The 57,671-nt window shown below is 60.0% G+C and carries 51 protein-coding genes (1 of these 51 cut by a window edge); 29 read left to right on the forward strand and 22 right to left on the reverse strand.

Going from position 1 to position 57,671, the window contains the following annotated elements:
• The first annotated feature begins 68 nt into the window (after window positions 1-68).
• Complete coding sequence (gene recO, locus DJ564_RS06265) at window positions 69-752, forward strand: DNA repair protein RecO (protein WP_109628122.1); 684 nt, start codon at window positions 69-71, stop codon at window positions 750-752.
• Window positions 753-799: 47 nt separating this feature from the next.
• On the forward strand, window positions 800-1,543 hold the full coding sequence (gene pdxJ, locus DJ564_RS06270) for a pyridoxine 5'-phosphate synthase (protein WP_109628123.1): 744 nt from the start codon (window positions 800-802) through the stop codon (window positions 1,541-1,543).
• Window positions 1,544-1,673: 130 nt separating this feature from the next.
• Here pdxJ and mltF read toward each other — a convergent pair whose 3' ends face one another.
• Entirely contained in the window at window positions 1,674-3,134 is a 1,461-nt protein-coding gene (mltF, locus tag DJ564_RS06280; RefSeq protein WP_109628124.1) for a membrane-bound lytic murein transglycosylase MltF, read from the reverse strand.
• A gap of 274 nt (window positions 3,135-3,408) precedes the next feature.
• Here mltF and purL point away from each other — a divergent pair, with 274 nt between their 5' ends.
• Both purL and DJ564_RS06290 read left to right on the forward strand, forming a co-directional pair.
• Window positions 3,409-7,305 (forward strand): phosphoribosylformylglycinamidine synthase, encoded by a 3,897-nt coding sequence (gene purL / locus DJ564_RS06285; protein ID WP_109628125.1) that lies wholly within the window; start codon window positions 3,409-3,411, stop codon window positions 7,303-7,305.
• Window positions 7,306-7,310: 5 nt separating this feature from the next.
• The gene (locus tag DJ564_RS06290; protein WP_109628126.1) at window positions 7,311-7,622 is read left to right on the forward strand and encodes a YqfO family protein; all 312 of its coding nucleotides are present in this window, start codon (window positions 7,311-7,313) and stop codon (window positions 7,620-7,622) included.
• A 196-nt stretch (window positions 7,623-7,818) separates the two neighbouring features.
• Here DJ564_RS06290 and nagE read toward each other — a convergent pair whose 3' ends face one another.
• The 7 genes from nagE to DJ564_RS06325 all read right to left on the reverse strand — a co-directional run bounded on the left by nagE (window position 7,819) and on the right by DJ564_RS06325 (window position 16,560).
• Complete coding sequence (gene nagE / locus DJ564_RS06295; protein ID WP_109628127.1) at window positions 7,819-9,534, reverse strand: N-acetylglucosamine-specific PTS transporter subunit IIBC; 1,716 nt, start codon at window positions 9,532-9,534, stop codon at window positions 7,819-7,821.
• Window positions 9,535-9,566: 32 nt separating this feature from the next.
• Complete coding sequence (gene ptsP / locus DJ564_RS06300; RefSeq protein WP_109628128.1) at window positions 9,567-12,083, reverse strand: phosphoenolpyruvate--protein phosphotransferase; 2,517 nt, start codon at window positions 12,081-12,083, stop codon at window positions 9,567-9,569.
• Between the two features lie 35 nt (window positions 12,084-12,118).
• Entirely contained in the window at window positions 12,119-13,141 is a 1,023-nt protein-coding gene (locus DJ564_RS06305) for an SIS domain-containing protein (RefSeq protein WP_109628129.1), read from the reverse strand.
• Window positions 13,122-14,228 (reverse strand): N-acetylglucosamine-6-phosphate deacetylase, encoded by a 1,107-nt coding sequence (nagA, locus tag DJ564_RS06310; protein WP_109628130.1) that lies wholly within the window; start codon window positions 14,226-14,228, stop codon window positions 13,122-13,124. Before nagA ends, DJ564_RS06305 begins: the two co-directional genes overlap by 20 nt.
• A gap of 20 nt (window positions 14,229-14,248) precedes the next feature.
• Entirely contained in the window at window positions 14,249-14,980 is a 732-nt protein-coding gene (locus tag DJ564_RS06315) for a GntR family transcriptional regulator (protein WP_010463034.1), read from the reverse strand.
• 456 nt (window positions 14,981-15,436) lie between these two features.
• A complete protein-coding gene (locus DJ564_RS06320) occupies window positions 15,437-15,940 on the reverse strand; it encodes a murein L,D-transpeptidase family protein (protein ID WP_109628131.1) in 504 nt (167 codons plus the stop codon).
• Window positions 15,941-16,008: 68 nt separating this feature from the next.
• Complete coding sequence (locus DJ564_RS06325; protein ID WP_109628132.1) at window positions 16,009-16,560, reverse strand: NUDIX hydrolase; 552 nt, start codon at window positions 16,558-16,560, stop codon at window positions 16,009-16,011.
• A gap of 146 nt (window positions 16,561-16,706) precedes the next feature.
• On the opposite strand from DJ564_RS06325, the gene DJ564_RS06330 reads away from it, so the two are divergent.
• From DJ564_RS06330 to purT, 5 genes are all read left to right on the forward strand, one after another.
• Complete coding sequence (locus DJ564_RS06330) at window positions 16,707-17,306, forward strand: CoA pyrophosphatase (protein ID WP_109628133.1); 600 nt, start codon at window positions 16,707-16,709, stop codon at window positions 17,304-17,306.
• 55 nt (window positions 17,307-17,361) lie between these two features.
• Complete coding sequence (locus DJ564_RS06335; protein WP_007954617.1) at window positions 17,362-17,886, forward strand: gamma carbonic anhydrase family protein; 525 nt, start codon at window positions 17,362-17,364, stop codon at window positions 17,884-17,886.
• Window positions 17,883-18,098, forward strand: coding sequence for a DUF1289 domain-containing protein (locus DJ564_RS06340; RefSeq protein WP_109628134.1), 216 nt, complete (start codon window positions 17,883-17,885; stop codon window positions 18,096-18,098). The genes DJ564_RS06335 and DJ564_RS06340 overlap by 4 nt, the downstream gene beginning before the upstream one ends.
• Before the next feature lie 227 nt (window positions 18,099-18,325).
• Window positions 18,326-18,793 (forward strand): VUT family protein, encoded by a 468-nt coding sequence (locus DJ564_RS06345; protein ID WP_109628135.1) that lies wholly within the window; start codon window positions 18,326-18,328, stop codon window positions 18,791-18,793.
• 99 nt (window positions 18,794-18,892) lie between these two features.
• Window positions 18,893-20,074, forward strand: coding sequence for a formate-dependent phosphoribosylglycinamide formyltransferase (purT, locus tag DJ564_RS06350; protein WP_074879900.1), 1,182 nt, complete (start codon window positions 18,893-18,895; stop codon window positions 20,072-20,074).
• A gap of 114 nt (window positions 20,075-20,188) precedes the next feature.
• Here the strand turns inward: purT and DJ564_RS06355 are convergent, their stop codons facing one another.
• The 3 genes from DJ564_RS06355 to DJ564_RS06365 form a co-directional block, all read right to left on the reverse strand.
• Window positions 20,189-21,505, reverse strand: coding sequence for an MFS transporter (locus tag DJ564_RS06355; RefSeq protein WP_109628136.1), 1,317 nt, complete (start codon window positions 21,503-21,505; stop codon window positions 20,189-20,191).
• 401 nt (window positions 21,506-21,906) lie between these two features.
• A complete protein-coding gene (locus DJ564_RS06360; RefSeq protein ID WP_109628137.1) occupies window positions 21,907-23,142 on the reverse strand; it encodes a transporter associated domain-containing protein in 1,236 nt (411 codons plus the stop codon).
• A 12-nt stretch (window positions 23,143-23,154) separates the two neighbouring features.
• Window positions 23,155-23,967 carry an inner membrane protein YpjD gene (locus DJ564_RS06365; RefSeq protein WP_109628138.1) on the reverse strand — a complete coding sequence of 271 codons (813 nt, stop codon included), beginning with the start codon at window positions 23,965-23,967 and terminating at the stop codon, window positions 23,155-23,157.
• 210 nt (window positions 23,968-24,177) lie between these two features.
• Between DJ564_RS06365 and ffh the strand changes: the two genes are divergently transcribed.
• From ffh to DJ564_RS06420, 11 genes are all read left to right on the forward strand, one after another.
• Complete coding sequence (gene ffh, locus DJ564_RS06370) at window positions 24,178-25,554, forward strand: signal recognition particle protein (RefSeq protein ID WP_109628139.1); 1,377 nt, start codon at window positions 24,178-24,180, stop codon at window positions 25,552-25,554.
• A gap of 250 nt (window positions 25,555-25,804) precedes the next feature.
• Window positions 25,805-26,056, forward strand: coding sequence for a 30S ribosomal protein S16 (rpsP, locus tag DJ564_RS06375; RefSeq protein WP_007944872.1), 252 nt, complete (start codon window positions 25,805-25,807; stop codon window positions 26,054-26,056).
• A 5-nt stretch (window positions 26,057-26,061) separates the two neighbouring features.
• The gene (gene rimM / locus DJ564_RS06380; RefSeq protein ID WP_008014731.1) at window positions 26,062-26,598 is read left to right on the forward strand and encodes a ribosome maturation factor RimM; all 537 of its coding nucleotides are present in this window, start codon (window positions 26,062-26,064) and stop codon (window positions 26,596-26,598) included.
• Window positions 26,580-27,353: a tRNA (guanosine(37)-N1)-methyltransferase TrmD gene (gene trmD, locus DJ564_RS06385; RefSeq protein ID WP_154503229.1), complete on the forward strand. Its 774-nt coding sequence runs from the start codon at window positions 26,580-26,582 to the stop codon at window positions 27,351-27,353. Before rimM ends, trmD begins: the two co-directional genes overlap by 19 nt.
• A gap of 45 nt (window positions 27,354-27,398) precedes the next feature.
• The gene (gene rplS, locus DJ564_RS06390; RefSeq protein WP_003175895.1) at window positions 27,399-27,749 is read left to right on the forward strand and encodes a 50S ribosomal protein L19; all 351 of its coding nucleotides are present in this window, start codon (window positions 27,399-27,401) and stop codon (window positions 27,747-27,749) included.
• Between the two features lie 134 nt (window positions 27,750-27,883).
• Window positions 27,884-28,780 (forward strand): site-specific tyrosine recombinase XerD, encoded by an 897-nt coding sequence (gene xerD / locus DJ564_RS06395; RefSeq protein WP_109628140.1) that lies wholly within the window; start codon window positions 27,884-27,886, stop codon window positions 28,778-28,780.
• Window positions 28,781-28,967: 187 nt separating this feature from the next.
• Window positions 28,968-29,699: a bifunctional protein-disulfide isomerase/oxidoreductase DsbC gene (dsbC, locus tag DJ564_RS06400; protein WP_109628141.1), complete on the forward strand. Its 732-nt coding sequence runs from the start codon at window positions 28,968-28,970 to the stop codon at window positions 29,697-29,699.
• 133 nt (window positions 29,700-29,832) lie between these two features.
• Entirely contained in the window at window positions 29,833-31,137 is a 1,305-nt protein-coding gene (locus tag DJ564_RS06405; protein WP_109635956.1) for a homoserine dehydrogenase, read from the forward strand.
• A 66-nt stretch (window positions 31,138-31,203) separates the two neighbouring features.
• Window positions 31,204-32,613 (forward strand): threonine synthase, encoded by a 1,410-nt coding sequence (gene thrC / locus DJ564_RS06410; RefSeq protein ID WP_109628142.1) that lies wholly within the window; start codon window positions 31,204-31,206, stop codon window positions 32,611-32,613.
• A 121-nt stretch (window positions 32,614-32,734) separates the two neighbouring features.
• Entirely contained in the window at window positions 32,735-34,087 is a 1,353-nt protein-coding gene (locus DJ564_RS06415; RefSeq protein WP_109628143.1) for a transporter substrate-binding domain-containing protein, read from the forward strand.
• 162 nt (window positions 34,088-34,249) lie between these two features.
• Complete coding sequence (locus DJ564_RS06420) at window positions 34,250-34,537, forward strand: DUF3509 domain-containing protein (RefSeq protein ID WP_109628144.1); 288 nt, start codon at window positions 34,250-34,252, stop codon at window positions 34,535-34,537.
• 170 nt (window positions 34,538-34,707) lie between these two features.
• On the opposite strand, the gene DJ564_RS06425 is transcribed toward DJ564_RS06420, so the two are convergent.
• Together DJ564_RS06425 and DJ564_RS06430 are read right to left on the reverse strand one after the other, a co-directional pair.
• Window positions 34,708-35,676, reverse strand: a complete 969-nt coding sequence (locus DJ564_RS06425; RefSeq protein ID WP_109628145.1) for a TIGR02285 family protein — start codon at window positions 35,674-35,676, stop codon at window positions 34,708-34,710.
• Window positions 35,630-36,829, reverse strand: coding sequence for a CaiB/BaiF CoA-transferase family protein (locus tag DJ564_RS06430; protein ID WP_109628146.1), 1,200 nt, complete (start codon window positions 36,827-36,829; stop codon window positions 35,630-35,632). The genes DJ564_RS06425 and DJ564_RS06430 overlap by 47 nt, the downstream gene beginning before the upstream one ends.
• Window positions 36,830-36,976: 147 nt before the next feature.
• On the opposite strand from DJ564_RS06430, the gene DJ564_RS06435 reads away from it, so the two are divergent.
• The 3 genes from DJ564_RS06435 to DJ564_RS06445 all read left to right on the forward strand — a co-directional run bounded on the left by DJ564_RS06435 (window position 36,977) and on the right by DJ564_RS06445 (window position 40,670).
• Window positions 36,977-37,519: a YaeQ family protein gene (locus tag DJ564_RS06435; protein WP_109628147.1), complete on the forward strand. Its 543-nt coding sequence runs from the start codon at window positions 36,977-36,979 to the stop codon at window positions 37,517-37,519.
• A gap of 66 nt (window positions 37,520-37,585) precedes the next feature.
• Window positions 37,586-39,295, forward strand: coding sequence for a single-stranded-DNA-specific exonuclease RecJ (recJ, locus tag DJ564_RS06440; protein ID WP_109628148.1), 1,710 nt, complete (start codon window positions 37,586-37,588; stop codon window positions 39,293-39,295).
• Between the two features lie 268 nt (window positions 39,296-39,563).
• Complete coding sequence (locus DJ564_RS06445; RefSeq protein ID WP_109628149.1) at window positions 39,564-40,670, forward strand: NADH:flavin oxidoreductase/NADH oxidase; 1,107 nt, start codon at window positions 39,564-39,566, stop codon at window positions 40,668-40,670.
• Between the two features lie 209 nt (window positions 40,671-40,879).
• On the opposite strand, the gene DJ564_RS06450 is transcribed toward DJ564_RS06445, so the two are convergent.
• A complete protein-coding gene (locus DJ564_RS06450) occupies window positions 40,880-42,505 on the reverse strand; it encodes a glucan biosynthesis protein D (protein ID WP_109628150.1) in 1,626 nt (541 codons plus the stop codon).
• A gap of 391 nt (window positions 42,506-42,896) precedes the next feature.
• Between DJ564_RS06450 and DJ564_RS06455 the strand changes: the two genes are divergently transcribed.
• The gene (locus DJ564_RS06455; RefSeq protein ID WP_010462962.1) at window positions 42,897-43,082 is read left to right on the forward strand and encodes a hypothetical protein; all 186 of its coding nucleotides are present in this window, start codon (window positions 42,897-42,899) and stop codon (window positions 43,080-43,082) included.
• Between the two features lie 58 nt (window positions 43,083-43,140).
• On the opposite strand, the gene DJ564_RS06460 is transcribed toward DJ564_RS06455, so the two are convergent.
• Window positions 43,141-43,650 carry a Bro-N domain-containing protein gene (locus DJ564_RS06460; protein WP_109628151.1) on the reverse strand — a complete coding sequence of 170 codons (510 nt, stop codon included), beginning with the start codon at window positions 43,648-43,650 and terminating at the stop codon, window positions 43,141-43,143.
• Between the two features lie 442 nt (window positions 43,651-44,092).
• Here DJ564_RS06460 and DJ564_RS06465 point away from each other — a divergent pair, with 442 nt between their 5' ends.
• Both DJ564_RS06465 and DJ564_RS06470 read left to right on the forward strand, forming a co-directional pair.
• Entirely contained in the window at window positions 44,093-45,343 is a 1,251-nt protein-coding gene (locus tag DJ564_RS06465) for an ATP/GTP-binding protein (RefSeq protein WP_109628152.1), read from the forward strand.
• Between the two features lie 2 nt (window positions 45,344-45,345).
• A complete protein-coding gene (locus tag DJ564_RS06470; RefSeq protein ID WP_109628153.1) occupies window positions 45,346-45,972 on the forward strand; it encodes an RloB family protein in 627 nt (208 codons plus the stop codon).
• A gap of 478 nt (window positions 45,973-46,450) precedes the next feature.
• Here DJ564_RS06470 and DJ564_RS06475 read toward each other — a convergent pair whose 3' ends face one another.
• The 7 genes from DJ564_RS06475 to DJ564_RS06505 form a co-directional block, all read right to left on the reverse strand.
• Window positions 46,451-47,875, reverse strand: coding sequence for a gamma-aminobutyraldehyde dehydrogenase (locus DJ564_RS06475; RefSeq protein ID WP_109628154.1), 1,425 nt, complete (start codon window positions 47,873-47,875; stop codon window positions 46,451-46,453).
• A 173-nt stretch (window positions 47,876-48,048) separates the two neighbouring features.
• Entirely contained in the window at window positions 48,049-48,858 is an 810-nt protein-coding gene (locus tag DJ564_RS06480) for an ABC transporter permease (protein WP_109628155.1), read from the reverse strand.
• Window positions 48,848-49,795 carry an ABC transporter permease gene (locus DJ564_RS06485; protein WP_109628156.1) on the reverse strand — a complete coding sequence of 316 codons (948 nt, stop codon included), beginning with the start codon at window positions 49,793-49,795 and terminating at the stop codon, window positions 48,848-48,850. Before DJ564_RS06485 ends, DJ564_RS06480 begins: the two co-directional genes overlap by 11 nt.
• 1 nt (window position 49,796) lies before the next feature.
• Window positions 49,797-50,834: an ABC transporter ATP-binding protein gene (locus DJ564_RS06490; protein ID WP_109635958.1), complete on the reverse strand. Its 1,038-nt coding sequence runs from the start codon at window positions 50,832-50,834 to the stop codon at window positions 49,797-49,799.
• Window positions 50,835-51,083: 249 nt separating this feature from the next.
• The gene (gene ydcS / locus DJ564_RS06495) at window positions 51,084-52,235 is read right to left on the reverse strand and encodes a putative ABC transporter substrate-binding protein YdcS (RefSeq protein ID WP_109628157.1); all 1,152 of its coding nucleotides are present in this window, start codon (window positions 52,233-52,235) and stop codon (window positions 51,084-51,086) included.
• Between the two features lie 82 nt (window positions 52,236-52,317).
• Window positions 52,318-53,805, reverse strand: a complete 1,488-nt coding sequence (locus DJ564_RS06500) for a gamma-aminobutyraldehyde dehydrogenase (protein ID WP_109628158.1) — start codon at window positions 53,803-53,805, stop codon at window positions 52,318-52,320.
• Window positions 53,806-53,906: 101 nt separating this feature from the next.
• Window positions 53,907-54,821 (reverse strand): LysR family transcriptional regulator, encoded by a 915-nt coding sequence (locus tag DJ564_RS06505; protein WP_109628159.1) that lies wholly within the window; start codon window positions 54,819-54,821, stop codon window positions 53,907-53,909.
• 175 nt (window positions 54,822-54,996) lie between these two features.
• Between DJ564_RS06505 and DJ564_RS06510 the strand changes: the two genes are divergently transcribed.
• The 3 genes from DJ564_RS06510 to DJ564_RS06520 form a co-directional block, all read left to right on the forward strand.
• Window positions 54,997-55,719 carry a tellurite resistance TerB family protein gene (locus DJ564_RS06510; RefSeq protein WP_109628160.1) on the forward strand — a complete coding sequence of 241 codons (723 nt, stop codon included), beginning with the start codon at window positions 54,997-54,999 and terminating at the stop codon, window positions 55,717-55,719.
• Between the two features lie 293 nt (window positions 55,720-56,012).
• Window positions 56,013-57,635: a methyl-accepting chemotaxis protein gene (locus tag DJ564_RS06515; RefSeq protein WP_109628161.1), complete on the forward strand. Its 1,623-nt coding sequence runs from the start codon at window positions 56,013-56,015 to the stop codon at window positions 57,633-57,635.
• Window positions 57,635-57,671, forward strand: partial view of a chemotaxis protein CheW gene (locus DJ564_RS06520; protein ID WP_109628162.1) — the 5' portion only. The gene runs 500 nt beyond the window's last position; 37 of the gene's 537 nt are visible here — the first part of the coding sequence; the start codon lies at window positions 57,635-57,637; its stop codon lies off the right edge, out of view. Before DJ564_RS06515 ends, DJ564_RS06520 begins: the two co-directional genes overlap by 1 nt.

The raw sequence follows: 57,671 nt of genomic DNA on the forward strand, positions 1-57,671 counted from the left end.
GCGAGCAGGCTCGCTCCCACATTGGTTTCTGGTCGTTTATAAGATCGCGTTTCTTCATTGAGAACTCCATGTCCCAGCCCATCGGCCAACCCGCCTACGTCCTCCACTCCCGCGCCTACCGCGAAAGCAGCGCGTTGGTGGACTTCCTCACGCCGCAAGGTCGGCTGCGGGCGGTATTGCGTAGCGCGCGGGGCAAGGCCGGGACATTGGCCCGGCCGTTCGTGCCGCTGGAAGTCGAGTTTCGCGGGCGGGGAGAGCTGAAGAACGTTGGGCGAATGGAAGCCGCCGGTGTTTCGACCTGGCTCAACGGTGAGGCGCTGTTCAGCGGCCTCTACCTAAACGAACTGCTGATCCGCCTGTTGCCTGCCGAAGACCCGCACCCCGGTGTGTTCGATCACTACGCCGCGACATTGCTCGCGCTGGCCGAAGGTCGCCCGTTGGAACCGTTATTGCGCTCTTTCGAGTGGCGCCTGCTCGACGACCTCGGTTACGGTTTCGCCCTGACCACCGACATCCACGGTGAGCCCATCGCCCCGGACGGCCTCTACCGTTTGCAAGTGGACGCCGGCCTGGAGCAGGTGTACCTGCTGCAACCCGGCCTGTTCAACGGCACCGAACTGTTGGCCATGGCCGAGGCCGACTGGGCCGCACCCGGCGCATTGTCCGCTGCCAAGCGTTTGATGCGTCAGGCACTGGCCGTGCACTTGGGCGGCCGACCTTTGGTCAGTCGCGAACTGTTTCGCAAGCCATAGTCTTCCCCGTATGCTGTGCGCCGAATCTTTAATTCAGGAGCGCTTCCGTGACCACCAGCAATCGCATTCTTCTTGGCGTGAACATCGACCACGTTGCCACCCTGCGTCAGGCCCGGGGAACTCGCTACCCGGATCCGGTCAAGGCAGCACTGGACGCGGAAGAGGCGGGCGCTGACGGCATCACCGTGCACCTGCGCGAAGACCGCCGCCACATCCAGGAGCGCGACGTGCTGTTGCTCAAGGACGTGCTGCAAACCCGCATGAACTTCGAAATGGGCGTCACCGAAGAAATGATGGTGTTCGCCGAGCGCATCCGCCCGGCGCACATTTGCCTGGTCCCGGAAACCCGTCAGGAACTGACCACCGAAGGTGGCCTGGACGTGGCGGGGCAGGAGGCACGGATCAAGGCCGCAGTGGATCGCCTGGCGAAGATTGGCTGTGAAGTGTCGCTGTTCATCGATGCGGACGAGCGCCAGATCGAAGCGTCCCGTCGTGTGGGGGCTCCGGCGATCGAGCTGCACACCGGTCGTTATGCCGATGCCGAGACACCGACCGACGTGGCTGAAGAGCTCAAGCGTGTGGCGGATGGCGTGGCGTTTGGCCTGGCTCAAGGCCTGATCGTCAATGCTGGTCACGGCCTGCATTATCACAACGTTGAAGCGGTGGCCGCGATCAAGGGCATCAACGAGCTGAACATCGGCCATGCGCTGGTGGCGCATGCGTTGTTTGTCGGGTTCAAGTCGGCTGTGTCCGAGATGAAAGCGCTGATCCTGGCCGCCGCAAAAGCCTGAAGCCAAACACAAAAATCAAAGGTGGGAGCGGGCTTGCTCGCGAAGGCGGTGTGTCAGTCGACATCAACGTTGACTGATGCACCGTCTTCGCGAGCAAGCCCGCTCCCACCTTTTTTGATTGGGGTGGCCGTTAAAGCTGCGGGGTTTCCTGACTCGGCTTGGTCTTGTCGACCCCCGGCACGTGCAGGTTACCTTCAGCCACCTGATCACCTTCAAGTTGCGGTTGCGTAACCCACGTCAGGATGTCGTAGTAGCGGCGGATGTTTGCCACGAAGTGTACCGGCTCGCCGCCCCGGGCGTAGCCATAACGGGTCTTGCTGTACCACTTCTTCTCCGACAACCGCGGCAGGATCTTCTTCACATCCAGCCACTTGTCGGGGTTAAGCCCTTCCTTCACCGCCAGTTTGCGCGCGTCATCCAGGTGACCGCTGCCGACGTTGTAGGCCGCCAGGGCAAACCAGGTGCGATCCGGCTCCTGGATCGACTCGTCCAGCTGATCCTTCATGTAGGCCAGGTATTTGGCGCCGCCCATGATGCTTTGCTTGGGATCAAGGCGATTGGACACGCCCATGGCCTGCGCGGTGTTCTGGGTCAGCATCATCAGCCCGCGAACGCCGGTCTTGGACGTGACCGCCGCTTGCCACAACGATTCCTGATAACCGACGGCCGCCAGTAGGCGCCAATCGACTTTCTCTTTCTTGGCGTATGCCTTGAAGTGTTGTTCGTACTTGGGCAAGCGTTGCTGCAAGTGTTGGGCGAAGGTGTAGGCGCCCACGTAGCCGAGGACATCGACATGTCCGTAGTAACGGTCTTTCAGACGTTGCAGAGTGCCGTTTTTCTTCACCTTGTCGAGATACGCATTGATCTCGTTGAGCAGGCTATTGTCGTCACCCATCGCCACGGCCCAGCTTTGATCGCTGGCTTCACCGAGGTCGAAGGCGACCCGCACTTTGGGGAAATAGACCTGGTTCATCGCCACTTCGTTGGAGTCGACCAGGGTCAGGTCGATCTGGCCTTCATCGACCATGCGCAGTAGGTCCACGACTTCAACCGCGTCGGACTCTTCGTATTCAATGCCGGGATATTTCTTTTTCAGCTCCGCCAATTGTTCGGCGTGGGTGCTGCCCTTGAGCACCATGATCTTCTTGCCGACCAGATCGCCCGCGTCGGTCGGCCGTGACTGGCCGTTGCGGTAGATGATCTGCGGGGTGACTTCCAGGTAGGAGTGGGAAAACCGCACTTGTTTTTTGCGTTGCTCGCTGCTGACCAGACCAGCAGCAGCCAACACCGGACCGTTAGGCTTGCCCACCTGGTTGAACAGGTCGTCAAGGTTGTCGGCGGTCTCGATCTTGAGCTCCACCCCCAGATCGTCGGCGAAGCGCTTCACCAGCTCGTATTCGAAGCCGGTTTCACCGTTGCGATCCTGAAAGTAGGTGGCGGGGCTGTTTCGGGTAACCACCCGCAGCACACCATCCTCCTTTACGCGCTCCAGCGTGTTGGGTTTATCAACACAGCCACTGAGCATCAGGAAGAGTCCGGTTGCGATCAGCCATTTGGCGTACCGCGGACGCAAAGCCGTTGGGGAAAACATCTGCGCAGTATACGCAAAGGACCACGACCGCCATATCTCGACAGCGAAGGGCTTGTCTGCTAGGGAGCGAAAATCCCGCTTGGAGCCCGCAGGAATGGGCCCAAACGCTAATTTGTGACATAAAAAATAACCCTCGACGCACCGCTGGTTGAGCTCCAAATACCCGGCCCGACGTTCGGGTGCGGCCGCGCGCACCGTTTCGGGTGATGTCGCGGGCGGTTTAGGCTAGAATGCACGGCCTCAAAGCACACCCCTTCCCGAGGCTGTCCCGAAGATGTTGATCCTGCGCGGCGCTCCTGCCCTTTCTGCCTTTCGCCACAGCAAACTCCTTGAGCAACTGAGCCAGAAGGTCCCGGCTGTCAGCGGCTTGTATGCTGAATTCGCTCACTTCGCCGAAGTTACCGGCGTCCTGACCGGCGACGAACAGCAGGTGCTCGCGCGCCTTCTGAAGTACGGTCCCAGCGTTCCGGTACAAGAGCCGACCGGTCGTCTGTTTCTGGTGTTGCCACGTTTCGGCACGATCTCGCCATGGTCCAGCAAGGCCAGCGATATCGCTCGCAACTGCGGCCTGAGCAAGATCCAGCGCCTGGAGCGCGGCATCGCGTTCTACGTCGCCGGCCAGTTCAGCGACGCCGAAGCGCAGCTGATCTCCGATGCCCTGCACGATCGCATGACCCAGATCGTCCTCGGCAACCTCGAACAAGCCGCCGGCCTGTTCAGCCACGCCGAGCCGAAACCGCTGACCGCGATCGACGTGCTGGGTGGCGGTCGTGCCGCGCTGGAAAAAGCCAACACCGAGCTGGGCCTGGCCCTGGCCGAAGACGAGATCGACTACCTGGTCAACGCCTTCGTCGGCTTGAAGCGCAACCCGCACGACATCGAACTGATGATGTTTGCCCAGGCGAACTCCGAGCATTGCCGTCACAAGATCTTCAACGCCAGTTGGGACATCGACGGTCAGAGCCAGGAAAAAAGCCTGTTCGGCATGATCAAGAACACCTACCAGATGCACAGCGAAGGCGTTCTGTCCGCTTATAAGGACAACGCTTCGGTGATCGTCGGTAACGTCGCCGGCCGTTTCTTCCCGGACCCTGAAACCCGCCAGTACGGCGCGGTGCAGGAACCGGTGCACATCCTGATGAAGGTAGAAACCCACAACCACCCGACCGCGATTGCCCCGTTCCCGGGCGCATCCACCGGTTCCGGTGGCGAGATCCGCGACGAAGGCGCCACTGGCCGTGGTGCCAAGCCAAAGGCTGGCCTGACCGGTTTCACCGTATCCAACTTGCAGATCCCTGGCTTCGAACAGCCGTGGGAAGTGCCGTACGGCAAGCCTGAGCGCATCGTTACCGCACTGGACATCATGATTGAAGGCCCGTTGGGCGGCGCCGCGTTCAACAACGAATTCGGTCGTCCGGCCCTGACCGGTTATTTCCGTACCTTCGAGCAGTCGATCACCACCCCGCGGGGCGACGAAGTTCGCGGTTACCACAAGCCGATCATGCTGGCCGGCGGCATGGGTAACATCCGTGCCGAACACGTACAGAAAGGCGAGATCACGGTTGGCTCCAAGCTGATCGTACTCGGCGGCCCGGCGATGTTGATCGGCCTGGGCGGCGGCGCGGCTTCCTCCATGGCCACCGGCACCAGCTCGGCCGACCTGGACTTCGCTTCAGTACAGCGCGAAAACCCGGAAATGGAACGTCGCTGCCAGGAAGTCATCGACCGTTGCTGGCAACTGGGCGACAAAAACCCGATCAGCTTCATCCACGACGTGGGTGCGGGCGGTTTGTCCAACGCCTTCCCGGAACTGGTCAACGACGGCAACCGTGGTGGCCGTTTCGAACTGCGCAATATTCCAAACGACGAGCCGGGCATGGCCCCTCACGAAATCTGGAGTAATGAATCCCAGGAGCGCTACGTTCTGGCAGTCGGCCCGGCTGACTTCGAACGCTTCCAGGCGATCTGCGAGCGTGAGCGTTGCCCGTTCGCCGTCGTTGGCGAAGCCACTGCCGAGCCGCAACTGACGGTCACCGACAGCCACTTCGGCAACAGCCCGGTGGACATGCCGCTGGAAGTGCTGCTGGGTAAAGCCCCGCGCATGCACCGTTCGGCCGTTCGCGAAAACGAACTGGGCGACGATTTCGATCCAAGCACGTTGGACATCGCCGACTGCGTCGAGCGCGTCCTGCATCACCCTGCCGTGGCGAGCAAAAGCTTCCTGATCACTATCGGCGACCGCACCATCACCGGCCTTGTGGCTCGTGATCAGATGGTCGGCCCGTGGCAGGTTCCGGTAGCCGACGTTGCCGTCACCGCCACCAGCTTCGACGTCTACACCGGTGAAGCCATGGCCATGGGCGAGCGCACTCCGCTGGCACTGCTGGACGCTCCGGCGTCGGGCCGCATGGCTATCGGCGAAACCCTGACCAACATCGCCGCTTCGCGCATCAACAAGATCTCCGACATCAAGTTGTCGGCGAACTGGATGTCCGCCGCCGGTCACCCGGGCGAAGATGCGCGTCTGTACGACACCGTGAAAGCGGTCGGCATGGAACTGTGCCCGGACCTGGGCATCACCATTCCAGTGGGCAAGGACTCCATGTCCATGGCCACGCGCTGGAACGACGAAGGCGTCGACAAGACTGTGACTTCGCCGATGTCCCTGATCGTGACCGGTTTCGCGCCAGTGGCTGACATCCGTCAGACCCTGACCCCGGAACTGCGCATGGACAAGGGCACCACCGACCTGATCCTGATCGATCTGGGCCGTGGCCAGAACCGCATGGGCGCCTCGATCCTGGCCCAGGTTCACGGCAAGCTCGGCTCGCAAGCGCCGGACGTCGACGATGCCGAAGACCTCAAAGCCTTCTTCGCCGTGATCCAGGGCCTCAACGCCGACGGTCACTTGCTGGCGTACCACGACCGTTCCGACGGTGGTCTGCTGACCAGCACCGTGGAAATGGCCTTCGCCGGTCACTGCGGTCTGAGCCTGAACCTCGACGGTCTGGCAGAAACCTCCGCCGACATCACCGCAATCCTGTTCAACGAAGAACTGGGCGCTGTAATCCAGGTTCGCCAGGACGCTACTCCAGACATCCTCGCGCAGTTCAGCGCTGCCGGTCTGGGCGAGTGCGTGTCGGTGATCGGTCAGCCAATGAACAACGGCCAGATCAACATCACCTTCAACGGCGAAACCGTGTTCGAAGGTCAGCGTCGTCTGCTGCAACGCCAGTGGGCTGAAACCAGCTACCAGATCCAGCGTCTGCGTGACAACGCCGACTGCGCTGAACAAGAGTTCGACGTGCTGCTGGAAGAAGACAACCCGGGCCTGAGCGTCAAGCTGAGCTACGACGTCAACCAGGACGTCGCCGCGCCTTACATCAAGAAAGGCATCCGCCCACAAGTTGCCGTGCTGCGTGAGCAGGGCGTCAACGGTCAGGTGGAAATGGCGGCCGCGTTCGACCGCGCCGGTTTCAACGCGATCGACGTGCACATGAGCGACATTCTGGCCGGCCGTGTCGACCTGAACGAGTTCAAAGGTCTGGTGGCGTGCGGCGGTTTCTCCTACGGCGACGTACTGGGTGCCGGCGAAGGCTGGGCCAAGTCCGCGCTGTTCAACAGCCGTGCTCGCGATGCGTTCCAGGGTTTCTTCGAGCGTACCGACAGCTTCACCCTCGGCGTGTGCAACGGTTGCCAGATGATGTCCAACCTGCACGAGCTGATCCCGGGCAGCGAGTTCTGGCCGCACTTCGTGCGTAACCGCTCCGAGCAGTTCGAAGCGCGCGTGGCGATGGTTCAGGTCCAGGAGTCGAACTCGATCTTCCTGCAAGGCATGGCCGGTTCGCGCATGCCGATCGCCATCGCTCACGGTGAAGGCCATGCCGAGTTCGCCAGCGAAGAAGCATTGCTGGAAGCCGATCTGTCGGGTTGCGTGGCGATGCGTTTCGTCGATAACCATGGCAAGGTCACCGAAAACTACCCGGCCAACCCGAACGGCTCGCCGCGCGGGATCACCGGTTTGACCAGCCGTGACGGTCGCGTAACGATCATGATGCCGCACCCGGAACGTGTGTTCCGCGCTGTGCAGAACTCGTGGCGTTCGGAAGACTGGAACGAAGACGCACCTTGGATGCGTATGTTCCGTAATGCTCGAGTCTGGGTGAACTAAGGGCCGTGTACAAGCTCAGCTTTTTCGTTCCGGCCAGTCACGTGGAACAGGTCAAAAGCGCCGTATTCGCTGCCGGTGGCGGGCGGATCGGGGCTTACGATCATTGCGCGTGGCAGGTGCTTGGCCTGGGCCAGTTTCGGCCGTTGGATGGCAGTCAGCCGTTTATTGGTGAGGCGGGGCAGGTCGAGCAGGTTGAGGAATGGAAGGTTGAGTTGGTGGTGGCGGATGAGTTGATCGTAGCCGTGGTGGCTGCATTAAAGCTGAGCCATCCCTACGAGACACCGGCTTATGAAGTGTGGCGGTTGGAGGATTTCTGATCTTCTACTGCTGAAATGAGAAACCCGCTGATGAAGATCAGCGGGTTTTTTATTGCCGAAAACTTAATGAATCCACACAACCCTTGTAGGAGCTGTCGAGTGAAACGAGGCTGCGATCTTTTGATTTTGATTTTTAAAGACAAGATCAAAAGATCGCAGCCTCGTTTCACTCGACAGCTCCTACAGGGGGCGAGGGTTAGACCTTCGCACTGACCTCACTGCGATTGACCAACGCCTCCAGCGCCCCACTCAAACTCGGCGCCTTGTCACCAATCAGCAGGTGCCACACGCCCCCTTCAAGCTGACTGACTCCCTGACAACCCAGCGCCTTCAAATCACCCTCCGACAACGCTTTGCCATCCGCCAGTTGCAGCCGAATCCGGGTCATGGCCACGCAATCCATCTGCAACACATTGTCTCCACCGCCCAACGCCTTCAGCCATTGCTGCGCCTCTGAAGTCGCCACTGCTGCTGGTTTCGGCGCATCGATAACGGCGGGAGGGGAGGAAACAAGTGCGCGACCCAGCGCCGGCATCGCCAAGCGAATTTCATCCGCGATGCTGTCGGCCATCGGCCCAACCACCACCTGCAAACTTCCGCCCTTGCCCGGACGCACCACCGCCATCGCCCCCAGCGCTTTCAACTCTGCGTCGTTTGCCTTGTTGCGATCCACCATGTCCAGGCGCAACCGCGTGGTACATGCGCCGACAGTGATCAAATTCTGTGCACCGCCCAGCGCCTTGATGTAAGCCCCGGCGCGCTCGTTCTCGGTGACTACAACCTTGTCACTCGCCGGCACTTCTTCACGCCCCGGTGTCTTGAGTTTGAAACGGCGAATGCAGAAATCAAACACCACGTAGTAGATCACCGCATACGCCAGACCCACCGGTACCACCAACCAGCCGTTGGTGGATTTACCCCAGCCGAGCACCATGTCGATGAAGCCGCCGGAGAAGGTGAAACCCAGGTGGATGTTCAGCGCATTGGTGATCGCCATCGACAGGCCGGTCAGCAGCGCATGGAGCAAAAAGAGAAACGGCGCGAGGAACATGAACGCAAATTCGATGGGTTCGGTGACGCCGGTCAGGAACGAGGTCAGCGCCATCGACAGAAAGATCCCGCCCATGACCTTGCGGCGTTCCGGCAGGGCGTTGCGGTACATCGCCAGGCACGCGGCGGGCAGGCCGAAGATCATCACCGGGAACATGCCGGTCATGAACTGGCCGCCCTTCGGGTCACCGGCGAAGTAGCGCGACAGGTCGCCAGTGACCATGGCGCCTGTGGTCGGGTCGGTGAAGTTGCCGAAGACGAACCACGCCATGTTGTTGAGGATGTGGTGCAGGCCGGTGACGATCAGCAGGCGGTTGAACACGCCGAAAACGAAGGCGCCGATGCTGCCGCTCTCCATCATCAATGTGCCGAAGCCGTTGATGCCGTGCTGGATCGGCGGCCAGATCAGACCGAAGATCACGCCCAGACCGACGGCGGCGAAGCCGGTGACGATCGGCACGAAGCGCCGTCCGCCGAAGAACGCCAGGTACTCCGGCAACTTGATGTCCTTGAAACGGTTGTACAGCGCGCCCGCCATCAAGCCGCTGACAATCCCGGCGAGCATGCCCATGTTGATGCTTGCATCCAGCACCTTGAGCGTGGAGATCATCACCAGGTAACCAATCACCCCGGCGAGGCCGGCGGTGCCGTTGTTGTCCTTGGCGAAACCGACCGCGATGCCGATGGCGAAGATCATCGCCAGGTTAGCGAAGATCACTTGGCCAGCGTCATGGATGATCGCGATGTTCAGCAGGTCTGTGTCACCCAGACGCAGCAACAGGCCGGCAATCGGCAGGATCGCAATCGGCAGCATCAGCGCGCGGCCGAGGCGTTGCAGGCCTTCGATGAAATATTGGTACATGGCAGATCTCCCTGGATTCTTGTAGTTGTTATTCAGCTCAGAGGCCATTGCTGGTGACAGGCGTGACGCACCGCGCCGGCACTGCTCAGCTTGAGCAAGCCGTGGCTGATACGCCGGCATTCGGCAGCATCGAGGTGGCGCACGCGGTCCTTGATTTCACCGATCTGCACCGGGCTCACCGACAGCTCGCTGACGCCCAGGCCGATCAGAACGGGTGTGGCCAGCGGATCAGAGGCGAGAGCACCGCAGACGCCGACCCAACGGTTATGCACCGCCGCACCGGCGCAGGTCTGGGCGATCAGTCGCAGCAGCGCCGGATGCATCGCGTCGACGCGAGAGGCGAGACCCGCATGGTCGCGGTCCATCGCCAGGGTGTATTGCGACAAGTCGTTGGTGCCGATCGACAGGAAGTCCGAATGCTCTGCAAGCTGCTCGGCCAGCAATGCGGCGGCCGGGACTTCGATCATTACGCCCAGTTCGGGACGCTCACTCACACCGAGTTCAGTGCACAGCGCGTCGAGGCGCTGACGGATGTGCAACAGCTCATCGACCTCGGTGACCATCGGCAACAGGATCCGGCAGCGCGACAGCGGGCTGACGTGGAGCAGCGCGCGCAGTTGCTGATCGAGCAATTCTGGCCGCACCTGAGCCAGGCGAATACCGCGCAAGCCGAGTACCGGGTTGGCCTCGACCGGCAGCGGCAGGTAATCAAGTTGCTTGTCGCCACCGACGTCGATGGTGCGGATGATCACCGACTTGTCGCCCATGGCATCGAGCACGGCTTGATAGGCGACGTGTTGTTCCTGTTCGTCCGGTGCGGTGTTGCGGTCGACAAACAGAAACTCGGTGCGCAGCAGGCCGACGCCATCGGCGCCATTGGCCAGCGCATCGGCCGCTTCTGCGCTGGAGGCAACGTTAGCGGCGACTTCGATGTGCACACCGTCGAGTGTCAGTGCCGGGGTGTGAGCCTGAGATTGTTGAAGTGCGCGGCGTTGTTGATGATCGAGTTGTGCCTGATGCACCTCGGCAAGGCGTTCAGCAATCGGTGTCAATTCGAGACGACCTCCGTCGGCATCGAGCACAACGTCTTGGCCTTGCGGCTGATCCAGCAGCGCCGAACCCAGCGCTACCAGGCACGGCAAGCCTTTGCCTCGCGCCAGAATGGCGACATGCGAAGTCGCGCCGCCCTCGACCATGCACAACCCGGCGACCCCTTGCTCGCTCAGTTGCAGCAAGTCCGACGGCGTCAGTTCATGGGCGGCGACGATGGCGCCGGCCGGTACGTCGTAATGCCAGGCTTCGCCGAGCAGGGCACGCAGCACCCGTTGCTTGAGGTCGCGTAGATCGTTGGCGCGTTCGGCCAGCAATGCGCTGCCGAGTTGCTGGAGGACGTCGCACTGCGCGTCGATCGACTGGCTCCAGGCGTGCGTCGCGGCCATGCCTTGAGCGATGGAGACGTTGGCAGCGTCCAGCAGCGCCGGGTCTTCGAGCAAGGCGAGGTGCGCGGCGAAGATCGCTTCTTCGTCAGTGTTCTTGAGTTTCCTGGCCTGGGCCAGCGTGTGGTCGATTTCGCAGCGTACGGCGCTCAGCGCGGTATCGAGGGCGTGCAGTTGTTGCTCGGGGTCGTGGCTGCCGGCATCCACCGGCAGGCTGATGGCGTTCAAGCGAAACAACGGCCCACCGACCAGGCCGGGCGCGGCGCACACACCGTGCAGCACGCCGGCTTCAGCCGTCCGCTGACGTCGAATATTCGATGCAGGCGCGGCGGCGTGGCTGTCTTCGGCCAGCGCCGTGGACAAGGCGATCAGCAACGCTTGCATCGCCGCTTCGGCATCCGGGCCCTGGCAGCTGACCTGAACCTCGTCCTGCTCGCCGACGGCCAGGCTCATCAGGCCGATCAAGCTGTCGCAGGTTGCCGATTTGCCGGCGAAATGCAGCTGCGATTTGCTCTTGAAGCCTTGTGCGGTCTGGCGAATCAGCGCAGCCGGGCGAGCGTGCAGACCGCCACGATGGGCGACGCGAATGTGGCCGACAATCTCTTCACCTGAAAGCTCAACTTCAGCCTGCGTACCTGGCGCGTACCGGCGAATGATGTGCAGCAGCGGATCGCCGACTTTCACCGATTTCAACGTAATGGGCCGCGCCTGAAAGTCCTGGCTGTTGGTCAGGATCATCAGGCTGACCAGGCTTTTGCACTGCTGCGCGACCTTGTCCAGGTCATAGCGCAACAGCGGCTGGCCGTTGCAGACGCGCGCGCCTTCCTTGACCAGCATCGAGAAACCTTCACCCTGCAATTCGACGGTGTCGAGGCCCAGATGCAAGAGCAATTCGGCGCCGTTGTCGGCACGCAAGGTGACGGCGTGACCGCTGCGGGCGACGTGCACAACGACGCCGGCACACGGCGCGTGAAGGGTGTCGTTCAGCGGGTCGATGGCGATCCCGTCGCCCATGGCGCCGCTGGCGAACACCGAGTCCGGGACTTTGGCGAGCGTGAGCACCGGGCCGCTGAGCGGGGCGCTGAGGGTCAGCTCTTTATTGTTGTTATGCATGGCTCGGTCTCATCAGGAAATCGTTCGGGGCGGACTTAGTGCGTCCGCGTCACTTTGCTCAAATGGCGCGGTTGATCCGGGTCCATGCCACGGGCCACAGCCAAACCGGCTGCCATGACGTAGAAACTCTGGATCGCCAGAATCGGATCAAGGACCGGGTGCTCGGCGCAGCTCAGGGTGAGTTCGCGTTCGGCAATGTCATCCGGTGCCGCCAGCAGAACGCGAGCGCCGCGCTGGCGCATGTCTGCGGCGAGGCTCAGCAAACCGGCTTGCTCGGCACCGCGTGGTGCAAAAATCAGCAGCGGATAGTTTTCATCGATCAATGCCATCGGACCGTGACGCACTTCGGCGCTGCTGAAGGCTTCGGCCTGAATTGCCGAGGTTTCCTTGAATTTAAGGGCCGCTTCCTGAGCGATGGCAAAACCGGCGCCACGACCGATCACCATCAAACGCTGGCAATCGCGCAGGGCGTCAATGGCCAGGCTCCAATCCTGCTGCGCCGCTTCGCGCAGGCCCTCCGGCAAAGCGTTGCCGGCGTCCAGCAATTCCACGTCTTCCTTCCAATGGGCGATCAGCCGGGCGCTGGCACTGAGGCTGGCGATAAAACTCTTGGTCGCGGCGACGCTGCTTTCTGTACCGGCGCACAGCGGCAGGCTGAATTCGCAGGCCGCTTCCAGTGGCGAACTTTCGGCGTTGACCATGGAAATGCTCAAGGCGCCGCGTTTGCGCAACAGACGCATGCTGTTCACCAGGTCCGGGCTTTGCCCCGACTGCGAGAACGCAAACGCCACTTGCCCGCTGACCTTCAACGGTGCTTGCAGCATGGTCACCACCGACATCGGCAGCGACGCCACCGGAATGCCCAGTTGCTGCATGGTCAGGTAGGCGAAGTAACTGGCGGCATGGTCGGAGCTGCCGCGCGCGACGGTCATCGCCACTTGCGGCGGCTGACGACGCAGGCGCCCGGCGATCTCGAGCATCTGCGGGTCGAGTTGCTGCAATTGGGCTTGCACGGCCTCGAACGAGGACAGCGCCTCTTCAAGCATTTTTGAAGTCAATGTCTTCTCCTTCGACCATGACGGCGGTGAGTGTGAGTGAGCGATCCAGCCGCACGCAGTCGGCCCAGCTGCCCGGTTGCAGGCGACCGCGTTCGGTGAGGCCGAGGTAGTCGGCGGGGAATTGCGAAAGACGTTGCGACGCCTCGGCGATCGGCAGACCGATCTTCACCAGATTGCGCAGCGCCTGATCCATGGTCAGCGTGCTGCCCGCCAGGGTGCCGTCGGGCAAGCGCACGCCACCCAGGCACTTGGTGACCGTGTGGCTGCCGAGCTTGTATTCACCGTCGGGCATGCCGGCAGCGGCGGTGGAATCCGTCACGCAATACAGGCAGGGAATCGCGCGCAGGGCCACCCGCATGGCGCCGGGATGCACGTGCAGCAAATCCGGAATCAGCTCGGCGTATTTGGCGTGGGCCAGCGCCGCACCGACGATGCCTGGCTCGCGGTGATGCAGCGGGCTCATGGCGTTGTAGAGGTGAGTGAAACTGCTGGCACCGGCCGCCAGCGCGGCGACGCCTTCCTCGTAACTGCCCAGGGTGTGGCCGATCTGCATGCGGATGCCGCGTGCACTGAGGGTGCGGATCAAGGCATCGTGACCGGCGATTTCCGGGGCGATGGTGATCACCCGGATCGGTGCCAGCGCCAGGTACTCCTCGACTTCGGCCATCAACGCGGTGTGGGCGAAATTCGGCTGGGCGCCGAGTTTGCCGGGGTTGATGTACGGGCCTTCCAGGTGCACGCCAAGCACTCGGGCGCAGCCTGTTGGCCGCTGCTCGCAGAACTCGCCGACGGCTTTGAGCACGCTGGAAATCTCTTCCGGCGGCGCGGTCATGGTGGTCGCCAGCAGCGACGTAGTGCCGAAGCGCACGTGGGTTTTGCTGATGGTTTCGAAGGCGGATGCGCCTTCCATGATGTCTTTGCCGCCGCCGCCGTGAACGTGCAGGTCGATGAAACCGGGCAGCAGATAAGGCAAGTCGTTGTCGGCCGGCTCGCAGGGCACGCCGTCGATGGACACGACCTTGCCGTGTTCGTGAATCAGCCGGCCGCGAACCCAGCCGTGGGCGGTGAGGATGTTGTCTTCGGACATGATCGGTTCTCGTTGCTTGATTAGCGGCGAAGCTCTGCGACAAAGTCGTAGTAGTCGTTGCGGCAGTAGGTGTCGGTGACTTCGATCGGTGTGTTGTCTTCCAGGTAGCCGACCCGGGTCATCAGCAGCATGGCGGTGCCGGGGGCGATGCCGACGAGGGCGGCGAATTCGTCCGAGGCGTTGATCGCCTGGATGTGCTGCAACGCGCGGACGATCGGCTTGCCGATACCGTCGAGGTATTCGTAGAGGGAGTCGCCCACCGCTTGCGGCTTGGGAATGATCGAGGCGGGCAGGGTGCTCATCTCGATCGCCATCACCGTGTCGTCGGCTTTGCGCAGGCGTTTGAGGCGCGCGACCTTGTCATTGGGCGAGAGGCCCAGGCGGATCAGTTCTTCGTGGGTCGGCGGGGTGATCTCGCGTTCCAGCCATTGCGAGCCGGGCACGAAACCCTTGAGGCGCAGCATTTCGCTGAAACCCGAGAGGCGCGACAGCGGTTGTTCCAGGCGTGGCGTGATGAATGTGCCGGAACCTTGATTGCGGCGGATCAGGCCTTGCTCGAACAACACTTCCAGCGCCTTGCGGGCGGTGACGCGGGAAATGCCCAGCAACTCGCTCAGGTTGCGTTCCGAGGGCATTGCCTGCTCGGCTTTCCATTGGCCGGCATGAATCGCCGCTTCCAGATTGCGCGCCAGTTGCAGGTACAACGGCGTGGGCTGGGTGTCGTCAGGGCGTAGGGCCTGGAGGTCGTTCATGTCAGGAATGTCCGATGCGGATATTGGAGTGTTGTGTTCCGCGAATGGCCGGAAATTAATACCACTTGAATACCATGTCAATGCCAGTACTTTGCTGTTGGCGCAGTTAAGCCTGACCTGTTGGCCGGTTATGAAGGCCGTTGGTTTTAAGTGGTATTAGAGGTGGGGATTTTGAGCGCAAAGATCGCAGCCTGCGGTAACGCTTGCCGAGAGGATTGGTATCTTCCCGGCAGGCATTACCGCAGGCTGCGATCTTTTGAATTTATTTTTCGAGGAGCGACCGAAGGTAGCGCTCGGAAGACGGAATCAGAGGCTACAGGATACTTTTGTGGCGAGGGAGCTTGCTCCCGCTGGGTCGCGAAGCGGCCCCCAAAAATGATCTGACACCGCATTCGCTGATTTGAGGGCTGCTTCGCAGCCCAGCGGGAGCAAGCTCCCTCGCCACAGGTTACGGGGTTACGGACGAATCTCGATCATCGTGCCATCCGGCACCAGGCCCCACACTTCACGCATGTCCATGTTGCGCATGGCAATGCAGCCGTCGGTCCAGTCCAGGGTGTGGAACAGATCTTCCGGGTTTTCTTCGGTGTCCGGCGTGCCGTGGATCATGATCATGCCACCAGGCTCGACGCCTTCACGCCGGGCGCGGGCAGAGTCGCTGATGTTCGGGTAGGAGATGTGCATCGACAGATTGAATTTATCGCTGACCTTGCGCCAGTCCAGCCAATAGAAACCTTCAGGCGTGCGTCTATCGCCTTCCATCAGTTTTTGGCCTTTCGGGTTTCTGCCCAGGGAAATGCGATAGGTCTTGAGCGGCTTGCCGTCATTGATCAATTGCAATTGATGGGCGGACTTGAGCACCAGAACTTTTTCGATGACTTTGCCGTTCAGGGTTTCCGCAACGGAAGCCTGTGACAGGGCGACGAACGACAAGCAAAACACGGCAAGCAACCAGCGCATTGAAACGATATCCCTGAAAGGTGTCGCGACTATTTAGTTAGTTATAGGTGATTTTGGAGCCAGGAGCTTTAGGTGATGGCAGGCTGGACAAGCGGCGGGATCGACTCGGACCGCACGGGGTAGACCTCGGTCCGCCGGTCAGCGAAGAAGTATTCTAAGGTACGGCCCACCGTGCGGAAAGCCAACTCGGACCACGGGATATCGGCTTCGTCGAAAAGCTGCACTTCCAGGCTCTCGGGACCGGCGGAAAAATCCGGGTCCACCAGCTCCGCGCGAAAGAACACATGCACTTGGCTAATGTGCGGCACGTCGATCAACGTGTAGATGCTCAGGTTGCGCACCCGCGCGCAGGCTTCTTCAGCGGTTTCGCGAATGGCCGCCTGCTCGATGGTTTCGCCGTTCTCCATGAAACCGGCGGGCAGGGTCCAGTAACCGAGCCGAGGCTCGATGGCGCGCCGGCACAGCAACACTTTCGAGCCCCAGGTCGCCACGCAACCGGCGACGATATTGGGGTTCTGGTAGTGAATCGCCTGACAGCTGTCGCAGACATAACGCAGGCGCGAATCGCCTTCGGGGATACGCTGGGTGACCGGGTTGCCGCACTGACTGCAAAATTTCATACGGGGGTTCCTGAATGCTGCGCCTATCTTGGCGTGCGGCGGTGCCTGTCGGCAAGTTGTCGTTTAGCGACATGCAGTGGTTATGGGGTTGGGCGGCCGGTGTGATTGGTGCATGATGCAAGGTAGCGAATAAATCGAGAAGACTCATGCTGGACGAGCTACTTCACCGGGTTAGCAACCACACGCCGCGTACCCTGGAAACCGATCGACGTTTCCCCGAAGCCGCAGTGCTGGTGCCCATCACCCGCAGCGACGAACCGGAACTGATTCTGACCCTGCGTGCCAGCGGGCTTTCGACCCATGGCGGCGAAGTCGCCTTCCCTGGCGGGCGGCGCGATCCGGAAGACCCGGACCTGGTGTTCACCGCGCTTCGGGAGGCCGAAGAAGAAATCGGCTTGCCGCCTGGCCTGGTCGAAGTGATCGGACCGCTGAGCCCGCTAATCTCCCTGCACGGCATCAAGGTCACGCCTTATGTCGGGGTGATTCCGGATTTTGTCGAATACCTGGCCAACGATGCCGAGATCGCTGCGGTGTTCAGTGTGCCTCTGGAGTTCTTCCGCGAGGATCCTCGGGAACATACTCACCGCATCGATTACCAGGGGCGCAGTTGGTACGTGCCGAGTTATCGTTACGGCGAATACAAAATCTGGGGCCTGACGGCGATCATGATCGTCGAGTTGATCAACCTGCTCTATGACGCCGACATCAGCCTGCACCACCCACCCAAAAGCTTCATCAATACTTGAAGCCATCGTTCGTATGGCGTGAAACGCGGCTGCCTGAGCCTTTGAGGAAAACAAGATGAAATATCGCCTGGGCGACGCCCGCGTCGAAACCCATCCGCAGAGCTGGGTCGCACCCAATGCCGTGCTGGTGGGCAAGGTCAAGCTGGAAGAGGGCGCCAACGTCTGGTTCAACGCCGTGTTGCGTGGCGACAATGAATTGATCCTGATCGGCAAGAACAGCAACGTCCAGGACGGGACGGTTATGCACACCGACATGGGCTACCCGCTGACCATCGGCACCGGCGTGACCATCGGCCACAACGCCATGCTTCACGGCTGCACCGTGGGCGATTACAGCCTGATCGGTATTAATGCGGTGATTCTCAATGGCGCGAAGATCGGCAAAAACTGCATCATCGGCGCCAACTCACTGATCGGCGAGGGCAAGGAGATTCCCGACGGTTCGCTGGTCATGGGCTCGCCGGGCAAAGTGGTTCGTGAGTTGACCGAGCCGCAAAAGAAGATGCTCGAGGCCAGCGCTGCGCACTATGTGCATAACTCGCAGCGTTATGCCCGTGATCTGGTTGAGCAGGAAGAATGAACGCCACCGAACGACCGGTTCTTTCGCCGTGCGTGAACATTTGTGCGCTGGATGAGGATGATATCTGCACCGGGTGTCAGCGCACGGTCGAGGAGATCACGCGCTGGAGCCGGATGGACAACGAAGAGCGCCGCAAGGTGTTGGGGTTGTGTCATGAGCGGGCGAAGTCGAGTGGGTTGATCTGGATGTTGCCTTCCAAATCTGATTCCTGAGTTTTGTGAGCTTTTGTGGCTGATGAGGTTTTTTGTGGCGAGGGAGCTTGCTCCCGCTGGGCTGCGAAACAGCCCCATAGCTGACAAACACATTCAACCTGACACACCGCGCGCCCTGACTTCAGGGCCGCTGCGCGACCCAGCGGGAGCAAGCTCCCTCGCCACAGGTTATTTGTAAACCCGAGATGGTAATCTGTGCGCCAAATTGACAGGTATCCCGCCACCCCATGCTCTTCCTGATCGCCTACATCAGCAGCGTCGTGCTGATCAATTACGCCTTTTCCACCGCCCCGCACCTGGACGTCATCTGGTCGGCCTGGGGCGGGTTGGTGTTTGTCCTGCGCGACATGGTGCAAACCCGCTTCGGCCATGGCGCCATCGCGGCGATGCTCGCGGCGCTGGTCCTGTCCTATGTCACGTCCGATCCGTCCATCGCGTTGGCCAGCGCCACGGCGTTCGCGGTGTCCGAGTGCATCGACTGGCTGGTGTTCAGCATCACCAAACGCCCGTTGCACGATCGTCTGTGGATAAGTTCGGCCCTGAGCATTCCCCTCGATACGTTTATCTTCTTCGGCATGATCGACGCCTTCACCCCGGCCGTGATTCTTACCGCCATGGGCTCCAAGTTCGCGGGCGTGACGGTCGTGTGGCTGATCATGGCCTGGCGCTTGCGCAAACAGGCCGTCGCCAGCTGAAGCCAAACCCTTCGGTTCATGTAAAATGCCGCGCTTTCTCCCCATGGGAAGCGCGCGTGGCGCTGCATCCCTCGATGATCCGCTTCTTGAGGACCTGAGATGACCCGTATCGGAACTCCATTGTCGCCAACCGCGACCCGCGTATTGCTGTGTGGCTGTGGTGAGTTGGGCAAGGAAGTGGTGATCGAGCTGCAACGCCTGGGCGTTGAAGTGATTGCCGTCGACCGTTACGCCAACGCGCCGGCCATGCAAGTTGCGCATCGCAGCCATGTGATCAACATGCTCGACGGCGCCGCCCTGCGTGCCGTAATCGAAGCCGAGAAGCCGCACTTCATCGTGCCGGAAATCGAAGCCATCGCCACCGCAACCCTCGTGGAACTGGAAGCCGAAGGCTTCACCGTGATCCCGACCGCGCGCGCCGCGCAGTTGACCATGAACCGTGAAGGCATCCGTCGTCTGGCCGCTGAAGAGCTGGACCTGCCGACCTCGCCGTACCATTTCGCCGACACCTTCGAGGACTACAGCAAGGCTGTCGAAGATCTCGGTTTCCCGTGCGTGGTCAAGCCAGTCATGAGTTCGTCGGGCAAAGGCCAGAGCCTGCTGCGCAGCGCCGATGATGTGAAAACCGCTTGGGATTACGCACAAGAAGGCGGCCGTGCCGGTAAAGGTCGCGTGATCGTCGAAGGCTTTATCGACTTCGACTACGAAATCACCTTGCTGACCGTACGTCACGTCGGTGGTACGACCTTCTGCGCGCCAGTCGGTCACCGTCAGGAGAAGGGCGACTATCAGGAATCCTGGCAGCCACAAGCCATGAGCCCGATTGCCCTGGCTGAATCCGAGCGTGTTGCCAAAGCCGTCACCGAAGCGCTGGGTGGCCGTGGTCTGTTTGGTGTCGAGCTATTCATCAAAGGTGATCAGGTGTGGTTCAGCGAAGTCTCGCCGCGTCCGCATGACACCGGTCTGGTGACCCTGATTTCTCAGGACCTGTCGCAGTTCGCGTTGCACGCACGGGCGATCCTGGGCCTGCCGATTCCGTTGATCCGCCAGTTCGGACCATCGGCTTCGGCGGTGATTCTGGTGGAAGGGCAGTCGACCCAGACCGCTTTCGCCAACCTCGGTGCTGCGTTGAGCGAGCCGGATACGGCGTTGCGTCTGTTCGGTAAGCCAGAGGTGAATGGTCAGCGTCGGATGGGTGTTGCGTTGGCGCGGGATGAGTCGATCGAGGCTGCCCGGGCTAAAGCGACCCGTGCTTCTCAGGCTGTTGTTGTAGAGCTGTAAACCGAGGGGCGGCAATCGCTAGCAGGCTAGCTCCCACAGAGTTATTGGTTGGTCACAAATTTTGTGTACACCCAATTTCCATGTGGGAGCCAGCCTGCTGGCGATGCTTCTGATTCAGGCAACCCGATTCAGATCGTTATGCCGCGTCTCCTTCAGGCACAGCACCGCAATCAAGCTCAACACCGCCGCCCCCGACACATACCCGCCGACATAACTCAAACCGCCCATCGCCACCAATTTCTGCGCGAAGAACGGCGCCGCCGAGGCTCCGACGATGCCGCCCAGGTTGTAGGCTGCCGACGCGCCGGTATAGCGCACATGCGTGGGAAACAGCTCCGGCAGCAGCGCGCCCATCGGCGCAAACGTCACGCCCATCAGAAACAGCTCGATGCACAGGAACAGCGCCACGCTCCAGGTCGAGCCTTGGGTCAGCAGCGGTTCCATCAAGAACCCCGACAGAATCGCCAGCACGCCGCCAATGATCAGCACCGGTTTACGCCCGTAACGGTCGCTGGCCCAGGCTGACAACGGCGTCGCGGCGGCCATGAACAACACGGCGAAGCACAGCAGGCCGAGGAAGGTTTCGCGGCTGTAGCCGAGTGTCGCCACGCCATAACTCAGCGAAAACACCGTCGAGATGTAGAACAGCGCGTAGCACACCACCATCGACCCGGCCCCCAACAGCATCGGCGCCCAGTACTGGCTGAACAGCTCGACCAGCGGGATCTTTACGCGCTCCTGACGGGCCATGGCGTTGGCAAACACTGGGGTTTCGTGGAGTTTCAGTCGAACATACAAACCCACCATCACCAATGCGGCGCTGAGCAGGAACGGAATCCGCCAGCCCCACGAGCGGAACTGCTCGTCATCCAGGGTCATCGCCAAGGTAAGGAACAAGCCGTTCGCCGCCAGAAATCCGATCGACGGACCGAGCTGCGGGAACATGCCGAACCAGGCGCGTTTGCCTTTGGGCGCATTCTCCGTCGCCAGCAGCGCCGCACCGCCCCATTCACCGCCCAGCCCCAAGCCTTGGCCGAAACGCAGCACACAGAGCAGGATCGGCGCCCAGGCCCCGATGCTGTCGTAACCCGGCAGCACGCCGATCAGCGTGGTGCACACGCCCATCAACAGCAACGAAGCGACCAGTGTCGATTTGCGCCCGATGCGGTCACCGAAGTGGCCAAACAGCGCCGAGCCCAATGGTCGTGCGAGGAAGGCGATGCCGAAGGTGAGGAACGCCGACAGCATCTGGGCGGTGCCGGAGGTCTGCGGAAAGAACACCGGACCGATCACCAGCGCAGCGGCGGTGGCGTAGACGTAAAAGTCGTAAAACTCGATGGCCGTGCCGATAAAACTCGCCGTCGCCACGCGGGTGGCGGAGTTCGTCGGTTGCGCGGGCGTGGTTTCGGTATAAGTCGTGCTGGTCGTCATGCGGTTATCCCTGACAGTCATGTGCCCCAGTGGAGCGAATTATTATGGTCGAACACCCAGGGATGTGGGAGTGAGGCGCGGCCGCTGTTCAAGGTAGGAACAGTCGTCGGTGTAGTGCGGAAATTGCCGATGGTCTGGCCGGAACCTGCTGCGTGCGGGGTAAGCACGTGGCCCGGCGGGGCTTGGGTAAGCGGATTCGATTATAGGAAGGTGGCTAACGATCAAACAAGTGTCGCGGGCAGAGTGATGGCTTTTGTGGCGAGGGAGCTTGCTCCCGCTCGGGCGCGCAGCGGCCGCAAATGGCTGGATGCGTTCTTCAGGATGGTCGCTGCGTCTGTTATCGGGCCTGCTTCGCAGTCCAGCAGGAGAAAGCTCCCTCGCCACAGGTCGGGTGTCAGGGTTTAGATAACGACTGGCACCGAGCTGGTATGCCAGATCAAAACCTGAGTGACACGATTGTCTTCCGTCTCCAGAATCTCCAGCCGATAACGCCCGATCTTCAGGCACACCGCACTGTCCGGAATCGTCTCCAGCGCCTCGGTCACCAGACCGTTGAGGGTCTTAGGACCGTCGCTGGGCAGGTGCCAGCCCAGGCTCTTGTTCAATTCGCGAATCGACGCGGCACCTTCGATCATCAGGCGCCCATCGGCCTGCGGGTGGATGTGCGGGTTTTCCAGGCTGTGCTGGCTTTCGAATTCGCCGACGATTTCTTCGAGAATGTCTTCCAGGGTCACGATGCCGAGCACTTCGCCGTACTCGTCAACCACCATGCCCAGTCGACGCTGCTGCTTGTGGAAATTCAGCAGTTGCAACTGCAGCGGCGTGCTTTCCGGCACGAAGTACGGTTCGTGGCTGGCGGCCAGCAGCGCTTCGAGGGTCAGGCTCGCGTTGGGCAGCATATGGCGGATCTGCCGAGTGTTGAGCACCGCTTCGACCTGGTTGATGTCGCTGTGGAACACCGGCAGGCGGGTGCGCTTGTTGTTGCGCAATTGCTCGATGATCTCTTCCAGGGAGTCGTCGAGGTTGATCCCGTCGACGTCACTGCGCGGCACCAGGATGTCGTTGACCGTGATGTTGTCGAGCGCATGGATGCCCGAGAGCGGGTGTGGGCGGCAGACGGCTTGATCGAGCTCGTCTTTACGGTCGTTCGGGGCTTCGTCTTCACTCTGTTGCACCACTTTGACTTTGCGGGCAAACGGTCGCATCAGCAGTTGAGTGAAGCCGTTGAGCAGCCACGCGGCCGGGTAGATGATTTTCAGTGGCGCGCCGAGCAACGTGTTGCCCAGGGCCAGGACTGCGTCGGGATAGCGCACGGCGAGGGTGCGCGGCAGGTAATCGGCGAACACCAGAAGCGCGACCCCGGCACCCAGGCAGGCAACCCACGGCCCGTTTTCTGCCCAGATGAAAATCGCCAGCAAGGTGCTGATGACCACCGCCAGAGCGCGGCACAGGGTATTGCAGAAGATCAGGCTGTTGATCGGGAAGCTCAGTTTCGCGACCGGTTTGTCGCCGGAGCGCGAGGCGGTTCGTTGCGCCAGCAAGTGCTGTTGCGCCGTTTCGATGGCGGTAAAAAGCCCCGACCATAAAATCAGCAGGGCCACTACCGCGAGCATCGGCCCTATGGGCAAGTCGTCCATTAATGCCGCCCGTCAGATGTGCAGGATGTATTCACGGACCAGCTTACTGCCGAAGTACGCCAGCATCAGCAGGCAGAAACCGGCGAGGGTCCAGCGAATGGCCTTGTGTCCGCGCCAGCCGAGGCGGTTACGGCCCCAAAGCAGCACGCTGAAGACGATCCAGGCCAGGCAAGCCAGCAGGGTTTTGTGCACCAGGTGCTGGGCAAACAGGTTGTCGACGAACAGCCAGCCGGACAGCAACGACAGCGACAGCAGGGTCCAGCCGGCCCAGAGAAAGCCAAACAGCAGGCTTTCCATGGTTTGCAGCGGCGGGAAGTTCTTGATCAGCCCCGATGGGTGCTTGTGCTTGAGCTGGTGGTCCTGGACCAGCAGCAACAAGGCCTGAAACATCGCGATGGTGAACATGCCGTAGGCGAGGATCGATAGCAGGATGTGCGCGAGGATGCCCGGCTCTTCATCGATGACCTGCACCGTGCCTGCGGGGGCGAACTGTGCAAGCAGCACCGTGGCGGCACCGAGCGGGAACAGCAATATAAGCAGGTTCTCCACCGGTATCCGCGAACAAGCCAGCAGGGTCAGGGCGATGACCGCTGCGGCAATCAGGCTGGCAGCACTGAAAAAGTCCAGGCCCAGGCCGATCGGGGTCAGCAGGTGGGTGAAAAGGCTGGCGCTGTGAGCCAGCACGGCCAATACGCCGAGCGTGACCAGCAGGCGTTTGTTCGCCTTGGCGCCGGTGGCCAGACGAGTGCCTTGATAGATAGTCGCAGCGGCATATAAGCAGGCGGCGGCGAGGGTAGTCAGCAAACTGGGTGACAAGGGGAGCATAAATCCTGTTAGGCAAGCCCGAAAGGCGCTGAGTTTGGCATAGAACCCCCGCAGCACGAAAGACCATGCAACCTGACGACGAGGTGTCCGCCAGACGCAGTCTTCGCTATAATCCGCGACCTGCCCACGCCGCAGGCTCGCCGAGCACATGTTTATTCCGGTCTGGGCCGCCATTATCCCGGTCTACACAGGGCCTGAAAGGATCGCGCAATGTTTGAAAACTTAACCGACCGTCTCTCGCAGACGCTGCGCCATGTCACCGGCAAGGCCAAGCTGACCGAGGACAACATCAAAGACACCCTGCGCGAAGTGCGCATGGCGTTGCTCGAAGCCGACGTCGCCTTGCCGGTGGTGAAAGACTTCGTCAATTCGGTCAAGGAGCGCGCCGTCGGCACCGAGGTGTCACGCAGCCTGACGCCGGGCCAGGCCTTCGTGAAGATCGTCCAGGCCGAACTCGAAAGCCTGATGGGCGCCGCCAACGAAGATTTGAACCTGAGCGCCCTTCCGCCAGCCGTCGTGCTGATGGCCGGTTTGCAGGGTGCGGGTAAAACCACCACGGCCGGTAAACTTGCGCGCTTCCTTAAAGAGCGCAAGAAGAAGTCGGTCATGGTCGTGTCCGCGGACGTTTACCGTCCGGCGGCGATCAAGCAGCTGGAAATGCTTGCCGGTGAAGTCGGCGTCACCTTCTTCCCGTCCGACCTGAGCCAGAAGCCGGTCGAGATCGCGCAAGCGGCTATTAAAGAAGCGAAGCTTAAGTTTATTGATGTGGTCATCGTCGATACCGCCGGTCGTCTGCATATCGATGAAGAGATGATGGGCGAGATCAAGGCGTTGCACGCCGCGATCAACCCGGTCGAAACCCTGTTCGTGGTCGACGCCATGACCGGCCAGGATGCTGCCAACACGGCCAAGGCCTTCGGCGACGCATTGCCGCTGACCGGTGTGATCCTGACCAAGGTCGACGGCGACGCCCGTGGCGGTGCCGCCCTGTCGGTGCGTGCCATCACCGGCAAGCCGATCAAGTTCATCGGTATGGGCGAGAAGAGCGAAGCGCTCGAACCGTTCCACCCTGAGCGTATCGCTTCGCGCATCCTCGGCATGGGCGACGTGCTCAGCCTGATCGAACAGGCCGAAGCGACCCTCGACAAGGACAAGGCCGACAAACTGGCCAAGAAGCTGAAGAAGGGCAAGGGCTTCGACCTCGAAGACTTCCGCGATCAGCTGCAACAGATGAAGAACATGGGCGGCCTTGGCGGCCTCATGGACAAACTGCCGAACATCGGTGGTGTCAATCTGGCGCAAATGGGCAATGCCCAGGGCGCGGCAGAGAAGCAGTTCAAGCAGATGGAAGCCATCATCAATTCCATGACTCCGGCCGAGCGCCGCGACCCTGAGCTGATCAGCGGTTCGCGCAAACGCCGGATTGCCATGGGTTCCGGCACGCAGGTGCAGGACATCGGTCGCTTGATCAAGCAGCACAAGCAGATGCAGAAGATGATGAAGAAATTCTCCGCGAAAGGCGGAATGGCCAAGATGATGCGCGGCATGGGCGGTATGTTGCCCGGCGGCGGCATGCCGAAAATGTAAAGAATTCGCGCCGGCATCTATGTCGGCGCTAACCCACAGGGACGTGGGATCAACAGCAAACCCGCACTTGGCGGGAGCTGACTGGCCGTTTTCAACGACGGCTCTATAGCAAATCTTGATGGCGACCGAAAGGCCGTCGGAAAAAGTCATTTGCAAAAGTCCGGATATTCCTTAGAATATGCGGCCTTTCGGGCACCTATGCCCGCTGTGCCTTTAGATTTGCAGCACCGACTACAGGAACGATGTTCACATGCTAACAATCCGTCTTGCCCTTGGCGGCTCCAAAAAGCGCCCGTTTTACCACTTGACCGTAACCGACAGCCGCAACCCGCGCGACGGTTCGCACAAGGAACAGGTTGGTTTCTTCAACCCTGTTGCTCGTGGTCAAGAAGTCCGTCTGTCCGTGAACCAAGAGCGCGTAGCCTACTGGCTGAGCGTTGGTGCACAGCCTTCTGAGCGTGTTGCTCAGTTGTTGAAGGACGCTGCTAAGGCTGCGGCCTGAGCAATATGAACGCGACGCCTGCTGTTGCTGATGATTTGATCGTTATCGGCAAGATTTATTCTGTTCACGGCGTTCGCGGCGAAGTGAAGGTTTATTCCTTTACTGATCCGACTGAAAACCTGTTGCAGTACAAAACCTGGACGCTCAAGCGCGAAGGCAATGTGAAACAGGTCGAGCTGGTCAGCGGACGCGGGAACGACAAGTTCCTGGTCGCAAAGCTCAAGGGTCTTGATGATCGTGAAGAAGCTCGTCTTCTGGCCGGTTATGAGATCTGCGTGCCGCGCAACCTGTTCCCTGAATTGACCGACGGCGAGTACTACTGGTACCAGCTGGAAGGTCTGAAGGTTATTGATCAACTCGGGCAATTGCTCGGGAAAATCGATCATCTTCTGGAAACCGGCGCCAATGATGTAATGGTGGTCAAGCCTTGCGCTGGCAGCCTGGATGATCGCGAACGCCTGTTGCCCTATACCGAGCAATGCGTGTTGGCCGTCGACCTTGCCGCAGGCGAGATGAAGGTGGAATGGGATGCGGACTTCTAAGCGTGGCTAACTTGCGCGTAGAAGTGATCAGTTTGTTTCCCGAGATGTTCTCCGCCATCAGCGAGTACGGCATCACCAGTCGTGCGGTGAAACAGGGGCTGTTGCAGCTCACCTGTTGGAATCCGCGAGACTACACGACGGATCGACATCACACTGTGGACGATCGCCCATTTGGCGGTGGCCCGGGCATGGTGATGAAGATCAAGCCCCTGGAAGATGCTCTGGTTCAGGCCAAGGCAGCAGCCGGGGAGGCGGCGAAGGTGATTTACCTGTCCCCCCAAGGCCGTCAACTGACTCAGTCGGCGGTACGCGAGTTGGCGAATCTGGATGCATTGATCCTGATTGCCGGCCGCTATGAAGGCATTGACGAGCGTTTCATTGAAGCTCATGTCGATGAAGAGTGGTCGATTGGCGACTATGTACTGTCTGGCGGCGAGCTGCCGGCGATGGTCCTGATCGATGCGGTTACACGACTGCTGCCTGGAGCTTTAGGGCATGCGGACTCCGCCGAGGAAGATTCCTTTACGGATGGTTTGCTGGATTGCCCGCACTACACCCGACCGGAGGTGTATGCGGATCAGCGTGTTCCCGACGTATTGCTAAGTGGCAATCACGCGCATATCCGGCGTTGGCGTTTACAGCAGTCCCTTGGTAGGACCTTTGAACGACGCGCCGATCTTCTGGAAAGCCGCTCGCTTTCTGGAGAAGAGAAGAAGCTGCTCGAGGAATACATCCGCGAGCGGGACGATAGTTAACAACGTATCGATGGTAGATCCGACGATCTACCTTAGGAGCACAGCATGACTAACAAAATCATCCTTGCACTCGAAGCAGAGCAGATGACCAAAGAGATCCCTACCTTTGCCCCGGGCGACACCATTGTCGTTCAGGTGAAAGTGAAGGAAGGCGACCGTTCGCGTCTGCAAGCGTTCGAAGGTGTTGTTATCGCCAAGCGTAACCGCGGCGTAAACAGTGCTTTCACCGTTCGTAAAATCTCCAACGGTGTTGGCGTAGAGCGTACTTTCCAGACCTACAGCCCGCAAATCGACAGCATGGCCGTTAAACGTCGCGGTGACGTACGTAAAGCCAAGCTGTACTACCTGCGTGACCTGTCCGGTAAAGCAGCTCGCATCAAGGAAAAACTGGCTTAAGTCCAGCTTCCGATGCAAAAAAAAGCAGCCTACGGGCTGCTTTTTTGTTGCCTGCGATTTATACGTGCAATGGTTCCGCAGGCGGGCGCGCTATGAAAGACTGTCCAGTCGTTACCTGTCTTGCCTGAGCCTCTATGCCCGCCATCGATCATCCCCTGATAGACCAATTCCTCGACGCTCTCTGGCTGGAGAAAGGCCTGTCCGATAACACCCGCGATGCCTATCGCAGCGACCTGGCCTTATTCAACGGCTGGCTGCAGGACAAGGGCCTGGAACTGATCAACGCAGGGCGCGAGCTGATCCTCGATCACTTGGCCTGGCGTCTGGAGCAAAATTACAAACCCCGTTCAACGGCGCGATTCCTCTCCGGTGTGCGTGGCTTTTATCGTTATCTGCTGCGTGAAAAGCTGATCGCCGTCGATCCGACCTTGCGCGTCGATATGCCCCAACTGGGTAGGCCGTTGCCTAAATCTCTGTCGGAAGCGGACGTGGAAGCGCTGCTGAAGGCACCAGACTTGAGCGAAGCCATCGGCCAACGGGACCGCGCCATGCTCGAAGTGCTTTACGCGTGCGGCTTGCGGGTGACGGAGTTGATCAGCCTGACGCTGGAGCAGGTCAATCTGCGTCAAGGCGTGCTGCGGGTGATGGGCAAGGGCAGCAAGGAGCGCTTGGTGCCGATGGGCGAAGAGGCGATTGTCTGGGTCGAGCGATACATGCGCGATGGCCGCCAGGAACTGCTCGGCGGGCGTCCCAGCGATGTCATGTTCCCCAGCCAGCGCGGCGATCAGATGACCCGCCAGACCTTCTGGCACCGCATCAAGCACCAGGCCAAGGTCGCCGGGATCGGCAAGTCGCTGTCGCCGCATACCTTGCGCCACGCTTTCGCCACACATCTGCTCAACCACGGCGCTGACCTGCGGGTGGTGCAAATGCTGCTCGGCCACAGCGACCTGTCGACCACCCAGATCTACACCCACGTCGCCCGCGCACGCTTGCAGGATCTGCACGCCAAACATCACCCGCGCGGCTGAACCCAGTTCCTGAAATTGAAATGCTGACTGTGGCGAGGGGTGTCAGTCAGACATGGTTGTATCACCCGCATTCGGCCACAGGGGCCTTCTGTGGTAGGCTTTGCCGGTTTGCACGATGGGCGGTTATGACCCTGTGTTTCGGCACGGGCGTTCTGATCGTCCCATTTGTCCGTCTTCAGGAGTTCTCATGCGTCTGACCCAGATTTTCGCCGCCGCAGCCATTGCGTTGGTCAGCACCTTTGCCGTCGCCGATGACGCGGCCGACAAAGCCATTCGTAAAAGCCTGGAAAACCTCCAGCTCGAAGTGCCGGTAGAAAGCATCTCCGCCAGTCCGCTGCCGGGCCTGTACGAAGTCAAGCTGCAAGGCAGCCGCGTGCTCTACGCCAGCGCCGACGGTCAATACGTAGTTCAGGGCTACATGTTCCAGCTCAAGGACGGCAAACCGATCAACTTGACCGAGAAGACCGAACGCCTGGGCGTGTCCAAACTGGTCAACGCCATTCCCGTCGCGGAAACAGTGGTCTACCCGGCGATCGGCGAAACCAAATCGCACATCACCGTGTTCACCGACACCACTTGCCCGTACTGCCACAAACTGCACGCCGAAGTGCCTGAGCTGAACAAGCGCGGCATCGAAGTGCGTTACGTCGCGTTCCCGCGCCAGGGCCTGGGATCGCCGGGTGACGAACAGCTGCAAGCGGTCTGGTGCTCGAAAGACAAGAAAGCAGCCATGGACAAGATGGTCGACGGCAAGGAAATCAAGGCCGCCAAGTGCGATAACCCGGTCTCCAAACAGTTCGCCCTCGGTCAGTCGATCGGCGTGAATGGCACACCGGCCATCGTTTTGGCTGACGGTCAGGTCATTCCGGGCTACCAGCCTGCGCCACAAGTCGCCAAACTGGCGCTGGGCGCGAAATAATTCGCATCGTCACGGCCAGCCCTTGACGATCATGGTCCGGTGGCACCATTTGCCGGGCCATTAATAGAGAGCCGCGAGCATGCGGCTGTTTTCACGGCCGGCCTTGAGTCGGCCGTTTTATGGGGAGTTCACAGTGAAACCGGTCAAAGTAGGCATCTGTGGGTTAGGGACCGTCGGTGGCGGTACCTTCAACGTACTTCAGCGCAACGCCGAGGAAATTGCTCGTCGTGCCGGGCGTGGAATCGAAGTGGCACAAATTGCCATGCGCACGCCAAAGCCTCAGTTCCAAACGACCGGTATTGCGATTACCAACGATGTCTTCGAAGTGGCCACGAACCCTGAGATCGACATCGTTATAGAGCTGATGGGCGGCTATACCGTTGCCCGCGAGCTGGTACTCAAGGCCATCGAGAATGGCAAGCATGTGGTCACCGCGAACAAGGCACTGATCGCCGTTCACGGTAATGAGATTTTCGCCAAGGCTCGCGAGAAAGGCGTGATCGTGGCGTTCGAAGCGGCTGTGGCCGGTGGCATTCCGGTGATCAAGGCGATCCGTGAAGGCCTGTCGGCCAACCGCATCAACTGGGTCGCCGGGATCATCAACGGCACCGGCAACTTCATCCTCACCGAAATGCGTGAGAAGGGTCGCACCTTCGAAGACGTACTGGCCGAGGCGCAAGCCTTGGGTTACGCCGAAGCCGATCCGACCTTCGACGTTGAAGGCATCGACGCGGCCCACAAGCTGACGATCCTGGCCTCCATCGCCTTCGGCATCCCGCTGCAATTTGACAAGGCCTACACCGAAGGCATCACCAAGCTGACCACCGCTGACGTGAACTACGCCGAAGCGCTGGGCTATCGCATCAAGCACCTCGGCGTCGCTCGCAGCACAGCGTCCGGCATCGAGCTGCGTGTGCACCCGACGCTGATCCCGGCTGATCGCCTGATCGCCAACGTCAATGGCGTGATGAACGCGGTGATGGTCAACGGTGATGCTGCCGGTTCGACCCTGTTCTACGGCGCCGGCGCTGGCATGGAGCCGACCGCTTCGTCGGTGATCGCTGACCTGGTGGACGTGGTTCGCGCCATGACCTCCGACCCGGAAAACCGTGTGCCGCACCTGGCCTTCCAGCCGGACTCGCTGTCCGCGCACCCGATCCTGCCGATCGAAGCCTGTGAAAGCGCCTACTACCTGCGCATCCAGGCCAAGGACCATCCGGGCGTATTGGCCCAGGTGGCGAGTATCCTGTCGGAGCGCGGCATCAACATCGAATCGATCATGCAGAAAGAAGTCGAAGAGCATGACGGTCTGGTGCCGATGATCCTGCTGACTCATCGCGTGCTGGAACAGCACATGAACGACGCGATCGCCGCCCTCGAAGCCCTGACAGGCGTGGTCGGTCCGGTTGTACGGATCCGTGTCGAGCACCTGAACTAAGCCGTTATCGTTCACCGGGCCTGCGAGCGGGCCCGGGTTTGCGAACACTGTCTATTGGAGCCAGTCATGCGTTATATCAGTACCCGCGGCCAGGCACCGGCCCTGAATTTCGAAGATGTCCTGCTGGCCGGTCTCGCTACCGATGGCGGTCTGTACGTCCCGGAAAACCTGCCACGTTTCACCCAGGAAGAAATCGCTTCCTGGGCCGGACTTCCGTATCACGAGCTGGCCTTCCGGGTGATGCGCCCGTTCGTCACCGGCAGCATCCCTGATGCCGATTTCAAAAAGATTCTTGAAGAGACTTACGGCGTGTTCTCGCACAACGCTGTCGCGCCGCTGCGTCAGTTGAACGGCAACGAATGGGTGCTGGAGCTGTTCCACGGCCCGACCCTGGCGTTCAAGGACTTCGCCCTGCAACTGCTCGGTCGCTTGCTCGACTACGTGCTGGAAAAACGCGGCGAGCGCGTGGTCATCGTCGGTGCCACTTCCGGTGATACCGGTTCGGCCGCCATCGAAGGCTGCAAGCACTGCGAAAACGTCGACATCTTCATCCTGCACCCGCACAACCGCGTGTCCGAAGTGCAGCGTCGCCAGATGACCACCCTCTTCGGCGAGAACATCCACAACATCGCCATCGAAGGCAACTTCGATGACTGCCAGGAAATGGTCAAGGCGAGCTTCGCCGACCAGAGCTTCCTCAAGGGCACGCGCCTGGTGGCGGTGAACTCGATCAACTGGGCGCGGATCATGGCCCAGATCGTCTACTACTTCCACGCAGCCCTGCAGTTGGGTGGCCCGGCGCGTTCGGTATCGTTCTCGGTGCCGACCGGCAACTTCGGCGACATCTTCGCCGGTTACCTGGCACGCAACATGGGCCTGCCGATCAACCAGTTGATCGTCGCCACCAACCGCAACGACATCCTGCACCGCTTCATGAGCGGCAATCAGTACGTCAAGGAAACCCTGCACGCCACGCTGTCGCCGTCGATGGACATCATGGTGTCGTCGAACTTCGAACGCCTGCTGTTCGACCTGCACGGTCGCAATGGCGCAGCGATTGCCGGTTTGATGGACAACTTCAAACAGGGTGGCGGCTTCAGCGTCGAACAAGAACGCTGGACCGAAGCCCGCAAGCTGTTCGATTCCCTGGCCGTGGATGACGCACAAACCTGCGAAACCATTGCTGAAGTCTACGAGCAAACCGGTGAGCTGCTGGATCCGCATACTGCCATCGGTGTGAAGGCTGCGCGCGAATGCCGTCGTAGCCTGGATATTCCAATGGTGATTCTCGGCACGGCCCATCCGGTCAAATTCCCGGATGCAGTAGAGAAAGCCGGCGTAGGAAAAGCGCTTGAACTACCTGCACATCTTTCTGATTTGTTTGAGAGAGATGAGCGTTGCACCGTGTTGCCGAATGATTTGAAAGCCGTGCAGGCCTTTGTCAGTCAGCATGGCAACCGCGGCAAGCCGCTGTAACCGCTAAAAGCTGTCACATTTTGAAGCCCGTCTCCTGACGGGCTTTCTCATTTCTGCATGCCACACTTGTCGCGTTTTCGCCCCAGGAAGGACGGGCGAGTTGATTGCGAAGGAAGTGGTAATGCTGTTTTTCAGAGGGTTAAAGCCAGCCGTGTGCTGGATGTTTTTGATCGGCGTCCTGGGCTTGGCCCAAAAAGGGACGGCTGCGCAATTGGCGGCACCTGAGTCCAGCGGCTCGGGCGGCGCAACCGTCGATCTGGACGCTCAGGAAATGAGGTGGATTGCCGAGCACCCGCAAGTCATCGTCTCATCGGTGCAATACCCGCTTTATCTGTTCAAGGATGAGCACGGCCAATGGAGCGGTCTGAACAACGATCTGCTCAATCGCATCAGTGCCATGACAGGCTTGCAGTTTGTTCACGAAGAGTCGTTCTCTACCGATCAGTTACTTGGGCGTCTGGAAAATGGCGAGGCGGACATGAGCACCACCCTGGCAATGAATGACGAGCGCAAGGCGTTTCTGGATTTCAGTCATGCGTTCGGTGGCGCTGGCTGGGTGGTTGTCGGGCGAGCAGATGCACCGGTCGTGCACTCCCTGGAGCAGTTGGCAAAAAGAGTGCTTGTGTTGCCGGCCCGGCACGCACTCGAAGGCACGATTCGCCGCGACCACCCGTCGATCGAGTTGCGCACGGTCAAGACGTATGCCGAAGCCAGGGCGCTGGTTGAAAGTGGTGAAGCCTTTGCCACTATCGAAAATGAAATCGGGGCGCAGCTCTATCCGTTGGGCCAGCTCAAGGTCGGGCGGGCAGTGGAGGGCAAATGGGAGGCTGATCACCTCGCGGTACGCAAAGGTCAGTCGCCGTTGCTGAGCATTCTCAACAAGGCGCTTGAGGCCTTTCCGGCAGCAGAACTGCGCACGATCCGCCTGAAGTGGCTCAATGGAATCGCCCCCGTTCAGTCACCTTCCCGTTGGCGGCAGATGACTCATTGGCTTTGCTGGAGCATGTTTATCGTCAGCCTGTTCGGCCTGCTTTCCTTGCTCTGGAACCGCAGGCTTGCGGCGCTGATCAAGCAGCGCGTCGACGCCGAGATAGGTCTCGGCGATCAACTGGCGTTCCAGCATGCGTTGATGGACGCCATGCCCGATCCGATGTTTGTTCGTGATCTGGAAGGGCGTTTGATCATGTGCAACAAGAGTTACGAAGAAAGTCTCTGCACTCGTTTTGATCAGGTTCAGGGCAGACGGCTGATTGAGCTCGATGTGTTGCCCAAAGAGACCGCTGAGCTGCTGCATGCCGAATTCATGGCGCAGATGGAGACTCGAAAGCCACGCTTCAGTGAGCGTCAATTAATGTTCAACAACGGTGTCCAGGACATCTACCAGTGGACGGTGCCGTTCTACAGCGCCGATGGTCGATTGCGAGGATTGCTGGGTGGATGGACCGATATCGGTCGCCGGACAAGGCACATGTGAATCGTCTGTTTTTTCCCTGTCATCTTTGCCGTGCATGCTCAGTCGACCAGGGACGCCGACGCGTCTGCACCTGGAATCCAGAACTTTCTTCTCGGGCCAGTGGTCACTTACTGTGAACACGCCCCAGGCACTTTGTTTTCGGACTATTGAGTGGTGATCGAGATGGAAAGTATCAGTCTATTGCTCGGTGAGGCGCTGAGCCCGTATCAGGTCACGCTGACCCCGTCGGGCGCCCATGGCGAATGCCTGGTGACACTGAAGAATGCGACCGGCGCGATCGTGGTCGAACGGGCATTCAATCAAGCCCAGTTAACCGATTACCGTCTGCTGACGGATGTCGTCGACGGCTTGCACCGCGACGTGCTGATTGCCGAAGGACGGCTGGAGCCCTGCGTCATCGCGGCTCTGCGCAATGCGGCTCAGGACAAGATTCTGGCCAGTCGAAATTGAATTGTTCTTTTGTGGGAACCTTCCTGCACTCAGGTCGTCAGACCATGTAACAGCAGGATCAAGCATTGTGCTCCGGTGCTTGTAGCCTGCAGTTACTGGTCTTTATGTAGGCCACGTTTAACCCCGAGTCGTCTCCCCACTTCTCGGGGTTTCTTTTTGCCTGCGATTTGTCATTGCTGCGCCTGATGCTCGAAGAACACTCGGGATTCTTCGAGGTAAGCACTGCGACTTTCCGGGTCGAGCCACGCGGCGTAAGCCTCGCTCAACTGGTCGCGGGGCAGTTTGCGCAGCAGCTGATTGATCTCGACGATCGCTTGCCGGCCCTTGGGTGTGTCGGTACAGCCGATGTAACCGGACAAGAATTTTTCCGCGCCACGAATCGGGTAAAACTGCAGCTCATCCTCCGCGATTCCCTGCTGCTGGGCCTGGTAACGGATTTCCGGGCGATAGCCCAGTAGCAGGCGCAATCGTCCCAGACGTTGCATTTGCAGGAGACTGCCCAAGGCGTCGTTGCCGTAGTGCAGCGTCAGCGCGTCGGGCGGCGCTTGCTTGAGCAGTGCGTCGAGGTACTGGCCATAGTTGCGCTCGGCGATGATGCCCAGCTTCTCGCGGCCACTGGCTAGCAGGGCGGCCAAGTCCAGTTCACCGTCCTGGATAAAGGGTGTCAGCGCCTCACGATCCACCCGCCTTACCGCCACACCATTACTCATGGCCCGAAAAACCGGAATGGAAAACGCAATCCAGCGCTCGCGCTCCTTGCTTTTGTTCAGCGCCGCGTCGCACGTGAGGGAGGGGTCGTGGAGCATTTGCAAGCCGCGAGCGCGATTGACCCGCATCAGCGTGTGTTCGTATTGCGGCATGCCGGCGATCAACAGCGGCAACAGTTGATCGATAACGCCCTGGCCTTTTTTCGGTCCTTCGAAGATCGTCAATGGCGGCAAATCACGCATCAGCCAGATCAGCGTTTCCTTGGGTTGCGCCATCGCGGATGGGACCAGCCCGGCGAGCAGAAGCGTAACCAGCAGCGCGCGCACTACCCGTCCGCCATGCGCCAGGCAGATTCTGATGGACTGCGCTAGCCGGCGCCTCAGCTTAGATGGCTCCGTCTTTGCGCAGTTGAGCAATCTGCGACGCGTCATAGCCAAGTTCCTGGAGTACCTGTGCGTTGTGCTCACCCAGTTGTGGCCCGACCCATTCGCAATCGCCGGGTGTCTCAGAGAGTTTCGGCACAATCCCCGGCATCTTGAAGTCTTTGCCGTCTGGCAGCTTGGCCTGCAGGAACATTTCCCGGGCCAGGTATTGCGGATCGCTGAACATGTCTTCGGCGCTGAAGATCCGACTGACGGGCACCTCGGCCTGATTCAGCTTCGCCAGCACGGTGTCCAGCGGCTGCGAATTGACCCAGCGATCGATCACCCCGTAAATCTCGTCGCGGCGGCTGTCACGGCCATCGTTGCTGGCCAGCACCGGGTCGTTGGCCAGGTCTTCGCGGCCGATGACCAGCATGAAACGCTTGAAGATCGCATCGCCATTGGCGCCGATCTGCACATGCTTGCCGTCAGCGCTGGTGTGGATCGAGGAGGGCGTGATGCCCGGCATGATATTGCCGGTGCGCTCACGGATGAAACCGAATACGTCGAACTCCGGCACCATGCTTTCCATCATGGCAAAGATCGCTTCATACAGCGCCACGTCCACCACCTGGCCCTGGCCGCCGTTGACCTCGCGATGACGCAGAGCCATCAGCGCACCAATCACACCCCACAGCGCGGCAATTGAGTCTCCGATGGAAATCCCGGTGCGTACCGGTGGCCGGTCTTCGAAACCGGTGATGTAGCGCAGGCCTCCCATGGACTCGCCGACCGCGCCAAAACCGGGCTGATCTTTCATTGGCCCGGTCTGGCCGAACCCCGACAGCCGCACCATCACCAGTTTGGGGTTGAGGGCGTGCAAGACATCCCAGCCCAGGCCAAGCTTTTCCAGGACGCCAGGGCGAAAATTTTCAATAAGGATGTCCGCTTCACTCAGCAGCTTTTTCAGAATCGTCAGGCCGTCCGGGTGTTTCAGGTTCAGGGTCAGGGACTTTTTATTGCGGGCTTGCACGAACCACCACAGCGAGGTGCCTTCGTACAGTTTTCGCCACTTGCGTAGCGGATCACCGCCGTCGGGGGATTCAATCTTGATCACTTCGGCGCCGAACTCAGCGCAAATGCGCGAGGCAAACGGCCCGGCGATCAAGGTGCCCAATTCGATGACTTTCAGACCTGAGAGCGGTTTGGCGGTGAACGGCATGCTGGATCCTGTAAGACAAAGGCTGAGCGGATATAGCCTTTTAACATAGCCCAATGTCAGACGACCAAGGTTCATCGCCTTCTATTCGTTGATTGCCTACTGCATCGGTTAGACTTGCCGCCTTTCCTCGTATCAAGAAGCCCGTTCATGGCCCAGCCGTCCACGACCTACAAGTTTGAACTGAACCTCACCGACCTCGACCGCAGCGTTTACGAGACCGTGAAGCAGACCATCGCCCGCCACCCTTCGGAAACCGAAGAGCGCATGACTGTGCGGCTGCTGGCCTACGCCTTCTGGTACAACGAGCAGCTGTCGTTCGGTCGCGGTCTGTCAGACGTGGATGAACCCGCCCTGTGGGAAAAGAGCCTGGATGATCGTGTCCTGCACTGGATCGAAGTCGGCCAGCCAGACGCCGATCGCCTGACCTGGTGCTCGCGCCGTACCGAGCGCACCAGCCTGCTGGCCTACGGCAGCCTGCGCGTCTGGGAAACCAAAGTGATCCCGGCGATCAAGAACCTGAAAAACGTGCACATCGCGGCCGTGCCTCAGGACATCCTGGAAACCCTGTCCAAAGACATGCCCCGCGTTATCAAGTGGGATGTGATGATCAGCGAAGGGACGATTTTCGTCACCGACGACCGTGGTCAGCACGAAGTCCAGTTGCAGTGGCTGAGCGGCGAACGCGGCTGATATTTCGCCGTTCCTTCGCGTTATCCGGTTTTATCCTACGTATTCAAGAGAAGCACCTGTCACCCCATGCGCATCGAACCTCGCCTGTTGCCCGACACCCTGCCATTCCTCGGTGATCTGCCGCCACTGCTGACGCGTCTTTACGCGGCGCGGGGCGTGCAATCCGAGGCGGAACTGGACAAGAGCCTGGCGCGGCTGATTCCGTTCCAGCAGCTCAAAGGCATCGATGCGGCGGTGGATTTGCTGGTGTCAGCACTGGAGCAGCGCCAGCGGATTCTGATTGTCGGCGACTTCGACGCTGATGGCGCGACGGCCAGTACCGTGGGCGTGCTGGGGTTGCGGCTGCTCGGCGCGGCGCATGTCGATTATCTGGTGCCGAACCGATTCGAGTATGGCTATGGCCTGACCCCGGAAATCGTTGAAGTGGCGCTGACACGCACGCCTCAGTTGCTGATCACAGTCGACAACGGCATCTCCAGTGTCGAAGGCGTGGCGGCGGCGAAGAAGGCGGGCCTGAACGTGCTGGTCACCGACCACCACTTGCCCGGAGACGAACTGCCGTTGGCCGATGCCATCGTCAATCCGAACCAGCCCGGCTGCGAATTTCCGAGCAAGGCACTGGCCGGCGTCGGGGTGATTTTCTATGTGTTGATGGCCCTGCGCGCACGGTTGCGCAGCCTCGGCTGGTACGCAAACACGCCGCAGCCGAACATCGGCGAATTGCTGGACCTGGTGGCGCTGGGCAGCGTCGCCGACGTCGTACCGCTGGATGCCAACAACCGGATTCTGGTGCACCAGGGCCTGGAGCGGATTCGCGCCGGGCGTGCCCGTCCGGGCATCAAGGCGATTCTCGAAGTGGCCAAGCGTGAACCGGCGCGCATCACCTCGACCGACCTGGGCTTCATTGTCGGCCCGCGCCTGAATGCGGCGGGGCGTCTGGATGACATGAGCCTGGGCATCGAATGCCTGATCACCGAAGACGCGGGGCTGGCGCGGGAAATGGCCGTGCAACTCGACGGGATGAACCAGGACCGCAAATCCATCGAGCAGGGCATGCAGCGTGAAGCGCTGGCTCAACTGAAGGATTTGCCGGTCGAGTCGATGCCGTTTGGCCTGTGCCTGTTTGATCCCGAGTGGCACCAGGGTGTCATCGGAATCCTCGCCTCGCGTATGAAAGAGCGCTATTTCCGTCCGACCATTGCCTTTGCCGATGCCGGCGATGGTTTGCTCAAGGGCTCGGGGCGTTCGGTTCAGGGTTTCCACATCCGTGACGCCTTGAGCGTGGTGGCCGCGCAACATCCGAACCTGATCACCAAGTACGGCGGCCACGCCATGGCGGCCGGTCTGACCTTGCCCGAAGCGAATTTTCCGTTGTTCGCCGAGGCCTTTGACGCTGAAGTGCGCAGGCAATTGCGCGAAGAAGACCTGACCGGGCGACTGCTGTCGGACGGGGTTTTGGCTGTCGAAGAGTTCCATCTTGAACTGGCCCGTGCCCTGCGCCATGCAGGCCCGTGGGGGCAGCACTTCCCGGAGCCGCTGTTTCATGGGGTGTTTCAGTTGGTTGAGCAGCGCGTCGTCGGCGAACGGCACCTCAAAGTGGTGCTGAGAAGCGAATGCGGCTCGGTGAAGCTCGATGGCATTGCCTTCGGCATCGACCGCGACATCTGGCCGAATCCGACGATCAAATGGGTGGAACTGGCCTACAAACTCGACCTCAACGAGTTTCGCGGGAACGAGACGGTGCAACTGATGATTGCCCACATAGAACCGCGCTGAGCCTTTCGCGAGCAAGCCCGCTCCCACAGGATTTGCGCAAACCCTGTGGGAGCGGGCTTGCTCGCGAAAGCGATCGCCCTCACGCCAAATATCCCCGGAACCCTCCCTCATCCCCCGATGTCGACTAGGCTCTAAGCACTGCTTGATTATCCTTGTGACGTCTTGTCCAATTTTTGCCCGCGGGGGCGGGTGCTACGCCTTTTTCCTGTCACTCGTCGACTTTTCAAACAGAACCCTGGAGCCTGCCCACTGATTCGAGAGGTGCCCCATGAGTCTGCTGCTTGAACCCTATACCCTTCGTCAATTGACCCTGCTCAACCGCATTGCCGTATCACCGATGTGCCAGTACTCCAGCGTTGATGGGCTGGCCAATGACTGGCACTTGGTTCACCTCGGCAGCCGCGCCGTTGGCGGCGCCGGCCTGATTTTTACCGAAGCCACGGCGGTCACGGCCGACGGGCGCATCACCGCCGAGGACCTCGGCCTGTGGAATGACGAGCAGATCGAACCCCTGCAACGCATCACCCGCTTCATCGCCGCTCAAGGCGCTGTGGCCGGCATTCAACTGGCGCACGCCGGACGCAAGGCCAGCACCCATCGGCCGTGGATCGGCAAGCATGGCAGCGTCAAACCCGAAGACGGTGGCTGGGTGCCGGTGGGACCTTCGCCGATTGCTTTCGATCCCCAGCACACACATCCCAAGCAGCTTGATGAAGGCGAGATTGCCGAAGTCATCCAGGCCTTTGTCGCCTCAGCCAAGCGAGCACTGACCGCCGGTTTCAAAGTGGTCGAAATCCACGCCGCTCACGGTTACCTGTTGCATCAGTTTCTTTCGCCCTTGAGCAATCAGCGCCGCGATCAATATGGCGGTTCGTTCGAGAACCGGATTCGACTAGTGCTGCAAGTTACCGAAGCAGTGCGTGCGGTCTGGCCTGAGGAGCTTCCGGTGTTTGTGCGTGTGTCGGCCACCGACTGGGTGGAAGACGGCTGGAATCCTGATGAAACCGTTGAACTGGCACGACGCCTCAAAGACTTGGGTGTCGACCTGATTGATGTTTCGTCGGGTGGTACGGCGGCCAACGCGGAAATTCCTACAGGGCCGGGCTATCAGACGCGTTTCGCCGAACGTGTGCGCAAGGAGTCAGGCATCGCCACTGGCACGGTAGGAATGATTACCGAGCCGGCCCAGGCCGAGCACGTTTTGCGCACCTGTCAGGCTGACATCATCTTCCTCGCGCGGGAGCTGCTGCGCGATCCGTACTGGCCGCTACATGCCGATGATGATCTGGGCGGGCGCAAGGCGATCTGGCCGGCGCAGTATCAGCGGGCGACGCACCGGGATCAGCCGATTCATGAGTCGGATTTGCGCGACTGAATGCGGGCTGTAAAACCAAAAAGCCCCGATCGATGTGATCGGGGCTTTTGTGTTTCTGGGCGAGAACATCTGTCGTCTGTCAGGCCGTCTTCGCGAGCAAGCCCGCTCCCACATTGGATCTCCATAAAACACAAATTTTGTATCCAACGAAGAACCCCTGTGGGAGCGAGCCTGCTCGCGATGGGGCCAGCCCAGACAACCTTTTACTATCAGGTGTACTTACGCTTATCCGGCGCCGGCGGGAAATACTGGTACAACCAGGTCTCGCTCAATGTCCGGTCATTGGTGCGAATGAACAACCGCAGCTCAACCGGCGCCACGCTGTCATTGGTCGGGTACCAATCGAAGGTAATCCGATAACCTTTGATGTCATCCAGCACCAGCACGTTGAAGTCCTTCACCTCGCCGTTCGAGCAGGTTACCACCGGCTCGATCCCCGCGCCTTCCGGCAAGCGGTCCAGACCGCCACCGGTGAAGTCCACGGCAAAGCGTCGTGCCCAGACTTCCGGGTAATGCTCGCCCGGTGCCCAGCCTTCGATAAAGCCGCCCATGCCCGAACGGGTCGCGTTGACCCGTGCCAGTGGCGTGCTCACCGGTGGCAGGGCGCTCCAGTAGAGCTTGTAGCCGTAGTTCAGGGAATCACCGGCCGCGACCGGTTTTTTCGGGGTCCAGAACGCGACGATGTTATCGAGCGTTTCGCCGGTTGTAGGAATTTCCAACAGATCGATAGAGCCTTCGCCCCACGCGGTCGTAGGTTCTACCCACAGGCTAGGACGCTTGCTGTACCAGTCCACGGTGTCCTGATAATTGGCGAACTCGTGATCGGTCTGCACCAGGCCAAAACCTTTTGGATCGGTGTCGGCGAAGGCGTTGAATTGCAACGTCGCCGGATTGTTCAGTGGGCGGCAGATCCACTCGCCGTTGCCGCGCCACATGGCCAGGCGATCCGAATCGTGGATTTGCGGGTGAATGGTGTCGCACATGCGGCGCTCGTGGGTGCCACAGCTGAACATGCTGGTCATCGGTGCGATGCCCAGTTGTTCGATGGCGGTGCGTGCGTTGATGTGAGCGTCAATCTCCATCACCACGCGTTCGGCCTGGCAATCAATGTCAAAGCGGTACGCACCGGTAGCGCTCGGCGAGTCCAGCAGGGCGTAGACCACGAAACGGGTGCTGTCCTTGCCCGGGGTCTCGAACCAGAACTTGGTGAAGTCCGGGAACTCCTCACGCTTCTTGGCGTAGGTATCGACCGCCAGGCCGCGGGCCGACAGACCGTACTGGCCAGTGGCGTCTACTGCACGGAAATAACTGGCGCCAAGGAAGGACAACACATCGTGCCTGTCCAGTTCCGGTGCCTTGAACAGCTTGAATCCGGAAAACCCCAGGTCGCCTGTCAGCTGCTTGGTGTCGACCGTGGTCTTTTCATAGTTGAACAGGGAAGGGCGGAAATGCACTTCACGGGCCTGACGCGTCTTGGGATCGACGCTGTACATGCGCACCGGCTGCTTGAAGCCCATGCCGACGTGGAAGAACTGCACGTCCAGCTGACCGTTCAAGTCTTTCCACAGCGAGTGGTTGCCGTCGTAGCGGATCGCATTGAAATTCTGCGGCGTCATGGTGGCCAGTGTCGGCGGCAGCACCTGCTTGGTGTCCTGATAGCGATTGCCGGCGAGTTGCTTGGCCTGAATCTTCAGCGCCTCGAAATCGAACGCCTGGGCCTCGCCATCAGCGGCGCCGGTGCCCGCCCATGCCCGGGCGGCCAGCAGGCCGGTGGCGGACAAACCGGTATAGGCAGCGATGGCCATGGACGCTTTGAGCAAATTCCTGCGATGCATAAGTAAAACCTGTCGTGAACAATCCCGCGCCGTTCCTGGCACGTGCTGGATCAAAAATATCGGTTCGGACATGCCTTCGGCCAAACGCAACGGACTTTAAACAGATAACAAATAGCTTAAACCGTTCGGTTGCTGAGAAAAAATGATTGGTAGCACTTTGATGAAGCGGCAATGAAACAAGAAATGTCGGTTAATTTTTCCGACAGCACTTTCTGATTTTTAGGGCATTCCTGCTTTTTTTGACTAATTACTCTAAAAACCGCTTTTCAGCGCCGGGAATCTTCCTATTCTGTGTTCATGGCCGGTTTCTGCCCTTCAGGCTGGCGACTTATAAAAGGATAGGGCGATGCGGTTTTTGAAGTTTTCTCGGGCTTATAGAAGGACATCGTCCATGACGAAAGTACAAGGCATCACTGAAATGTTGGGAATCTTCCCTTGCCTGGCAACCGGGCGGCGAAGGCATCGGCTCAGCTCGGACGAAATGAAGCTGTTGGAGCGGTATCGAGAGTTGTCGGAAAACGACCGGATTGCGATGCGGTATCTGGTGGATGCGATGCGGAGTGTTTCGCGGTTTTGAGCGCTAAGCCAAGGGGCGGACTGTAAAGTCTGCCCCTTTTTCATTTTTCACCCTGCCTTCAACTGCAAGTGCCCACGATCGTGAACGGTCGCTGTGCCTGCATCAGATCCGGCATGTCCCGCCACTTGATCCAGGCTTGATGCTGCCAGTGCAGCAGCGGCACCGAGATGCCTGCCCACTGCAACGAACTCAGACTTGGAATGTTATCCACAGCCGCTTCCGACTCACGCAGCGTTGGGATGACTTCGTTGCTTAGCCACTGACGCAGGTTTCGGTTTTCCGGGATGAAATGGTGGACTAGCAATGCATACATTCCCGATTCGCTGACCATCAACGATTCGACGGTTTTGCCATCCTTCAGCAACCAGACGTATCGGCGTTGATCGGGATCGAGTTTCAGGGTGAGACGTTGGTCCAGCGGACGGCCCATCAAGCGACCGAGATCCTGGACGCAGAACCAGGCTTGGTTGTCTTGCATGAAGGCGTGAAGGAAGCGGTTGTGGCGGGTGAAGATGGAAGGGATGAAATGAGGATGGGTGTCAGATGGATTTAGCGTGTGCTTAAGCATTTTTTCGACTCCATGTTGAAAAGGGAGCCGCCACTAATCCTTCGACAGATTATGGGTGGCGGACCGTGCGGCGTTCGAAGTCGGGACATTCTCGATCAACATGCAAGCCAAGAGGCCCGCGCCACACGGCCCACCATAAAGCGAAACTGAAAGGCAAAAAATTGCCCCAGTTCATATGGGGGCGCGGATGCGCCATGTTGATGATTTACCGGCTTCGACCCCGGGTCGCTGATTTGGCAGCGACGAGGTAAAGCCTATCGTTCAGGCGCTCGCGGCGCCAAGTCTACTCTGGCGCCGCGTGTTGTAGGAATTGGAGTCTTCCCCGGAAGGCTTGGTCTGTAGGAATTTCCTGTTTTTGCCTGAAGTGCGCTGAAGCAGCATCGTCACCCTGGTTTTTCCTATAGTTTTTTCCGCTTTCAGGAACGAACTGCAGGTTTGCTACATGTTGATCGAATTTTCAGTTTCCAATTACCGCTCCTTCCGTGACAAGCAAACCCTGTCCATGGCAGCAACGCCGCGCCTGAGCAAAAAGCGCAACCTTTTCAAGTCGCCGGTGAATGGAGAAAAACTGCCGGACTTACTGAAGATCGCTGCGATATACGGGCCAAACGCGTCGGGTAAATCGTCACTGATCCGGACGATGGGAATTATGGGAAGCTTGCTCGCTGCGCCTCCGACCTCAAATGAGGAATCGCTACCGGTTTCCCCGTTTCGTTTTGACCCGCAGCTTAAAGACGAGCCAAGTTGTTTCGAGTACAACTTCATTCAAGGCTCACTCCGTTATCGGTTTTTACTGCGCATGACGGCGCAACGAATCATCGAGGAACACCTGGTCTCTTATCCGAAAGGAAAGGAAACGCTTTTATATCAGCGTTGTTTGGGGGAGGAGGGTGAGCAGTACGTGTCTGGCTCAAGCCTTGAGGGAGGCAAAGAGGTTCACAATGCCTGGCGGCGTTTGACCAGTCCGAAGATGTTATTCATTGCACAGGCTGTCGCGAACAGCAGCGAAGAGCTGGCGCAGTTGCGAGAACCATTTGGCTGGTTTCAATCCGGCCTTCTCGTCATCGAACAGAACAACATGATGGGATTGTCGGCAGCCTCCATCCGGTTTCTTCAGATGGCATCGGACTACACGTGCGACTTGAGAGACTTTCTAAAAGAGGTCGATATTCCAGTCTCGGACATTCAACTGAATTCTGATGCAGACGCTGCTCCAGCCAGCAGAAAACTCACGCTTAAAGAATTCTTCGCGGCGGCGCGAAAAGACAAAGTGACCCTGACGCATACGAGTCATCTAGGAGATGCGGAGTTTGATTTTTCAGAAGAGTCTGGTGGCACAAAAAACCTGATTGGATTCTGGTTGCCCTGGTTCATGATCAATCACACAGACGGGAGCGGAATACTGGCCGTCGATGAGTTGGACAGCAGCCTTCATCCAGCAATAGTGGCTGATCTGATTGGAAAACATTTGGACAGTGGGCAGAACACCCAGCTGATTTTCACGACTCACGACACTCATCTGATGAATACCCAAATGCTTCGGCGAGATCAAATCTGGATCACCGAGCGTGATGCCAATGGCGCCACCCGTCTTTTTTCCGTCCACGATTTTGACGGGCGCGAGGGAGAGGACGTTGAGAAGCGGTACTTCGAAGGCCGTTACCGTGGTTTGCCGTTGATCAGGCGGAGGTAACCATGGCGCGGACGACACGCTTGTTTGATCGAAAGAAGTCGCGGTTCAAACCGCAACCCAAGGTGCTGATCCTTTGTGAGGACAGTCAATCAGGAAAGCGATACCTGGAGGATGCGGCCTTTCATTTTCGTGCCAACGCCCACGTTGAAATTGCCCATTGCGGCCTGACTCATCCAAGTGGGATTGTCGAAAGGGCGATTGCCCGGCAAAGAAACTTCGACAAGGTTTTTTGTGCCTTGGACCGCGACACTCATCTTTGCTTCGACCGTGCGGTCGACCTGGCGAAACCGCATCCGAAGATAAAAGTGATAGCGTCTTTTCCCTGTTTCGAGTTTTGGTTGCTATTGCACTTTGGCTACAACAGAAAGCCATTCGCTGCAGCAGGTGGGAAATCCCCCGGCGAACTTGTGACCAGAAGTCTTAGGGGCCAACCTCTGATGGAGGATTATGAAAAGGGTAAAAATGTCAGCCATTTTGATCTGTTGAAGGGAGAGCTTTTCAATACTGCAAGGGTGCTTGCTCCTCGAATTCTTCTCGATGCTGTTAACAGCGGTGAGCTCAATCCCAGTACTGAAATCCATCTGCTAATGGATGAGTTTGAAGTCCTTTCCGTCCCCCAATCGATCTAACGTCGTAACAACTCGCCCCGGTGCCACAACCAGCCCCGGGGCGAAATCAATTACCGACTAACCTTCCACGCATCCCCCGCCGGCGCCGTCCCATGGTCATACGGCTTGGCCAACCACATGTAGATCAACCCCAATCCAATAACAATCGCCGTACTCAACACCATCGCGTAGTTGATGTACCACTCCGCATCCGGTGTACGCGTTGTTCGGCGTCGCTGTCGGCAACGGATGGAGAGAGTTCGGGTGTACTCATGGTGTGTCAGTTCCGGAAAATCGGCAGATTTCGGATGTCCGAAACCGTGGCGGGGCCGTGATGGCGCTGCCCGGATCGGTGGTTATTGTTTTGGTTTTCTGGCTTTGAAACCTGGTGGTGCGTGGTGCCGGTTTCTACCTTGAAACCGGGGTGACACCATCGCCAGCAAGCCGGCTCCACAGGGGAATGCGATCACCTGTAGGAGCCGGCTTGCTGGCGATGTTTTTAATGCTTGAACATCACATGCCGAACCACGGTGTAGTCCTCCAGCCCATACATGGACATGTCCTTCCCGTAGCCAGACAATTTCTGACCGCCGTGGGGCATTTCGCTGACCAGCATGAAGTGCGTATTCACCCAGGTGCAGCCGTACTGCAAGCGAGCAGACAGGCGATGCGCGCGACCGACATCCGAGGTCCAGACCGACGACGCCAAGCCGTAGTTCGAGTCGTTGGCCCAGCCCAGCACCTGTGCTTCATCGATGAACTTGGTCACCGACACCACTGGCCCGAACACTTCGCGGCGGACGATTTCGTCGTCCTGCTGAGCGTCCGCCAACACCGTCGGTTCGAAGAAGAAACCATTCCCCTCCACAGCCTTGCCGCCCGTGACCAAACGGATATGCGGTTGTGCCACGGCACGCTCGACAAACCCGGCCACGCGGTCACGGTGCTGCGCAGTGATCAGCGGCCCGAGCTCGGTCGACGGATCATCCTGCAACCCGTACTTGATGCTGCTGACCGCTTCGCCGAGCTTCTCGACGAATTTTTCGTAGATGCCTTCCTGTGCGTAGATGCGGCAGGCGGCGGTGCAATCCTGGCCGGCGTTGTAGAAACCGAAGGTGCGAATGCCTTCCACGGCAGCGTCGATGTCGGCGTCGTCGAAGATGATCACCGGGGCCTTGCCGCCCAGTTCCATGTGCATGCGTTTGACGCTGTCGGCGGTGCTGGAAATGATGTTCGAACCGGTGGCGATCGAGCCGGTCAACGAAACCATGCGTACTTTCGGGTGCGTGACCAATGGGCTACCGACGGTAGGACCACGGCCGAACACCAGGTTAAGCACGCCGGCCGGGAAGATTTCCGACGCCAGTTCCGCCAGGTGTAACGCGGTCAGCGGGGTTTGTTCCGACGGCTTGAGCACCACGGTATTACCGGCGGCGAGGGCTGGGGCGATTTTCCAGGCGACCATCATCAGCGGGTAGTTCCACGGCGCGATGGAAGCGATCACGCCGACCGGGTCGCGGCGGATCATCGAGGTGTGGCCGGGCAAGTATTCGCCGCCGGCCGAGCCGCTCATGCAACGGCTGGCGCCGGCGAAGAAGCGGAAGACGTCGGCAATCGCCGGGATCTCATCGTTCAGCGCGGCGCTGTAGGGTTTGCCGCAGTTGTCCGATTCGAGTTTGGCCAGCTCTTCGCCGTGGGCTTCGATGGCGTCGGCGAGTTTGAGCAGTAGCAATGAGCGTTCTTTCGGCGTGGTTTGCGACCAGCTTTCGAAGGCACTATCGGCGGCACGCACGGCGGCATCGACCTGGGCTTCGCTGGCTTCGTTGATTTCCACCAGTACACGGCCGAGGGCCGGGTTGAACACTGGTTGGGCGGGGCCGTCGCCGTCGATCAGTTGGCCGTTGATCAAGAGTTTGGTTTGCATGGTTTTGTCCTCTTCGAAGCTATTGTTTTTCTTCTATGGAACCGGGCCCCTGTGGGAGCGGGCGTGCCCGCGATGAGGCCATCAAATTTGACATTGATATGTCTGACACACTGCCATCGCGGGCAAGCCCGCTCCCACAGGTTCCGGTTCCCACATTGGGAGATTGTTGTTCGTTATTTCCCGCCGCTACCGGCCACGCTCTCACCGCCCCGGGTCAGGTAATACGCGCCGAGAATCGGCAGCATGGTCACCATCATCACCAGCATCGCGACGACGTTGGTCACCGGCACATCCCGTGGGCGACTGAGCTGGTTGAGCAGCCACAGCGGCAACGTGCGTTCATGCCCGGCGGTGAAGGTGGTGACGATGATTTCGTCGAACGACAACGCAAACGCGAGCATGCCGCCGGCCAGCAACGCCGAGCCGAGGTTCGGCAGAACGATGTAGCGAAAGGTCTGCCAGCCATCGGCGCCAAGGTCCATCGAGGCCTCGATCAAACTGTGCGAAGTGCGGCGCAAACGGGCGATCACGTTGTTGTAGACGATCACCACACAGAAGGTCGCGTGGCCGACGATGATGGTGAACATCCCCGGCTCGATCCCCAGCGTCTTGAAGGTCGCCAGCAACGCGATCCCGGTGATGATCCCGGGCAACGCAATCGGCAGGATCAGCATCAGCGAGATGCCCTGCTTGCCGAAGAAATCCCGCCGGTACAACGCCGCTGACGCCAAGGTGCCAAGGACCAATGCGATCAACGTCGCGACGGACGCAATCTGCAGCGACAGCTTGATCGCTTCCAGCACGTCGGGACGGGAGAACGCGATGCCGATCCACTTCAGGGTGAAGCCCTTGGGCGGAAAGCTGAACGCCGTGTCTTCAGTGTTGAAGGCGTACAGGAAGATGATCAGGATCGGGAAGTGCAGGAACACCAACCCGCCCCAGGCTGCGATTTTCAGTCCTAGTGAAGCCTTCTCAGAGTGCATCGAAAGCCCCCAGTCGTTTGACAATAGTCAGGTAGATAGCGATCAGCACGATCGGCACCAATGTGAAGGCCGCGGCCATCGGCATGTTGCCGATTGCGCCTTGCTGCGCGTACACCATGCTGCCCACGAAGTAACCCGGCGGACCCACCAGTTGCGGCACGATGAAGTCGCCCAGGGTCAGCGAAAAGGTGAAGATCGAACCGGCCGCGATGCCTGGAATCGACAGCGGCAGAATCACCTGCATGAAAGTCTGGCGCGGCTTGGCGCCAAGGTCGGCCGACGCTTGCAGCAGCGAAGGCGGCAGGCGTTCCAGCGAGGCCTGGATCGGCAGGATCATGAACGGCAGCCAGATGTAGACGAACACCATGAAACGACCCAAGTGCGAGGTCGACAACGTGCTGCCACCGACGCCCGGAATGCCCAGCACAAACTGCAAAACCGGCTCCAGTCCAAGGTACTGAACAAACCACTGCGCAACACCGCCCTTGGCCAGCAGCAAGGTCCACGCGTAAGCCTTGACGATGTAACTGGCCCACATCGGCATCATCACCGCGATGTAGAAAAACGCCTTGGTCTTGCCGGTGGTGTAGCGCGCCATGTAATAGGCAATCGGGAACGCGACGATGGCGCTGGCAATCGAGACGGCGACGGCCATGCTCAGGGTGCGCAGGATGATGTCGAAGTTCGACGGCTGGAACAGCGCGACAAAGTTCGCCAGGGTCAGGTCGGGGGTGACCGCCATGGTGAAGTCATCGAAGGTGTAGAAGCCTTGCCACAGCAGCACCAGCAGCGAACCGAGGTAGATCGCGCCGAACCACAGCAGCGGCGGCACCAGCAGCAGCGACAGGTAAAAATTCGGTCGGCGATAGAGCAGGTTGGAAAACCTGCGCAACGGCGAACCGCCGGCCGGGGTTTGAGGGAGAGCCACGCTGGTCATTTCACACCCCACCGACAGCGTTGTCGTGCAGCGGGATCATCGCCTCGCGAGCCCAGCGTGCGCTGATGCGTTGCCCGGTCTGGTGCTGGGCGCTGACGTCCAGCCACTGCACGTTGGCCTGGCTGATGTTGAGGGTCTGGCCGTTCTCCAGTTTCAGTTCATAGCGCGTGGCGCTGCCCTGGTACTGAATGTCGTGGAGCAAACCGCTGACTTCAATCTCGTGGCTGGCCAGCGGGCCTTCGGCAAAACGCACGTGTTCGGGGCGAATCGAAAACGGCTCTGGATTGCCGCTCAATTGCTTCGCCAGATCGCCGCGAATCACGTTGGATGTACCGACGAATTCAGCAACAAAAGTGGTCGCCGGTTTCATGTACAGGTTGCGCGGTGTGTCGACCTGCTCGATGCGCCCTTTGTTGAATACCGCCACGCGGTCGGACATCGACAAGGCTTCAGTCTGATCGTGAGTGACGAAGATGAAGGTGATGCCGAGCTGGCGTTGCAGCTTCTTCAGCTCGCTCTGCATCTGTTCGCGCAGTTTCAGATCGAGGGCGCCCAACGGCTCGTCGAGCAGCAGCACGCGAGGGCGATTGACCAGGGCGCGGGCCAGGGCCACACGCTGGCGCTGACCACCGGACAGTTGCACCGGTTTGCGTTCGCCGTAACCGCCTAGGGCGACCATGTCGAGGGCCTCTTCGGCACGCTGCTGGCGTTCAGCTTTGCCGACGCCTTTGACTTTCAAACCGTAGGCGACGTTGTCGAGCACGTTCATATGCGGGAACAGCGCGTAATCCTGAAACACCGTGTTGACGTCACGCTCATACGGCGGCAGCCCGGCGGCTTCTTCGCCATGAATCCGGATAGAGCCTGCGCTCGGTTGTTCGAAACCGGCGATCAGGCGCAAACAGGTGGTCTTGCCCGAGCCGGAAGGGCCCAGCATGGAAAAGAACTCGCCGTCCTGGATATCGATGGAAACCCGGTCAACGGCCTTCACTTCGCCGAACTGACGGGAAACGTTGGTGAACTGGACTGCAAGCGTCATGGTGCGGTGCTCCGAAAAGGCGAGGGCGTCACAGCGGCCCTGCCAGGACATCTGGAAAATCTGAATCGTTGCGGTGTACGCGACCTGCTTTTAGCTCCCTCCCTCTCCCTCCGGGAGAGGGCGGGGGGTGAGGGCCGCGGTGTCGGTCATTCCCAGGAATCGAGGCGGAGTCAAAAACCACCCCTCAACCCAGCCCTCTCCCCACAGGGGAGAGGGGGAAAGGGAGCCGACCGTGTCGCTCTTGAGAACTCAGCGACCGCCCATAATCGCGATGTAGTCCTGGGTCCAGCGGCTGTACGGCACGAACTTGCCCCCTTCAGCCTGCGGGGTTTTCCAGAAGGCCAAGTTGTCGAACTGAGCGTAACCATTGGACGCACACCCCTCGGCACCCAGTAGCTCGCTGGCCTTGCAGCCTTCAGGCACTGCTGGCAATGCGCCGAACCAGGCTGATACGTCGCCTTGCACTTTCGGTTGCAGCGAATGGTCCATCCACTTGTAGGCGCAGTTCGGGTGCTTGGCGTCGGCGTGCATCATGGTGGTGTCCACCCAGCCCGTAGCACCTTCTTTCGGGATGACCGAGGCAACCGGCTGCTTGTCTGCCACGAGACCGTTGACCATATAGCCCCAGGTGCTGGAGGCCACGACACCTTCGTTTTTGACGTCGCTCATCTGCACGGTCGCGTCATGCCAGTAGCGGTGGATCAAGGGCTGCTGCTTGCGAAGCAGGTCCAGTGCCGCTTTGTATTGCGCTTCGTTGAGCTGGTACGGGTCGTTGATCCCCAGTTCCGGCTGTTTCGCTTTGAGATAGAGCGCCGCATCGGCGATGTAGATCGGGCCGTCGTACGCCTGGACCCGGCCCTTGTTGGACTTGCCGTCCGGCAGGGTCTGCTCTTCAAACACTACGCTCCAGCTGTCCGGGGCGGTCTTGAAGACATTGGTGTTGTACATCAGGACGTTCGGGCCCCACTGGTACGGAGTGCCGAAGGTTTGGTTATTGACGACGTACCACGGGCCATCCTTGAGACGAGGGTCGATGTTCTTCCAGTTCGGGATCAGCGCGGTGTTGATCGGCTGCACACGCTTGCCGGCGATCAACCGCAACGAGGCATCGCCCGACGCGGTCACCAAGTCGTAACCGCCCTTGGACATCAGGCTGACCATCTCATCGGAAGTCGCCGCAGTCTTCACATTGACCTTGCAGCCGGTTTCCTTCTCGAAACCGGTGACCCAGTCGTAAGCCTTGTCGCTTTCGCCACGTTCGATGTAGCCGGGCCACGCCACGATATCCAACTGACCCTCGCCGGCGCCGACGGCTTTCAGCGGTTCGGCGGCCTGGAGGCTGGCGCTGGCCAGCAGCGCCGTGGTGATTGCACTAAGCAGTGCGGTCTTATGCACGAACATGGGGGTTCCCTCTTCTTTAATTATGGTCGGGGCAGGTGTGAACGTGGTGAAGCATGCCGTGAGCGGCTTGTTATTAGCGTAGTCAGAGATGCTGGCCGTGGCGGGCCATGATGTGCCGCACCACGCTGTAGTCCTGAAGCGAATCGCTGGATAAGTCTTTGCCATAGCCCGAACGCTTGAGGCCGCCGTGGGGCATTTCGCTGACCAACATGAAATGGCTGTTGATCCAGGTGCAGCCGTACTGCAAGCGCGCCGCGACCTGCATAGCCTTGTCCAGGTTCTGGGTCCAGACTGAGGAGGCGAGTCCGTATTCCGAATCGTTGGCCCAGTCCACCGCTTGTTCGAGTTGATCGAAACGGGTCACGGTGACCACCGGCCCGAACACTTCGCGCTGGACGATTTCATCGCTCTGTTTGCAACCGGCCAGCAGGGTGGGCTGGTAATAGAAGCCAGCGCCTGAATGCACTGCCGCGCCCGTCACCCGCTCGATGTGCGGCTGGCCGAGGGCGCGTTCGACGAAACTGGCCACGCGGTCGCGCTGGCGAGTGCTGATCAGCGGGCCGATCTCGTTGTCGGCGTCGCGTTTACCGGCAAAGCGCAGGCTGCTGACCGCCGCACCGAGTTCCGCCACCAATCGATCATGAATCCCGGCCTGTGCGTAAATCCGGCAAGCCGCGGTGCAATCCTGGCCAGCGTTGTAATAACCGTAGGTGCGCACGCCTTCGACCACGGCCTGAATATCCGCATCGTTGCAGACGATCACCGGCGCTTTACCGCCGAGCTCAAGGTGCGTGCGTTTCAGGGTTTTTGCCGCGGCCTGGAGGATTTTTTGCCCGGTGACGATATCGCCGGTCAGCGACACCATGCGCACTTTGGGATGACTGACCAAGTGGCTGCCGACGCCTTCACCACCGCCGCAGACGATATTGATTACGCCGCGCGGCAGGATCTCTGCCAGCGTGGGCGCCAGGGCCAGAATCGACAGCGGCGTGTGTTCGGACGGCTTGAACACCAGCGTGTTGCCGGCGGCGAGGGCCGGGGCAATTTTCCACGCGGCCATCATGATCGGGTAATTCCACGGCGCAATCGAGACGACCACGCCAATCGGATCGCGACGGACCATGCTGGTGTAGCCCGGTAGGTATTCGCCGCTGAGCTGGCCAGTCTGGCAACGCACGGCACCGGCGAAGAAGCGGAACACATCGACCGTCGCGCTCAAGTCATCCTGGCGAGCCAGGTGCAACGGCTTGCCGCAGTTCAGGGATTCGAGGCGGGCGAGGAGGTCGGCTTGTTTTTCGATGGCGTTGGCGATGTCCAGCAACAGGTTCGAACGTTGCTGCGGCGTGGTCCGCGACCAACCGGCGAAGGCGCGGTGGGCGGCGAGGATGGCCGCTTCGACTTGCTCGGTGCTGGCTTCGGCGATGTGGGTCAGCACTTCCCCGGTGGCCGGGTTGAGGATCGGTTCGACAAACCCCTGGCCCGCGACCAATTCGCCATCGATCAACAACGCGGTGAACAACGGGGTCTGCGCGCCAGCCATTTTTCGGGTTCTCTTTTCTTGTGTGGCCATGCTGCTCCCAGTGACTGGGGCCCCGGCCGTCTTATTGATTCTGCAAGACTAGTGCGCGGGCCCGAGGTCGACAAATTCTAAATACTGAAGGTGGCGTTCGATTAAATAGATGGCTTGCGCCCGCCGTGGGGTTGCTCCCGAGCGACAGTTAAAAACGGATCAACCAACGCCGGGCGCGCGGTGCCACGGCGCCAGGCGAGGCCAACGTCAAGAGTCTGGCTCAGGTCGGCAATCGGCCGCGCTTCAATGATGTCGCCCTCCAGTGACCACGGACGGTAGGTCATGTCGGGCTGGATCGACACGCCTAAACCGGCGGCCACCAGGCTTCGCACGGCTTCCGTCGAGGCCGTTCTCAGGGTGATTCGTGGTTGCAAAGAGGCCGCCGACCACATGCGCTGGGCGTTGCGGTCCATTTCGTCGACGTTGAGCTGAATCAGCGGCTCGCGGGCCACATCGGCGAGGTTGATGCTGTCGTGTTCCAGCAGCGGATGCTGGGCCGGCAACCACAGGCGATGGGGCGAGTGAGTCAGCACTTCGGTTTGCAAGGCGTGGCGGTCTTCGAGGTTGGAGAGGATCAACACGCCGACATCGATCTCGCCGCTGACCAGCAAATGTTCGATATACGGGCGCTCGTCCTCCATCACCCGGATCTCGACGTTGGGGTAGGCGCGCTGGAAACGAGTGAGCAAATCCGCGAGGTAGTAACCAGCAACGAGGCTGGTCACGCCGATGATCAACTGCCCGGCGACCTGGTCGGTGCTGTGTTGCAGGCTGCGTTTGGCGTTGTCCACCGTAGCCAGAATCAGGTGAGCCTGACGCAGGAATTGATGGCCCTGGTGGGTCAGGCTCATGCCCTTGGCGTGCCGGTTAAACAGGCCGACGCCAATCTCCTCCTCCAGTTGCTGGATTGCCAGGGTCAATGTCGATTGGGAAATGAACGCAGTTTGCGCGGCGGCGGAGATCGAGCCGGTCTCGGCCACGGCGATGAAATGGCGGATTTGACGCAAGGTCATCATGGGGAATTACCGGTGGGCGGTTTTTATAGATTCGCTTGAGTGTATATCGCTTTAATCGATGGCTCTGTTTTTCCAGGCAACATCCAGAAGCACTCTCGTCCCCGGTCGCCGGGCACTTTCGTTCTAGGCTGGTGGCCTTAAGTGTCCGGTTAACCCCTTTCGTGGAGGCGGCAAAATGAATACGCGTGGATTGCTCGATCAACTACTCAAGTCCGGTCAGGACCTGATGCAGAACAAGGCCGGCGCAAATCAAAACAAGTCGTCCAGTGGTGGCTTGGGCGAATTGCTCGGTGGCAGCGGCGGTTCGGGCGGCCTCGGTGGCCTGCTCTCCGGCGCGGGCGGTGGCGCACTGGCGGCGGGCGCCATGGGCTTGTTGCTCGGTAGCAAAAAGGCCCGCAATGTTGGCGGCAAAGTCGCCATCTACGGCGGCCTCGCGGCCCTCGGCGTCATTGCCTACAAGGCTTACGGCAACTGGCAGGCCCAGCAGGGCACTGCGCCGAAGACTGAACCGCAGACACTCGATCGTCTGCCACCTGCGCAGGTCGAGTTGCATAGCCAGGCGATTCTCAAGGCGCTGGTCGCCGCAGCCAAAGCCGATGGCCACGTTGATGATCGCGAGCGCGCATTGATCGAAGGCGAATTCACCAAGCTCGACAACGATCAGGAACTGCAGCAGTGGCTGCACGCCGAACTCAGCAAGCCGCTCGACCCGACAGAAGTCGCCCGCGCGGCCAGCACCCCGGAAATGGCGGCCGAGATGTACATCGCCAGCGTGATGCTGGTGGATGAGGAGAGCTTCATGGAGAAGTCCTACCTCGATGAACTGGCGCGGCAGTTGAAGCTGGAGCCGGGGTTGAAGGCGGAGCTGGAGAAGCAGGTGCGTCAGGCTTCCCTATAAGGTTCAAGATCGCTTTCGCGGGCAAGCCTCGCTCCACAGGTACTGCGCTGAACTTGTAGGAGCGAGGCTTGCCCGCGAAGGCGTCCCAACTCTCACCACCTCCCGATGGCCAATCTACGGCTCATTTCTTCCACCACGCCCCTGCGACTCGCCACCCGATCCAACGCAAAGCCCTCCCCAAAGGCTCTCCTGCGGTTTTCACGCACAAGGCCGAGAACTGGCAAACCCTCGTCTTATAAATGAAACACCCTCAGCTATACTCCGCAGCATTTGAACCGCCCCGAGGATTGACTGTGAAGAACTGGACGTTGCGCCAACGCATCTTGGCGAGCTTTGCGGTGATCATCGCCATCATGTTGCTGATGGTCATCGTCTCGTATTCGCGGCTGTTGAAGATTGAAACCAGCGAAGCCAGTGTTCGTGAGGACGCGTTGCCCGGGTTGTATTACAGCTCGATGATTCGCAGCGCCTGGGTCGACACCTACCTTCGGACCCAGGAAATGCTCGGTTTGAAAGAGGGGCAGGGTTTCAGCGCTGAAGAAGCCGAAAGCTTCAAAAACTTCGAGGCGCGTCTGCAGGAACAGATGAAGAACTACCAGGCCACCGTCACCACGGATGAAGACAAGGTCGAATACGCGGTTTTTGAAAAACTCCATGATGATTACAACAAGGTTCTGGCCGCTGTGCTCGACCTGCACAAGCGCAATCAGGAAGCCGACGCCATCAAGATGTTCAACGAGCAACTGACCCCGGCCTGGACCGCAGGTCGCATGAAGCTCAATGACATCATTCGCGAAAACAAAGCCGTGGCTGATCAGGACATTGCGGCCATCGATGACGCTGTGATTACCGCGAAAGTGATCATGGGCATTTCCCTGCTGGTCGCGGTATTGGCCGCCGGCCTCTGTGGTTTGCTGTTGATGCGCGCGATCATGGCGCCGATGAACCGGATTGTGCAGATCCTCGAAATCATGCGCACCGGCGACCTCAGCGGCCGTCTGAATCTGGAGCGCAAAGACGAATTCGGCGCTGTGGAAACCGGCTTCAACGACATGATGACCGAGCTCACCTCGCTCGTGTCTCAGGCCCAACGCTCCTCGGTCCAGGTCACCACGTCGGTAACCGAGATCGCCGCGACCTCCAAGCAACAACAGGCCACTGCCACCGAAACCGCGGCCACCACCACCGAGATCGGCGCGACGTCCCGTGAAATCGCCGCCACTTCCCGTGATCTGGTGCGCACCATGACCGAAGTCTCCACCGCCGCCGATCAGGCCTCGGTCGCGGCCGGCTCCGGGCAGCAAGGCCTGGCGCGGATGGAAGAAACCATGCACTCGGTGATGGGCGCGGCGGATCTGGTCAACGCCAAACTGGCGATCCTCAACGAGAAGGCCGGCAACATCAATCAGGTGGTGGTGACCATCGTCAAAGTCGCCGACCAGACCAATCTCTTGTCGCTGAACGCCGCCATCGAAGCCGAAAAGGCTGGCGAATACGGTCGCGGGTTTGCCGTGGTCGCCACCGAAGTGCGGCGTCTGGCGGACCAGACCGCCGTCGCTACCTACGACATCGAGCAGATGGTCCGTGAGATCCAGTCGGCGGTCTCGGCCGGGGTCATGGGCATGGACAAATTCTCCGAAGAAGTGCGCCGCGGCATGTCCGAAGTGCAGCAGGTCGGCGAGCAACTGTCGCAGATCATCCACCAGGTTCAGGCGCTGGCGCCGCGGGTGTTGATGGTCAACGAAGGCATGCAGGCGCAAGCCACCGGCGCCGAACAGATCAACCACGCGCTGGTGCAGTTGGGCGATGCCAGCAGCCAGACCGTCGAGTCCCTGCGCCAAGCCAGTTTTGCCATTGACGAGCTGAGCCAGGTGGCCGTAGGGCTGCGGGGCGGCGTCTCGCGATTCAAAGTCTGATGAGCGAACTTGTGGTCAAACGCGGCGCGGTGGTGC

Source organism: Pseudomonas sp. 31-12 (genome assembly GCF_003151075.1).
GTDB lineage: Bacteria > Pseudomonadota > Gammaproteobacteria > Pseudomonadales > Pseudomonadaceae > Aquipseudomonas.

Coding starts and splice junctions, on each gene's coding strand:
- DJ564_RS06450 (WP_109628150.1), bottom strand. CDS start 42,505: ATGCATCGCAGGAATTTGCTCAAAGCGTCCATGGCCATCGCTGCCTAT.
- DJ564_RS06490 (WP_109635958.1), bottom strand. CDS start 50,834: ATGACGCTTGCAGTCCAGTTCACCAACGTTTCCCGTCAGTTCGGCGAA.
- DJ564_RS06360 (WP_109628137.1), bottom strand. CDS start 23,142: ATGGACGACTTGCCCATAGGGCCGATGCTCGCGGTAGTGGCCCTGCTG.
- rplS (WP_003175895.1), top strand. CDS start 27,399: ATGACTAACAAAATCATCCTTGCACTCGAAGCAGAGCAGATGACCAAA.
- dsbC (WP_109628141.1), top strand. CDS start 28,968: ATGCGTCTGACCCAGATTTTCGCCGCCGCAGCCATTGCGTTGGTCAGC.
- recJ (WP_109628148.1), top strand. CDS start 37,586: ATGCGCATCGAACCTCGCCTGTTGCCCGACACCCTGCCATTCCTCGGT.
- nagA (WP_109628130.1), bottom strand. CDS start 14,228: ATGTCCGAAGACAACATCCTCACCGCCCACGGCTGGGTTCGCGGCCGG.
- DJ564_RS06315 (WP_010463034.1), bottom strand. CDS start 14,980: ATGAACGACCTCCAGGCCCTACGCCCTGACGACACCCAGCCCACGCCG.
- DJ564_RS06505 (WP_109628159.1), bottom strand. CDS start 54,821: ATGATGACCTTGCGTCAAATCCGCCATTTCATCGCCGTGGCCGAGACC.
- DJ564_RS06365 (WP_109628138.1), bottom strand. CDS start 23,967: ATGCTCCCCTTGTCACCCAGTTTGCTGACTACCCTCGCCGCCGCCTGC.
- DJ564_RS06455 (WP_010462962.1), top strand. CDS start 42,897: ATGACGAAAGTACAAGGCATCACTGAAATGTTGGGAATCTTCCCTTGC.
- DJ564_RS06435 (WP_109628147.1), top strand. CDS start 36,977: ATGGCCCAGCCGTCCACGACCTACAAGTTTGAACTGAACCTCACCGAC.
- trmD (WP_154503229.1), top strand. CDS start 26,580: ATGGGATGCGGACTTCTAAGCGTGGCTAACTTGCGCGTAGAAGTGATC.
- DJ564_RS06465 (WP_109628152.1), top strand. CDS start 44,093: ATGTTGATCGAATTTTCAGTTTCCAATTACCGCTCCTTCCGTGACAAG.
- DJ564_RS06480 (WP_109628155.1), bottom strand. CDS start 48,858: ATGCACTCTGAGAAGGCTTCACTAGGACTGAAAATCGCAGCCTGGGGC.
- DJ564_RS06470 (WP_109628153.1), top strand. CDS start 45,346: ATGGCGCGGACGACACGCTTGTTTGATCGAAAGAAGTCGCGGTTCAAA.
- DJ564_RS06460 (WP_109628151.1), bottom strand. CDS start 43,650: ATGCTTAAGCACACGCTAAATCCATCTGACACCCATCCTCATTTCATC.
- DJ564_RS06415 (WP_109628143.1), top strand. CDS start 32,735: ATGCTGTTTTTCAGAGGGTTAAAGCCAGCCGTGTGCTGGATGTTTTTG.
- purT (WP_074879900.1), top strand. CDS start 18,893: ATGACCCGTATCGGAACTCCATTGTCGCCAACCGCGACCCGCGTATTG.
- rpsP (WP_007944872.1), top strand. CDS start 25,805: ATGCTAACAATCCGTCTTGCCCTTGGCGGCTCCAAAAAGCGCCCGTTT.
- DJ564_RS06335 (WP_007954617.1), top strand. CDS start 17,362: ATGAAATATCGCCTGGGCGACGCCCGCGTCGAAACCCATCCGCAGAGC.
- nagE (WP_109628127.1), bottom strand. CDS start 9,534: ATGTACCAATATTTCATCGAAGGCCTGCAACGCCTCGGCCGCGCGCTG.
- ffh (WP_109628139.1), top strand. CDS start 24,178: ATGTTTGAAAACTTAACCGACCGTCTCTCGCAGACGCTGCGCCATGTC.
- DJ564_RS06320 (WP_109628131.1), bottom strand. CDS start 15,940: ATGCGCTGGTTGCTTGCCGTGTTTTGCTTGTCGTTCGTCGCCCTGTCA.
- DJ564_RS06500 (WP_109628158.1), bottom strand. CDS start 53,805: ATGGCCACACAAGAAAAGAGAACCCGAAAAATGGCTGGCGCGCAGACC.
- mltF (WP_109628124.1), bottom strand. CDS start 3,134: ATGTTTTCCCCAACGGCTTTGCGTCCGCGGTACGCCAAATGGCTGATC.
- DJ564_RS06420 (WP_109628144.1), top strand. CDS start 34,250: ATGGAAAGTATCAGTCTATTGCTCGGTGAGGCGCTGAGCCCGTATCAG.
- DJ564_RS06510 (WP_109628160.1), top strand. CDS start 54,997: ATGAATACGCGTGGATTGCTCGATCAACTACTCAAGTCCGGTCAGGAC.
- ptsP (WP_109628128.1), bottom strand. CDS start 12,083: ATGCATAACAACAATAAAGAGCTGACCCTCAGCGCCCCGCTCAGCGGC.
- xerD (WP_109628140.1), top strand. CDS start 27,884: ATGCCCGCCATCGATCATCCCCTGATAGACCAATTCCTCGACGCTCTC.
- DJ564_RS06485 (WP_109628156.1), bottom strand. CDS start 49,795: ATGACCAGCGTGGCTCTCCCTCAAACCCCGGCCGGCGGTTCGCCGTTG.
- DJ564_RS06430 (WP_109628146.1), bottom strand. CDS start 36,829: ATGCCGTTCACCGCCAAACCGCTCTCAGGTCTGAAAGTCATCGAATTG.
- rimM (WP_008014731.1), top strand. CDS start 26,062: ATGAACGCGACGCCTGCTGTTGCTGATGATTTGATCGTTATCGGCAAG.
- purL (WP_109628125.1), top strand. CDS start 3,409: ATGTTGATCCTGCGCGGCGCTCCTGCCCTTTCTGCCTTTCGCCACAGC.
- DJ564_RS06425 (WP_109628145.1), bottom strand. CDS start 35,676: ATGACGCGTCGCAGATTGCTCAACTGCGCAAAGACGGAGCCATCTAAG.
- DJ564_RS06445 (WP_109628149.1), top strand. CDS start 39,564: ATGAGTCTGCTGCTTGAACCCTATACCCTTCGTCAATTGACCCTGCTC.
- DJ564_RS06345 (WP_109628135.1), top strand. CDS start 18,326: ATGCTCTTCCTGATCGCCTACATCAGCAGCGTCGTGCTGATCAATTAC.
- ydcS (WP_109628157.1), bottom strand. CDS start 52,235: ATGTTCGTGCATAAGACCGCACTGCTTAGTGCAATCACCACGGCGCTG.
- DJ564_RS06330 (WP_109628133.1), top strand. CDS start 16,707: ATGCTGGACGAGCTACTTCACCGGGTTAGCAACCACACGCCGCGTACC.
- recO (WP_109628122.1), top strand. CDS start 69: ATGTCCCAGCCCATCGGCCAACCCGCCTACGTCCTCCACTCCCGCGCC.
- DJ564_RS06355 (WP_109628136.1), bottom strand. CDS start 21,505: ATGACGACCAGCACGACTTATACCGAAACCACGCCCGCGCAACCGACG.
- DJ564_RS06475 (WP_109628154.1), bottom strand. CDS start 47,875: ATGCAAACCAAACTCTTGATCAACGGCCAACTGATCGACGGCGACGGC.
- DJ564_RS06340 (WP_109628134.1), top strand. CDS start 17,883: ATGAACGCCACCGAACGACCGGTTCTTTCGCCGTGCGTGAACATTTGT.
- DJ564_RS06325 (WP_109628132.1), bottom strand. CDS start 16,560: ATGAAATTTTGCAGTCAGTGCGGCAACCCGGTCACCCAGCGTATCCCC.
- thrC (WP_109628142.1), top strand. CDS start 31,204: ATGCGTTATATCAGTACCCGCGGCCAGGCACCGGCCCTGAATTTCGAA.